This is a genomic window from Neisseria sp. P0014.S002, from assembly GCF_051958295.1.
GTDB lineage: Bacteria > Pseudomonadota > Gammaproteobacteria > Burkholderiales > Neisseriaceae > Neisseria > Neisseria flavescens_B.
This window is the reverse complement of the sequence record NZ_JBQCVO010000006.1, coordinates 1-56519: the sequence shown is the minus strand read 5'-3', so window position 1 is coordinate 56519 and position 56519 is coordinate 1. Positions and strand designations below refer to the sequence as shown.

Sequence of the window (56519 nt, the reverse complement as noted above, 5' to 3'; positions counted from 1 at the left end):
ATTGTCAGCGGTAGAGCTTGTTGTTGAACCACCGCTTTGTGTGCCGACGACTACAGGAGCTGGTTGTTGGCTGGCACAGGCTGCAAGTAATAAAACCAAAGCTGCCGATCCGGCATAAGATACACTTTTTTTCAACATGTTAATGACTTTCGTATTCGGGTAATTGTTCTCGTCGAGGCATATCATAATAAAAATATGCTTGTTTCTCAAGTGTTCGGCTGTTAGGGACTGTTAAGGCGCAGGGATTTCTGACCAAAAGGAAGCGGTTTGCTCCATTTGTCCGTAGGCAGTCAAATCGACTTGCAGGGGGGTAATCGTGATAAAGCCGGACGCGCATTCGCCAAAGTCGGTACCTTCTTCGCTGTCGGAAACATCGCCGACCGGCCCAATCCAATAAATTTGTTCGCCACGTGGATTATACATGGGAACAATGCTTTGTTCATGATGACGACGCCCGAGCCGTGTAATTTTTATGCCTTGGATATCTTCAGGTGCGACGGCCGGGATATTGATGTTCCATAAGATGGGTTCGGAAATAGGGCGTTTGAGAAAATAGGAAAGCAGTATCCAAGCGGCTTTTTCCGCGGTTTCCCAATAACGGCCGCTGGAGTCTGCAAGCGAGAAAGCAATGGCGGGAATGCCCATCAGGTAGGCTTCCGTCGCGACGGCAACCGTACCAGAATAAAGCGTATCGTCACCCATGTTTGCGCCGTTGTTAATGCCGGACAAGACTAAGTCGGGTTTGAAGTCGGCAAGGGCATGCTGGCCGACATGAATGCAGTCGGTCGGGGTACCGTTAACATAGTAAAACCCGTTTTCCGCCTGTTTCAGTTGTAAAGGACGGTCTAAAGTCAGGGAATTGCTGACGCCGCTGCGATCGCGTTCGGGCGCAACCACCCTGACATTGGCAAATTCTGCGCATACTCTTGCCAAAATTGCCAAACCGGGCGCAAGATAACCATCGTCGTTTGAGATTAATATGTTCATGTGACAATATTGTGTCCATCAGTAAGATGGGCGGTATTGTACTGGTTTGCTTGAGCGATTGTCCACGAATCGGCAACGTTTGGGCGGAAAGGATAATAATGAAACATTATGAGTTAGACCCCAAAGCTTTATTGGGCGGCGTGATTGCTTCAGACGGCAATCAGGAGATTGTTCAGCTTTCACTGCAGAAAAATAACGAAATTCCGGCCTATGAGGCGGATGCGATTATTTTGCTTTTGGTTTTAAACGGCAAAGCCGAAATCAAAACTGTGGACGAAGTTTTGCAAACCGAAGGCTTACAAGTTATCCGTCTTGAACCGATGGAAGCACACAGCATTCGCGCGTTGGCTGATAACACCAATATTTTGGTTATCAAACAATTAATTCACGAAACCGGTCTCAGCAAACGTTTGAGATTTGGAAGTTGCTGCCTGTAATGGCAAAAAAGGCCGTCTGAAAAGTTTCAGACGGCCTTTTTAAAATCAGCTAGATTTATTTCAAACCTTTTTTCACCAAGTCTTCATAACCGCCATGGTTGGTTACGTTGGTGTAGCCGGCTTTTTTCAGCTCAGTCAGCGCGGCTTCTGCACGGCGGCCGCTGCGGCAGTAGAGGTTTACCGGCGCATTTTTATCCGGGCTGACAGATTTGATGCGGTCAACGATTTGGTTATGCGGAATATTGAGCGCACCTTGTAAATGGCCTTCTTTAAATTCTTCGGCAGAGCGGACATCAATCCAAACGCCTTTTGCTTTTGCAGGCTGTGCCACGCTTTTTTCAACTTTAGGCAAAGAGGCTGCAGAAGCGGCCAAAGGAGTGGCAACAGCGGCGACAAAAAGTACGGCGGTCAGCAGTTTCTTCATGGTTCAATCTCCTATTAGACAGAAAATAATATGATAACTTTATCAGTTTAGCATTTCATCAGGCCGTCTGAAAGGGGAGTCGTCTTTCAGACGGCCTGATTTTACAAACCGATTAGCGTTGGGTTTCTACTGCTTCCAAAGCGCGCAAAGCGTATGTATAAGCGGCACCTGCATTCAGGGCGATAGCGGTGGCTAATGCGCCGGCGATTTCGCTTTCGGTTGCACCCGCTTTAGCTGCAGCGGCGGCATGCACGCTGATGCAGCTTTCGCAACGTGTGGTAATGGCAACGGCAATGGCGATTAGTTCGCGTGTTTTGGCATCCAGTGCTTCGGCAGCGGCTGCTTGATCCAGTGCGACGTAGGCTTGCAGCATTTTAGGATGGTTTTTACCCAGTTCACCGAATGATTTTTTTACCAAGGCGGTATGTTCAGGCCAGTCTTTAAACATGATATGTCCTTTCTTAATGTGAGTGGATAAGATAAAAAAACCTATCCGTTTGTGTTTGTTGTGTGTATTATTGCAATAATTTGAAGATTTAAATCGTCAAAACATCTCATTTATTGGTAAAAAACACTATGGATATTTTGGATAGGCTGGTCGAATTGGCGCAGGTAAAAGGCAGCGTGGATGTTCAATGTCTGTTTCAGGGGGAATGGTATGTGCGGCATGAACCAAAGCGTGCGCATGGTTTGGTGCATATCGTAACTGCCGGTTCGGGTTATATCCGAATTGATGGGGAGCAAGAGGCCAGGCTGCTGAGTGCAGGGGATGTCATTTTTTTCCCGCGTAGCGTAGGCCATACTTTGAGTAGCGACAGCAGTTGTGAAAATCTCGGCGTCAACGTGCTGACGAGTGAAAAAGGCGCATTTAAAGTCAAGCAGAGTCATGCAGGAGGCGATGCGGCTTTGCATCTTTTCTGCGCGCGGTTTGAATATGAAGCGCAGGCGGATATTATGGCAGGGCTGCCTGATACGGTTTTACTGAATATCAACCATCCTTCTTTGCAGTATTTGGTGGCATTGTTGCAGTATGAGAGCGGTCAGGCTTTGTCTGGCTCGGTAGCGGTTGTGAACGCATTGGCTTCGGTATTGTTGGTATTTCTACTTCGAGCCAGCCTGGAGAAAAATGGGGAAGCGCAATTAAGCGGTTTGTTGAATGGTTGGCAAGACAAACGCCTGCGGAATTTGCTTCAGGCAGTAGTGGATAAGCCGGAAGAGGAATGGAATATCGAGAAAATGACCGCGATTGCCAACTTATCTCGCGCCCAGTTGATGCGGGTATTTAAGCAGCAGACGGGAACAAGCCCGCACGCCTTTGTAAACAGTATCCGCTTGCAGCAGGGGGCATTATTGTTGAAACAGACGGCGGATTCGGTTTTATCGGTTGCGCTCTCGGTGGGTTTTCAATCGGAAACGCATTTTGGTAAGGCATTTAAAAAGCAATATGGGATATCGCCAGGGCAATATCGAAAAAATGATCGCGCTGATGAAGCGGCAGTACAAGCGGAAGAAATACCGATTTACTTTATTTGAACAGATAATAAAAGGCCGTCTGAAAGTGTGAAAATGAAATCTAGGATTTCTAAAACACTTTTCAGACGGCCTTAATTTTAAAACGTATCAATCAAAAACAGAATTAGTCCAGTTTTTTGAAATGACGGCGACGTTCCAATTCGCTCAGGTAGCGTTTACGCAGGCGGATGGATTGTGGCGTAATTTCAACCAGTTCGTCATCGTCGATGAACTCAACTGCACCTTCCAAAGTCAATTTGATCGGCGTAGTCAGGCGTACGGCTTCATCTGTACCGCTGGCACGGACGTTGGTCAGTTTTTTACCTTTCAGAGGGTTTACCACCAAGTCGTTGTCACGGCTGTGGATACCGATAATCATACCTTCGTAGACTTTGTCGTTTGGAGAAACGAACATACGGCCGCGGTCTTCCAAGTTCCACAGGGCGTAAGCAACGGCTTCACCTTGCTCTTGAGAAACCAGTACGCCGTTGTGACGGCCGGGCATATCAGGTTTAACCGGAGCATAGTCGTCAAAAACGTGGCTCATCAAGCCGGTGCCGCGGGTCAAAGTCAGGAATTCGCCTTGGAAACCGATCAGACCGCGTGCAGGAATGTGGTATTCCAGACGGGTACGGCCATTACCGTCGCTTTCCATATTGGTCAATTCGCCACGGCGACGGCCAAGCTCTTCCATAACGGCACCTTGGTTGTCATCAGGTACGTCCACGGTCAGGTTTTCGTAAGGCTCGCATTTTTGACCGTTGATTTCACGGAATACCACGCGCGGTTTACCGACTGCCAATTCAAAGCCTTCACGGCGCATGTTTTCCAACAAAATGGTCAGGTGCAATTCGCCACGGCCGGAAACGCGGAATACATCAGCGTCGGCAGTATCTTCAACACGCAGGGCAACGTTGGTCAGCAATTCTTTTTGCAGGCGGTCGCGGATTTGGCGAGAAGTTACGAATTTGCCTTCAGTACCGGCCAAAGGAGAAGTATTGACCATAAAGTCCATGGTCAGGGTAGGCTCGTCCACGCTCAACATAGGCAAGCCTTTAGGATTGTCTTTGTCGGTAATGGTTACGCCGATACCGATGTCTTCGATACCGGAAATAATCACGATGTCGCCGGCTTCAGCTTCTTCCAAAGGTACGCGTTCCAAGCCTTGGAAACCCAAAAGTTGGTTGATACGGCCTTGTGCAACTTGTTCTTCATGATTCATAACGGCAACGACTTGGCCGGGTTTGATGCGGCCGTTCAGGATGCGACCGATACCGAGGCGGCCGGTGTAGTTGTCGTAGTCCAGTTGGGAAATTTGAAGTTGCAGTGTTGCATCTGCGTTGCCGCTTGGAGGAGGCGTGTGTTTCAAAATGGTCTCGAACAGAGGGCGCATGTCGCTGCTCTCGTCGTTTTCATCCAATTTGGCAAAGCCGGACAGGCCGGAAGCATAGACGATAGGGAAGTCCAATTGTTCGTCGGTTGCTCCCAAGTTGTCGAACAATTCGAATGTTTGGTCGATAACCCAGCTTGGACGGGCAGACGGTTTGTCGATTTTGTTGATGACAACGATAGGTTTCAGACCCAAAGCCAAGGCTTTTTTGGTCACGAAACGGGTTTGCGGCATAGGGCCTTCTTGTGCGTCAACCAACAGTACGACGCAGTCAACCATGCCCAATACACGTTCCACTTCGCCACCAAAATCGGCGTGTCCCGGGGTATCTACGATGTTGATGTGGTAGCCTTCGTATTCAATGGCGGTATTTTTAGCGAGAATGGTAATGCCGCGCTCTTTTTCAAGATCGTTGCTGTCCATTACGCGCTCTTCTACTTGCTGGTTGGAACGGAATGTACCGGACTGACGCAGCAATTGGTCAACTAATGTGGTTTTGCCATGGTCGACGTGGGCGATGATGGCAATATTGCGGATTTGTTTCATGATGATTTATGTGTTTCAGCTAGGTGCTTAAAAAAGATAACTGGTAATTATAGCACGATTCTTAAGTGTTGACGGAGTAGAAGATTCAAAAAAAAATGAGGCAAAAGCAGTTGAGAATAATTCATAATTAAATTTGATTGATTTTGTTGGATTATTTGCTTTTATTTATGGTTAACGAATGTAAATGTTTTTGAATGATGCAATGGATTCTTAATACTAATGTCAAAAAAATGTTATTAAAAACAGTGGATTAATTTTTCAGACGGCCTTTTAGGCGGGTTAATTTTTTTGATAATTGTTTGTATTTTAAATAGAAAATTTGTCAAAAGTGCTGCTTGTGCATACAATTACATCATTCCACAACAACACACGAATCTTTATTTCGTGATCGTCAACTTTTAAAAGAAAGAGAAAGAATTATGCAAGGCAACCAAGCAGTTATTGATTACATGAACGAATTATTGTCTGGCGAGTTGGCTGCTCGCGACCAATATTTTATCCACTCTCGCCTGTACTCTGAATGGGGTTACACCAAACTGTTCGAACGTTTGAACCACGAGATGGAAGAAGAAACCACTCACGCCGAAGACTTCATCCGTCGTATCCTGATGTTGGGCGGTACTCCTAAAATGACCCGTGCCGAACTGAATATCGGTACCGACGTGGTTTCCTGCCTGAAAGCGGACTTGAACACCGAATACGAAGTACGCGATGCGTTGAAAAAAGGCATCAAACTGTGCGAAGAAGCACAAGACTACGTTACCCGTGATTTGATGATTGCTCAGTTGAAAGACACTGAAGAAGATCACGCTCACTGGTTGGAACAACAACTGCGTCTGATCGAATTGGTCGGCGAAGGCAACTACTACCAAAGCCAACTGTAATTTAGCGTATAACGTATAAGGAGCTGAATATGAAAGGCGATCGCTTAGTTATTCGCGAGCTGAACAAAAACTTAGGTTTGTTGCTGATTACCATTAACCAATACTTCCTGCATGCCCGTATTTTGAAAAACTGGGGCTTTGAAGAATTGGGCGAACATTTCTTCAAACAGTCCATCCGTGAAATGAAATCCGCAGACGATTTGATCGAGCGTATTTTGTTCTTGGAAGGCCTGCCTAATCTGCAAGAATTGGGTAAACTGTTGATCGGTGAATCAACCGAAGAAATCATTGCCTGCGATCTGAAAAAAGAGTATGAAAAACATGATGCTCTGGTTGCAGCAATCGCTCTTGCAGAAGAGCAACAAGACTACGTCAGCCGTGATTTGTTGGAAAAACAAAAAGACATCAACGAAGAACACATCGACTGGCTTGAAACTCAGCAGGAATTGATTGGCAAAGTTGGTTTGCCAAACTACCTGCAAACAGCGGCGCAAGAGGACTAAAACACAAACTACTGCCAAATATAGCAGTCCCTGCTCCCATCAACGGCATATCTTTACGGATATGCCGTTTTCTTTTATGGAAATGCTTAAAGGCCGTCTGAATGTTCAGACGGCCTTGATTTTATATCGCTTTCAAACGGTATAGATAAGTAGTTTCCTTGTTTCTGGCAAACGCCAAAGGATCGGATTCATCTATTGCTTTTTTGTGTTGCGGTTTGGTTTTCAAAATATCGACTGCATTGAGCGAGGCCGTCTGAAAGCATTGTTGTAAAAAGTCTTTATCGCGCAAATGCAAGTGTTCTGCTAGATCTGAAATAATCAACCAGGCTTCGCCGTTTGGATTTAAGTGCTTGCGTACGCCGTTGAGGAACGCAGTCAGCATGGCATGATTGGGGTCGTAAAGTGCGGTCTCAATAGCGGAGGTTGGTTTTGCCGGTAACCAAGGCGGATTGCAGACGATAAGATCGGCGCAACTTTCAGGAAATAAATCAATCGATTGGATGTTGACGGCTTTATTCAAGCCTAGACGTTCAAGGTTTGCTGTGGCGCAGGTAATTGCTTTGGGGTTGGTGTCTGTGGCAATGATGTCGGGTATGCCTCGTTTGGCCAAAATTGCGGCAATCACGCCTGAGCCGGTGCCGATGTCAAAGGCCGTCTGAATATTGGGAGTGAGTGGCGCTTGGGCGATTAAATCCAAATATTCGCCACGCAGTGGAGAGAATACGCCGAAAGGAACATGGATTTTTCCATCAAGCTGAGGAATGTCTATGCCTTTTTTGTGCCACTCGTGTGCACCGATAAAGCCCAGTAATTGATTCAGCGGTAAGAGAAATGGTTTGTCGTTTGGTGTGTCGTAAACATCGTACAGGGCGGCGTAGATGTCGGGTGCGCGTGCATTATCCAGTTGAAAATTCGGTTGAATTTCAACGGCAAGCATATTGAGCAAACGGCTTTGCTGAGCCTGTTTCATACGGTGGGTGTGAAAGGCCGTCTGAATATCGGCAGGCGCATCTTTCTTTTTTTCAGACGGCCTGCGGATACGTTTTTTCATTGCGGCCAAGACTTGTTTGGCATTGTGAAAATCGCCAGTCCAAACAGTTGCAGTTTGCGCGTGGGCATTTTTTAGAATTTCTGTTGCACCTGCTTCTTGGATGTAAACCGCTTGCTTGGGCGGCTTTTGTGTGCTTTCGTTGCGCCATTCGATGTCGGAGCGGTTGGTTGGGATGGTGTGGGGCATAATGTGATTCAAATCGGGGAAATAGGGGATTAGTTTACTATATTTAGGGTGTATTCGGTTTGAGAGGAGCTTTTAATAGCCTAAATTAGACAAAATGTATAAAAATTTCTCAAGTTTTAAAATTTATGCCAATATTTTGATAAAAATAGATTGTCGTTTTGTCTAAAATGAGTATAATGCAAAACTAGAACACAATAATCTTAATCAGATTTGGACAAGGAACATCATGCAATTAGACATTGACCGTTTGGTTGCCTATTTTGGCGGCGTAAACGCGCTGGCCGAAGCCCTGAAACAGCACGACCCGGAAAATGCTGCGACCACAGCGGCTATCTACAAATGGCGTACACGCGGTTCCCTGCCTTTGGCTCAGTTGCAAAAACTGACCGCTTTGGCGGAAGCGCAAGGCAGACCGCTTGATTTGAATGCTTTTTTACAAAAAAACGAATCTCTGGAGAGAACAGAAATGACACAGACCAATCGTGTAATTATTTTTGACACTACCATGCGCGATGGCGAGCAGTCGCCCGGTGCATCCATGACCAAAGAGGAGAAAATCCGTATTGCCCGCCAGTTGGAAAAGATGGGTGTCGATGTGATTGAGGCAGGTTTTGCAGCAGCCAGTCCGGGCGATTTTGAATCGGTTAATGCGATTGCCAAAATCATTACCAAATCTACAGTTTGCTCATTGGCGCGTGCCGTTGAAAACGATGTTCGCAAAGCAGGCGAAGCTGTTTCCCCCGCTCCGAATAAACGTATTCACACTTTTATCGCTACCAGCCCGATCCACATGGAGCACAAACTGAAAATGAAGCCGCAGCAGGTCATCGATGCGGCGGTCAAAGCGGTGAAAATTGCCAAAGAATATACCGATGATGTGGAATTTTCTGCCGAAGACGCAGTGCGTTCGGATTTGGACTTCCTTGCCAAAATCTTTACGGCGGTTATCGAAGCGGGGGCGACTACTATCAACATTCCCGATACTGTCGGCTACTCCATCCCTTCCGTATGGTACGAGCGTATCAGCAACATCATCAAAAGCGTTCCCAATGGCGACAAAGTAGTTTGGTCGACCCACTGCCATAATGACTTGGGTATGGCGGTTGCTAACTCATTGGCTGCTGTTCAGGCAGGTGTGCGTCAGGTGGAATGTACCATCAACGGTTTGGGAGAACGCGCAGGCAATGCCAGCCTTGAAGAAATCGTGATGGCGTTGAAAGTGCGTCATGATTTGTTTGGCTTGGAAACCGGCATCGATACCACGCAAATCGTGCCGGTATCCAAACTGGTATCTACTATCACTGGCTATCCGATTCAGCCAAACAAAGCAGTAGTCGGCGCAAACGCCTTTGCGCACGAATCAGGCATCCACCAAGACGGCGTGTTGAAACACCCTGAAACCTATGAAATCATGACTGCCGAATCAGTCGGCTGGTCAACCAACCGCCTGACTTTGGGTAAACTCTCCGGCCGTAATGCTTTCAAAACCAAGCTGGCAGATTTGGGTATCGAATTGGAAAGTGAAGAGGCGTTGAACGCGGCATTTGCACGCTTCAAAGAGCTGGCGGATAAGAAACGCGAAATCTTTGATGAAGACCTGCACGCTTTGGTGTCTGACGAAATGGGCAATATGAATACCGAAAGCTACAAATTCATTTCCCAAAAAATCAGCACTGAAACCGGCGAAGAACCGCGCGCCGATATTGTGTTCAGTATTCGCGGTGAAGAAAAACACGCTTCCGCTAGCGGCTCAGGCCCTGTTGATGCCATCTTCAAAGCCATTGAAAGCGTAGCACAAAGTGGCGCAACCTTGCAGATTTACTCTGTCAATGCGGTAACTCAAGGTACAGAAAGCCAAGGCGAAACTTCCGTCCGCCTGCAACGTGGCGACCGTGTGGTCAACGGCCAAGGTGCGGATACCGACGTATTGGTGGCAACTGCCAAAGCCTATTTGTCTGCGCTGAGTAAATTGGAATTCGGCCAAGCCAAGCCAAAAGCGCAAGGCAGAGGCATGATTTGATTTGCGGCATGATTTAATTTTTTGAACAAGTAAAGGCCGTCTGAAATCGTAGTGATATGTTTCAGACGGCCTTTTTTATTTGGTCAAAAAATAGTTTGTTTATTGAAGTTTAAGCAGTCGGTCTTGTTCGACAGACAATACGCCGTCTACTTTTTTGAAATAGGCAATGGCATCTTCAATATTGGTCTTGGAGGACGGACGAATAGCAATGCCGTTCAGGTTTTTGTATTCATAAATCAAACTTGCGCCGGAGGCTTTCACTGCTTTTAGCAATGGCGCAGAACCGGTTTGGGCATCATAGAAGATAATCAGGTTGCCGGTAGTATCTTGGGCTTGTTGCTGAGATGGAATAGCAGTTGATTGAGTAGGAATGCTTGGGCTTTGGCAGGCGCAAAGCAGGGTGGAGAGTAGGACGAAAGCAAAAGTTTTGTTCATTGCAGGGGTTAAGTGATTAAAAAAGTTGTCTGAAAATGAGTTAAACGAAATAATGGAAGATAAATTTAGAAAGATAGTTAAATCTTTAGGTTATAAAGGATAAAGGAAAAAAATGAATTTAAGTAGTATATATAATTTTTCGCTAAATCAATATAATTTCTTTTTTGAGATAAATTGGGAATTTAATTTTCTGTATTTAGAAAAATTTAACAAATATGGTCAAATCTATATTGATTCTTGTTTTTATATTAATTTAGGAAATAGTCTGTCTCTATATATTGCCGGTGAAGAAGATTATGGCAATTTATTGGATTTTATAGAGTTTATCTTAGATAACAATCAAGATGAATTAAGTTTTGAATCATTTACTACTAAGATACGTAAAAGAAATAATATATTAAATATAAAATTTAAGAAAAATAATATACTGAATATGGAGGTATTGGGTGGTAAAGAACGAAATATAAATATAGATTTCAGTAATGAGTTATATGCAGAATTAAATTCTTTAGTATCGAAAATTCAAGATGACTATAAAAAAATTTCTTCTAATTTGGATATAATTAAAAATATTTGGTTTGGGACTGATGCAGATTAGCAGTTATACCCAGCAATTGTCTCACACAATATAAAAAACGAAGCTGGTATGGTCGTCAGAATACAAAGATTTCTATTTGCTTTTCAGACGACCTTCCCGACGACATCGATGGTTATGCTTCAGGCAATTCCATGGCTAGAACGGTTTGCTCTTGTTTGGCACGGAAAGCGGCCAGTTTTTCAGCCAATTCAGGATTTTCGTTGGCTAAAAGTGAAATGGCAAACAGCGCTGCATTGGCCGCACCGGCTTCGCCAATAGCAAATGTGGCAACAGGAACGCCTTTGGGCATTTGCACAATCGAAAGCAGGGAGTCTTCGCCGCGCAGATATTTGCTGGGAACGGGAACGCCCAAGACGGGTACCGTGGTTTTGGCAGCTACCATGCCCGGCAAATGCGCTGCGCCGCCTGCTCCGGCAATGATGGCTTTGATGCCGCGTTCGCGTGCGGTTTCGGCGTATTCAAACATCAAATCAGGCGTACGGTGTGCAGAGACGACACGCGCTTCGTATTCAATGCCGAATTCTTTGAGAAATTGTGCTGCCTGCTGCATCACCGGCCAATCGCTGTTGCTGCCCATAATAATGCCGACTTGGATCATGAGGAGTTCCTTTTGCTTGAATGGATTAAGGGTAAAAAATATTTAGACGGCCTTGGGGATGACAAGGCCGTCTGAACGTTTATCTTTGTTTGAGACTGATAGAAGCGCGTTTTGCCGCTTCGCTGTTGGGGAAGCTTTGTATCAGTTTACGCCATGTGCTGCGGGCGATGTCTTTTTGTTGCAGTTTGTATTGGCACTGACCGATACTGTACATGGCATCGGGAGCTTGCGGGCTGTTGCGGAATCGGTTGGCGTAGCGGTTGCCGATTTCGATAACGGATTCGCAGTTCCCCAGACGTTGTTGGCTTTGCAGGAGGAGGTACATATTGCGGCGGGCAATTTCGCTGCCGTTGCCGCCGTCTGCCTCTTTCAAAATGGCTACTGCGGCAGAGAAGTTGTTGCGCTGGTAGTATTTTTGCGCCTGATTATAAAGGCGCAGTTCGTTTTGCGAATCTGAGTCTGTTTCAGACGGCACGCCGCCGCCATTGGCCAAATAATTCATTTTCAGCTTGCGGTCGTCCAATCGCTGGGCTTTGGGTTTGGAGGCCGAAGTAGTCGGACGTTTGCTGTTTCGTTGTTGTTCTAGTGTTTGCAAGCGTTGATTTAATTCTTCGACCGTACGTTCCAGTCGGGCGATTTGTATGCCCAAGTGGTCAATCTGGGTTTGTGCGTCCAAGCGTGGATAGGGGATACTTTTTTCATGCAAAGGCTCGCGTGGAATATCCGGCAGGACAAAGTTGGGATTGTCGGCAGGTTGATGGGGATGGGAAACGGCGCATGATGCGGCCAATAGAGTAAGCGGTAAAAGAAACAGGGAACGTGATAATGTTTTCATCGGATTGTGTTGTTTTATTTTTTTAGTAGCAGTGTCAAACCGTCGCCGATAGGCAGGGTAATGGGAATAATGCGTGTATCGTGCGGCAGATTTTGGTTGAAATGGCGCAGGATATCCAAGCTGGGCGGATCGTTTTCGGCAGCTTCATTCATGACGCGACGGCCCAATAAGATATTGTCGATGGCAATCACGCCGCCACTCCGTACCAGTTGCAAACAGCGTTCAAAATATTTCGGCGTAGGCGGTTTGTCGGCATCGATAAGCGCCAAGTCGTAGCTTTCCGATTCGCCTTGCACAATCAAATCATCCAAAGTCAGCAAAGCCGGCTGCAGATGAAGCGAGATTTTATGCGCTATGCCTGCTGCCTGCCATGTTTCGCGGGCAATATCGGTAAAGGTTACATTAATGTCGCAAGCCGTGATTTTGCCGTCTTCGGGGAGGGCGAGCGCCATGGCGGTGCTGCTGTAACCGGTAAAGACGCCAACTTCCAAATATTTTTTGGCATTCAATAATTTGGCCAACCACGCCAACATGGTTGCCTGCTCTTGTGCGATGGCCATCTTTCCCAGACGATGTGATTGGGTACGCTCGCGCAATGCGGTCAAAACGGGATGTTCGGATTGACCGATGCTGTTGAGGTACTGCTGTAACGCCGGATCGGTATTGTGGGTGTTGGTCGTCATACCGATACGGGTTAGTCTTGATAATAGGTGTAAGGTTTTTTGTTGACTTTGGCCGCTTCAAATTCAGCCTGTTCGGCCGGATTGAGGGTAACATCCCACAGCAAATGGCGGTTTTCGAGGCGTTGCGCTTCCATTTCGGGATTGTCTTCCATGAGTTTGTCGAGGAATTGGGTAGCTTCGGATTTGTAGTGGTACATGATGTTCTCTGCCTGAATCGTTGTCAGACCGTCATTATAGCCGATATTTTTTGCCAATACGCTAATTAATCAAACTTCCATAAGGTATAATGGCACGTCTTTTTTAGGCCGTCTGAAGCCTTTGCTCAATGTTTTGCCCCTTCTGCGGCAGAATATTGTGCAAAGGCTTAAGCCGGACAAGTTTCAGACGGCCTTTTTTATTGTGAAAAGAGCTGCTTATGTTAAAAAAATGGCTGCATAAAGTGTTGCCTAAAAAACACGTCAAATCGTTGCCCGAAAAGGAAATTATCCCGCTTGAGCAACACGGTATCCGCGGGGATATGTTGAGCTTTGCCGCGGAGAAAATTGCCAAACGCCTGCATGAGGCCGGTTTTCAGGCTTATGTTGTGGGCGGTGCTGTTCGGGATTTGTTGCTCGGGGTCGAGCCCAAAGATTTTGATATTGCAACCGATGCCACGCCGGAGCAAATCCGTAAAATATTCCGCCGCAGCCGCATTATCGGCCGCCGCTTCCAAATCGTTCATGTGATGATCGGCCCTGAAACCATTGAAGTGACAACGTTCCGCGGCGGCGATAAGGTTCAGCAAAATGCGCAAGGCCGCATTATGAAGGACAATACTTACGGCAGCATTGAAGAAGATGCCATGCGTCGCGACTTTACTTGCAATGCGCTGTATTACGACCCGATTAAAGAGGAGATTTGGGACTTCCATCAGGGCGTGGCTGATGTTGCTGATAAAAAATTGGTGATGATAGGCGATCCTGCCGAACGCTATCAGGAAGATCCTGTCCGTATTCTTCGCGCCGTCCGTTTGTCGGGTAAATTGGGCTTTGAAGTGGAAGAGCAAACGGCTTTGCCGATTGCAGAATATGCAGGCCGTCTGAAAAATGAGCCTGTTGCTCGTCTTTTTGACGAAATTCTGAAAATTCTGTTTTCCGGTTATTCTCGTGCCTGTTTGAAAAGGCTAAACGAGTTGGGTATTCCCGAAGGCATCCATCCGCTTTTAGATGCCTTGAAAACTGCTGAAGCGGCTGAAAACCGTATGATTATGTTGGCCTTGAAAAATACCGATGAGCGCCTTCGTGCGGATAAGTCTGTTTCCGTCGGTTTTGTATTGGCGGCGGTATTGTGGCCGACACTAAACGCCATTTGGCAACGCAATCAAAGCCATGGTCAAAAACCTGTCCCTGCGTTGATGGATGCGATGAACACCATGCGCGATACGGTGGAGAAAGGTTGGGGCATTCCGCAACGATTTTCTGCAACCATGCGTGAAATCTGGCAATTTCAGCCGCAATTTGACAATATGCGCGGCGCACGCCCATATCGTCTGCTATCACAAGCCCGTTTCCGAGCTGCTTATGATTTCCTGATTTTGCGTAGCGAGGTTGGCGAGGTTGATAAAGAGATGGCTTCTTGGTGGACAACTTTCCAACATGCCGATGAGGAAGCACGCCAGCAAATGACTGCGGCTAATGATCACAAACGTCAGAAACAAAGTGGATCAACTGATGGCAAACCCAAACGTCGCTGCCGTCGTCCGAAAAAGAAAACCACTGAGGCTGAATAAATTATCAAAATTAGTTTAAGGCCGTCTGAAACGATTAAATCTTTTGAGATTTGGTTTTCAGACGGCCTTCGTATTTCAAAAAAAAACCGCAGGTCTTTCAACCTGCGGTTTGCTTTTATGATTTGTTTTCTTCGCTATCGAGGAAGCTGCGGAGACGGTCACTGCGGGTCGGGTGGCGCAGCTTGCGCAGGGCCTTGGCTTCGATTTGACGGATACGTTCACGGGTTACGTCAAATTGTTTGCCGACTTCTTCCAAAGTGTGGTCGGTATTCATATCGATACCGAAACGCATACGTAAAACTTTGGCTTCACGCGGCGTCAGGCTTTCGAGGATTTCTTTGGTTACTTCGTGTAGGCTGGTGTACATCGCAGCTTCTGCCGGCGCAACGTTGTTGGCATCCTCGATGAAGTCGCCCAAGTGCGAATCGTCATCATCGCCAATCGGGGTTTCCATCGAAATCGGCTCTTTGGCGATTTTCATGATTTTGCGGATTTTGTCTTCCGGCATTTCCATCAGCTCGGCCAGTTTGGCGGAATCAGGCTCTTCACCGGTTTCTTGCAGGTATTGGCGCGAGATGCGGTTCATTTTGTTGATGGTTTCAATCATGTGAACCGGAATACGGATGGTACGCGCTTGGTCGGCGATGGAACGGGTAATCGCTTGACGGATCCACCATGTGGCGTAAGTTGAGAACTTGTAGCCGCGGCGGTATTCGAATTTATCTACCGCTTTCATCAGACCAATATTGCCTTCTTGAATCAAATCAAGGAACTGCAAGCCGCGGTTGGTGTATTTTTTAGCAATGGAAATAACCAAACGCAAGTTGGCCTGAATCATTTCCTGTTTGGCGGCTGAGGTTTCTTTCTCACTCAACACCATGTTTTTGTTGATTTCTTTCAACTCTTCGATGGAAATGCGGGTTTCGGCTTCCATATTTGCCAGCTCGGTTTGTTTTTCGAGGATGGCGTGGCGGAAACGATCCAATGCGTTTGCCCATACACGGCCTTTGGCTACTTCTTCTTCTACCCATTTCAAATCAGTAATGGCGGGCAGAAAGTTTTTGATGAAGTAGTCGCGTTCCATGCGGACGCGGTCGATACAGATGTCGCGGATTTCACGCTCAAGTTTGCGGATGTTTTCAACGCGGCTGCGCAGGCTGCTGCTCAGGTTTTCGATTTGACGTGTGGCGAAACGGACTTCCAACAGTTTGTTGGCAATGGCATCGCGGTGTTTCAGGTAGTTGGCGTGCTGACTGCCGTGTTTTTCCAACTGTTTGATCATTTTTCCGTATTCGCTCTCAATAAAGGCGAAGTGTTCTAAAACTTTTTGCTTCAGTTCGGCCAAATGGGCGGCAGATATGGCATCAGAGTCGCCGCCGGAGTCGTCTTCATCTTCCTCGTCGCCATCTTCATCATCACTAACAGTTTCGCCTTCTTCGTCATCAGGTTTGGCATTTTCCAAATGACCCAAGCCCAATTCGTTCAACAAGACTTCATTAGGGTCGATGATGGCTTCAACGACTTCATCCACACGGATTTCGTCGTTGCGGACTTGCTCGATCAACGCCAGAATTTCGGCAATCGAGCCTGGGCAGGCGGAGATTGCCTGCACCATGTTTTTCAGTGCATTTTCGATTTTTTTGGCGATGATGATTTCGTCTTCACGCGTCAACAGATCGACTTGCCCCATTTCACGCATATACATACGCACAGGGTCGGTTGTACGGCCGAATTCTGAATCTGCACTGGAGAGTGCTGCTTCGGCTTCTTCAACGGCATCGTCGTCGGTCATGGCGGCGGCGTTGTCGCTCAAGAGGATGTCTTCAGCATCGGGTGCTTGTTCGGTTACTTGGATACCCAAGCCAGAAATCATGCTGACGATGTTGTCGATTTGCTCAGCATCGGACATATCGTCGGGCAGGGCGTCGTTAATTTCGGAATAAGTGATGTAGCCGCGTTCTTTACCCATGATAATGAGTTGGCGCAGACGCGCGCGCTGCTCTTCGATACTCAATGGACGGTTGTCGTCTTGGTCTTGGTATTCTTCGTAGTTTTGATTTTTAGACATGGATTGCTCTCTAGGTTGATAGGATGCCGACGGTTTACGGTGATGTGGCCGTACCTGAAGGCGGAGCAGAGCTTTTTGTTGTGAAATCAGATTTCACTTTAATACTCTGAGGCCGTCTGAAAATATTACAGATGGGGTGTTCTGCGTGTCATGTTTCGCAGCGTGTGTTTAGATTGTTCAGACGGCCTGAGGGGTTAGTTTTGCTTTGCCGTCAAAAGTGACAGCAAGAGCCTTTTTTCATTTTCGGTCAAACCAGTTTGAATACTTTTTTGCTTTAAAGTTTCGATTTGACTGTATTTTAATTCATTTAACAACTTTTTCATGCCGATTTGGAAACTTTCGCAATCTTCTTCGTTATCCCCTTCCATTTCTTCAGAGTGAAGGGTCGATAAAAAGATTTGATTGACGGTTTCCTCATAGGGCGAACCGCGCATATATTCAAGCACTTGTGCAGTTGCAGGAGTCGTATCGTGATTCTTGATGGTTTCGGCTAAATTGGCAAGGCAGGCAAAGTCACCGCTTAAAGCCAGATAATCGGGTAGGTCTATATATGAAGCCCAAGCCGGATTTATCAAGAGGCTGCGTATCTGTCTTTGAACCAGTGTCAGCATAGTTGGCTGTTTGACAGAAATAGGTGGCAGTTTGTAACTTTTTTGTTTGACGTGTCGCTTTGGCGCTTCTTGTCCGAGTAACTGGGCGAGGTTGTCTGGGTCAATGCTTACGAGCTCGCTGAGTTTTTGTTTCAGAAGATAGCCCAATGCCGGCGCGGTAATCTGAGCCAAAAGCGGAGAACTGGTTTTGACCAATTCTGCTTTGCCTTCTTGCGTATTGAGGTTGAGGCCGTCTGAAAGATGTTCCCAAAAGTATTCCGATAGGGGCTTGCTTTGGTTTAACAAGGCATCTTCGAATTGGGTCTTGCCATAGGCGCGGATGTAGCTGTCTGGATCGTGTTCTTCAGGTAGGAATAGAAAATGCAGCGATTTATCGTCTTTTAATTGCGGCAACGCATTTCCCAGCGCGCGCCAAGCCGCTTTACGTCCCGCGCTGTCGCCATCAAAACAAAAATAAATACTGTCTGCCTGACGCATCAGGATTTTGACGTGTTCCGCCGTGGTTGCCGTACCTAAAGCAGCTACGCCGTAGCCGACACCGAACTGCGCCAATGCGACCACGTCCATGTAGCCTTCGACCACCAAAATCCGTCCGGCCTCTTTTACGGCGGCACGCCCTTCATATAGCCCGTAAAGGTTTTTCCCTTTGTCAAACAAAGGAGTATCGGGAGAGTTCAGGTATTTGGGTTTCGAGTCGTCCAACACGCGGCCGCCAAAGCCGATGACCTGACCGCGAGGATTACGGATAGGGAACATAATCCGATGACGGAAGCGGTCGTAATGTTTGCCTTCGTTATCAATGACCATGCCCGTATCCACCAACGCAGTATTAGGATAGGGTTGGAACACTTGTGCCAAAGGCTGCCAACCGTCAGGCGCATAGCCTAAGCCATAATGCGCGATGACTTCCGCACTCAAGCCGCGCTTGTCTAAATAAGCCTTCGCCGCTGGATTGAATTTCAACTGTTGCGCATAAAAATCCGCTGCCGCCGCTGTTGTTTCTTCCAAAGTTTGTTGCTTTTTTTTACGTTCGGCACGGATTTCGGGATTGTCTTCCTGCCCGCGAACTTTAGGCACCGTCATACCGACGCGATCAGCCAAAAACTGTACCGCCTCCGGAAACGACAGCCCCTGATGTTCCATCACAAAACCAATCGCCGAACCATGAGCACCGCAACTGAAGCAATGGTAAAACTGCTTGGTCGGGCTGACCGAAAACGACGGCGTTTTTTCCTTGTGAAATGGACAGCAGGCCATATAGTTCGCTCCGCCTTTCTTCAGCGGAACCTGCTCGTCGATAATATCGACAATATCGACTTTGGACAAAAGCTCGTCAATGAAATCAGATGGAATCATGGCTCGGCAGAAGAGGATGGACGGAAAACATTTCAGACGGCCTTATAAACAGACAAAGGCCGTCTGAAAATGGAATTTTGGATGAGGGTTGAAATGAATTTCGTATTATAGCAAATTGTTGTAATACATGTGTCTTATCCTTTTGAGGTAGAGTATTAATAATCGTATTTCATTCGTTATTAAGATAGATATGATTTAGCTAAAGCAAAGACCGTCTGTAAGATATTCAGACGGCCTTTGCTGTTGTCTTATTTTGCGATTCAGTTGCGCTTTCATGGTATGAATATGATAATGAACGTATATCCTCGGTTTTAGAAAGGTCGTTTCTCATGAAAGATTTTGCCCGTTTGCTCAATCATCCCGATATTTCCTTTTCTCCGATTCCAGATGCCATTAGAGTTGATAACCCTGCAACAGGTGAGGCTTTGGCATTTGTTCGTAAAACTGATTCAGACGGCCTGAAGCTTTTGATTCAAAAGGCAGAGGCGGCACAAAAATTATGGGCGGCAAAAACTGCGTTGGAGCGGGCCGATGTGTTGTGGCGTTGGTATTTTTTGATTAAAGAAAACAAAGAAGAACTGGCGCGTATCATGACGATGGAGCAGGGTAAAAGTCTGACTGAGGCGCGTGGCGAGATTGATTATGCGGCTTCGTTTGTGCGCTGGTTTGCGGAAGAGGCGCGGCGGATTGACGGCGATGTCCTGACAAGTGTGAAGGCATCGCAAAAACTGGTTGTGTTGAAACAGCCTGTCGGTGTTACTGCTGCGATTACGCCGTGGAACTTCCCATCTGCGATGATTGCGCGCAAGGCTGCGCCTGCTTTGGCGGTGGGCTGTGCGATGATAGTCAAACCTGCATCGCTTACGCCTTTGAGTGCGTATGCATTGGCCGTGCTGGCTTATGAAGCGGGTGTGCCGCAGGATTTGTTGCCTGTTGTCAGTGGTCGCGCTTCGAAAATCAGCCATGAATTTGCCACGAATCCGACCGTGCGCAAAATCAGCTTTACCGGCTCAACCGAAGTCGGTGCGAAAATTTTTGCCGACAGCGCGGCGGACATTAAAAAACTCAGCTTGGAACTGGGCGGCAATGCGCCGTTTATCGTGTTTGACGATGCCGATTTGGACAAAGCTGTCGAAGGCGCGCTTGCCAGCAAGTTCCGTAACAGCGGCCAGACCTGCGTCTGCACCAACCGCGTTTACGCTCAATCCGGCATTTACGACGAATTTTGCCGCAAATTAAGTGAAAAAGTGGCGGCGCTCAAATTGGGTAACGGCTTGGAAGATGGCGTCAACCAAGGGCCGCTGATTGAGGAAAAAGCGGTGGAGAAAGTTGAGCAGCACATCGCCGACGCATTGGCTAAAGGCGCAAGTTGTCTGACCGGCGGCAAACGCAGTGCGTTGGGCGGAACGTTTTTTGAGCCGACTGTTTTAAGCGGCGTTACGGCGCAAATGGCTGTGGCGCGCGAGGAAACCTTCGGGCCTTTGTGTCCAGTGTTCCGTTTTGAAACCGAAGCCGAAGTCATTGAGGCTGCAAACAATACGGAATACGGTTTGGCTGCTTACCTTTATACGGCTGATACCGCCCGTCAGTGGCGCGTCGGCGAAGCCTTGGAATACGGCATGGTCGGCATCAATACGGGCTTAATCAGTAATGAAGTGGCACCGTTTGGCGGCGTGAAACGCAGCGGTTTGGGACGTGAAGGCAGCAAATATGGTGCGGATGAGTATTTGGAACTGAAATATTTGTGCATTGATGTAGCGGGATAAGGCTGCACGGTAAAGGTTGTCTGAAATTTGATTTCAGACGGCCTTTTTCAAACGCAGAAAACTTACTAATCAATCTTATATCATTATTAATTATTTGCATAAAAAACAAAAATTAAAGAACTATATTAAAAAACAAAAGTCATAGTTCTATGATTGGTATTACTTTCACAAAAAAGTGGTAATGTAAATGTTTAAGAAAATTTTAGTTCTGTTTTGTGTAGCTTTTATCGGCGCATGCAGTTCCTTTGATGGGAACGGTTTGACAAATGGCTCATATTCTCAAGGGAAACGGCTTGATCCGAATTGTGATCATTATGCTGTCGGCGGTAGTGGCGGCGGTTATACACCGTCAGGTCAATGGCATCTTAAAGATAAACAAGGACAAAGAGTGCCATTCTAGTTTTTAAAAATGATTGTAGAACGGGCATTTAATTATTTAGGCCGTCTGAAATTTGGTTTTCAGACGGCCTTTATTTTAGAGTAGATCCTGGATGGCTGAACGTTCTTCTTCTAATTCGGCCAGCGTGGCGGCAATACGTTTTTGGCTGAATTCGTCCGACAAATCCAAGCCTTGGACGATGCGGTAGCTGCCTTCATCACAAATGACGGGGAAGCCGAAAATCAAACCTTCAGGAATGCCGTAAGAGCCATCGGATGGAACGCCCATGGTTATCCATTTACCGCTGCTGCCGAGCAACCAGTCACGCAGGTGGTAGATGGCGGCATTGGCGGCGGAGGCTGCGGATGATGAACCGCGTGCGGCAATAATGGCGGCACCACGTCCAGCGATTTTCGGCATGAAGACTTCGGTGTTCCAGTCGGGTTCGGTAATCATCTCTTGGACGGACTCGCCGTTGCTGGTGGCGTAGCGGTAGTCGGCGTACATGGTCGGGCTGTGGTTGCCCCAAACGCACATTTGCTCGATGGAAGTAATCGGGCGGTTGATCTTTTCGGCAATTTGACTGACGGCGCGGTGGTGGTCGAGACGCATCAGGGCGGTGAAATTTTCCGGCGGGATATCGGGTGCGGATTTCATGGCGATGTAGGCGTTGGTATTGGCCGGGTTGCCGACGACGAGGACTTTAACGTTGCGATTGGCAACTTTGTTCAACGCAGCACCTTGTACTTTGAAAATTTCGCCATTGGCGTGCAGCAAATCGGCGCGTTCCATGCCTTGCGTGCGCGGACGTGCACCAATCAAGAGGGCGATGTCGGCATCTTTGAAGGCGACTTCGGGGTCGTCTGTGGCGAAGATGTCGGCAAGGAGCGGGAAGGCGCAATCTTGCATTTCCATGATCACGCCGCGCAATGCCTGTTGTGCCTGCGGCAGGTCGAGCAGCTGCAGGATAACGGGTTGTTCGCGTCCGAGCATGATGCCGCCGGCGATACGGAAGAGGGTGGCGTAGGCGATTTGGCCTGCCGCGCCGGTAACGGCGATTCGGACGGGTGGCTTGAGGGTCATATTTTTCCTTTTGAAGTCGTTGTTTTACTTGATTTTCGGATTATAGCAGTATTATGGGGAGAATGATGTAGTAAGGCCGTCTGAAATTTGATTTTCAGACGGCCTGAAGTGTTTGAAAAGATTATTCGCCGCTTTTCTTTTCAGCTTGTTCTTCTGCCGCTTCATAGGCTTCGACGATTTTCTGCACCAAAGGATGGCGGACGACGTCTTCGCTGGTGAAGGTGTGGAAATACAGGCCTTCTACATCGCGCAGTTTTTCGCGTGCATCTTTTAAGCCGGATTTGATGTTGCGCGGCAGGTCGATTTGGCTGATGTCGCCGGTAATGACTGCTTTGGCACCAAAGCCGATACGGGTCAGGAACATTTTCATTTGTTCGGGCGTGGTGTTTTGCGCTTCGTCCAAAATGACATACGCACCATTTAAGGTGCGGCCGCGCATATAGGCCAGCGGCGCAATTTCAATCAAACCTTTTTCCATTAATTTGGTCACGCGGTCGAAGCCCATCAAATCATAAAGCGCATCGTAAAGCGGTCGCAGGTAGGGATCGACTTTTTGTGCCAAATCGCCCGGCAGGAAGCCTAATTTTTCGCCTGCTTCGACTGCGGGGCGCACCAAAACGATGCGTTCGATTTGGTGTTTCTCCATGGCATCGACTGCGGCGGCAACGGCAAGATAGGTTTTGCCTGTACCGGCAGGGCCTAAGCCGAACACGACATCGTGGTTGAGCAAGGCGCGGATATAGCCGTTTTGGCGCGGGGTGCGGCCGCCGATGCTGCCGCGTTTGGTGCGGAAATAGTATTGTTGGTCGTGGTGTTTTTCTTCGTGTTTTTCATCTGCGGTTTTTGCTTCAACGGCCGCGAGGCTGATGGCATTGTTGTCCAAGTCGCCTTTTTCTGCGGCTTCGGCAAGCGACAGCAAGGCACGGCGGCCGGCGTGTGCCAGTTCGCCCATGAAGGTGAAATGTTCGAAGCGGCGGCTGATTTGGATATCAAGGGCTTTGCCTAAGGCTTCGAGATTGCTGTCGAGCGCGCCGCACAGGCGTTGCAACACGGTATTGTCAATTTCTTCAAACTGCAGATGGACGGTGTGGGTCATATCGGTTTCCGTAAATAAATCTAATTTTTCCGTATTATACCCTTGTTCAGATTGCCTGCTTTATAATACGTCGCTTCTTTTTAATAAACCGTTTCAATCAAAATGAATCACACTGCTTCTCCTCGCTCGGAATTTCTGCGCGGTATCAAAGAATGCTCCCCCATGCTGATCGGCTTGTTGCCGTGGGCGCTGATTTTGGGCATGCAGGGTGGGCAGAAAGGAATGAGCTGGCTGGAAATGCTGCTGATGACGGGCATGAACTTTGCCGGAGGTTCGGAATTTGCCGCAGTTAATTTGTGGGCAAATCCCTTGCCGATACTGCTGATTGCAACGGTTACATTTATGATTAATTCGCGCCATATCCTGATGGGTGCGGCAATTGCGCCGTATATGAGGGATATGCCGCTGAAAAAGGCGATGCCCGCACTGTTTTTTATGTGCGATGAAAGCTGGGCAATGGCGTTTGCTGAAATTCAAAAGCGCAAGGCGCTTGGTTTGCCTGCATTCAATATGCCGTTTTATGCCGGCGTGTGTTTTATTTTGTATGTAACGTGGATTGGTTTTGCGGCATTTGGCGCGGCAGTCGGCCCGATGTTCGGCGATGTGGCGGCTTGGGGCTTCGGCATGGCGTTTCCTGCGGTGTTTTTGGTGCTGCTGCGCGGGATGTGGAAGAGCTTTGCGGCTTCACGCCCTTGGTTTGTCAGCCTGATTGTGGCGTGCGTAACCTATTTGACCGTGGATGGCGCATGGTATGTTCCGGCCGGAACGTTGTCGGGATTGTTGGCGGCGTATTTGTGGGGAGAGCAAAAATGAAGGATTTGTTGTCGCTGCAATCGTTTCTGCTGTTTTTAAGTATGTTGGCCGTTACTTATTCAACCCGATTAATCGGCTTTTTTGCATTGCGCAACCGTACATTGAGCCGTCGCGCGCAAGTGGTTATGGAGGCCGCGCCGGGCTGTGTGTTGATTTCTGTGATTGCGCCTTATTTTGTATCGGACAAACCGCATGAGCTGATCGCCATTGCTTTGACAGTATTGGCCGCCAGCCGGTTTTCGATGTTGGTAACGGTATTAATCGGCGTTGGCACTTCGGGCATACTCGGTTATTTGATGAAATAAAAAATTTTCAGACGGCCTTACTTGTTATAATGGCCGTCTGAATTTTTTGATAAAGCAAAAACATGGCAAACCAACGACTCATCTATGGCTTTCACGCTGTCAATGCCCGTTTGTGGCAAAACCCGAAATCGATTACCGAACTCTATATCCAAGAGGGCAAATCCGATGCGCGCACCCGCGATGTATTGGATAAAGCGGCCTCTGAAAACGTACGCGTGCATTTTGCCAATGCCGACCGCCTGAATGCCATCAGCAAAGGGGCGCGCCATCAGGGCGTAGTAGGGTTTATCGATGCTTCCAAAAACCATGTTCACTTGGAAGATGTGTTGGAAAACCTGAGCGAACCTCCGTTTTTGCTGGTATTGGACGGCATTACCGATCCGCACAACCTCGGCGCGTGCCTGCGTACTGCCGATGCGATGGGGGTGCATGCCGTGATTGCGCCCAAAGACAAAAGCGCTGGCCTGAATGCGACTGTCAGCAAAGTTGCCTGTGGCGCAGCGGAAACTGTGCCGTATATTACCGTAACCAATCTTGCCCGTACTTTGCGTGAGCTGAAAGAATACGGCATTTGGATTGTCGGCACGGACATGGGCGGCGACTCCGACCTTTACCACAGCGACTTGCCCGATAGCGTGGCTTGGGTAATGGGCAATGAAGGCGAAGGCATGCGCCGCCTGACGCGCGAACATTGCGATATGTTGGTATCGATTCCGATGTTTGGCACAGTCGAAAGCATGAACGTATCCGTCAGCGCAGGCATGGTATTGAGCGAAACACGCCGTCAGCGGGTGTTGAAGGCAGAGAAATAACGCTTAAGTTTGCGCACAAAAAACGTCGTCTGAAAATCAGACGGACATATTGAGATTATTTGAAAGCAGCCTGCATTTCGGCAAACGAAACTCAGGCTGCTTTTGCATTTTCAGACGACCTCCACCCGCAGCGCATCCACAATCAACTTAAACACATTCGAATGCCCGCGGCGGCTGGGGTAATAGAGGTAAAGCGGTTCGTAAGTCATAGCATACTCAGGCAACAGCTCTACCAGGTGTCCCGAATTGAGTGCATCCGCTACGCTCATATGTGCTATCCACGCAATGCCAAGGCCGTCTGAAACGGCTTGCAGACGCAGATGATTGTTGATGGAAAAGTGCGATTTTGGTGTGAACGTAATCAGTTCTTTTTTGTATTTGAATTCCCACTGTATCTCCGTGCCGTGTTCAGCGGAGAGTTTTATGCCGATAAGGCGGTGTTGTTGCAGATCATCAATATTTTTCGGTGAACCATGTTGCGCCAAATAATCGGGCGAGGCAACCAATACCATTTTGAGCGGTGCGGAAATCGGTACGGCAATCATCTCTTCGGGTATTGGTTCAAAATCGGCTTTAATTTCGGGTACAACGCGGCTTCTACCGCTATCACAGGGGCATTGATACGAAATTTATTCTATTGAGAAAATTATTTTTGTAGTAACTATTGAATTATCATTATATTCCCAAATATTTGAATAAATAAAAAATTAAAGGTAAAAAAATGCATAAGCAACAATGGAAATTATCAGACGATACGGATAAATTGCATTTAACTCTTGATAGGATTATTGGGTTTATTTCAAATTGTGATACCAAAGTATCATTTTGGTTCTCATTTTTTGGCGCTATTTTAACCATTTTATCTACTTTAAAAACACCCACAACAGAATTTATAAAAAGTGTTTTTTGTGCAAATCCTAGAAATAGAACAGATGAAGTTGTTTTATTTATTTTTATGCTTATATTTTTGGTATCAGCTATATGTTTCATAATTGGACTTTACTTTCTAAGCAAGGCCTTGATGGCAAAAATAACCAATAACGAGGATAGAAAATCTAATATTTTCTTCGGGCATATTGCATCAAACAGGAACCAACGAGCCTATTTGAAGTGTCTTAAAGCGACTAATTTGAATAAATACATTGAAGATTTGGTTTCACAAATATATATCAATTCCAAAATTTGTGAACAAAAATTCAAAAACTATAATAAGGGAGTAAAAATGAGTGGGATAAGCATTATTTTTTTATTGGTTTCGTGGCTTTACATTTTTCAGAAATAGGAGATAATAATGTCAGAGTATGACTATATACAAGGAAAAAACCGAGTAGAAAGTATTCTAGATAATCATATGATTATAGAAGAAAAGAAGAAATTACCAGCAGATGGTAATTTTACTTTTGAAAATGGATACAGGACATGGTTAACCAGTATTTTTATAGATATTCGGGATTCAAGTAGATTATTTACAAGCGAGAATCAGGAGAGAATCGCAAAAGTAATCAGAGCATTTATTTCTGAACTGATTGAAATACTAAGAGGTGATGATGGATTCATGCTTGAGATCGGTATTCGTGGGGATTGCGTTTATGCAATTTATAATACACCTTCAAAAGAAGATATTTTAAATTGCGCAAATAAAACCTTCTATGCAAACACATTTATCAATATGTTTAATAAGATGTTAGAGCAAAGAGGGATTGCTCCTATTCGAGCAGGAATAGGGATGTCGTCAGGAAATGATTTAGTCATTAAAACAGGGAGGAAAGGTGTCGGAATTAATGAAAAAGTATGGATTGGTACAGCTGTCACTAAAGCATCTAATCTTTCATCATTAGGAGATAAAGATGGTTATGGTAGATTAATGTATTCATCGCTATCATATATTAATTTTATTGATGGATTAAAAGCTAGAAACAGTAATCAAAATGTTGAGAATTGGTTTTCATCTATAAACAACCCTATACCTAATATAGGTAGGGTATATAATGCAGATATTATACAATCTGCCTTTAATGAGTGGATTAGTTCTAACGTATAAGGATATTGGTCGAAAGTAAATTATAGTTCCATTACCGATAGTGTAAACGTCCATGCTTTTATTGTTAAAAGATCGTCTGAAAACGGATTTAGTTTTTCAGACGACCTTTTCCTTATCTATACGCAAAAGTGCGGTCAAGTTCCCAAGCGTTTTTCAAACTTTAAAAACTTAAAAATTTTCGCCCGTACGCGCGGTGGATTTGGGGCTGTTCAATAAAATGATGCCACAAGCCAATCAGATTGAAATCAATCCGTTTCAACAAAAAACCGAAGCCGTTGCCGCTTTGCAGGCTGAAGGCATCTCCGTGGAAGCGTGGGCGCCGTTTGCCGAAGGTAAAAACGATATTTTCCACAATCCTGTGTTAAGCAAAATCGGTGCAAAATACGGCAAATCCGTGGCGCAGGTGATTACCCGCTGGCTGGTGGAACGCGATATTGTGGTATTGGCAAAATCCACCAAACCCGAACGCATGGCGGAAAACTTGAACGTGTTTGACTTTGTCCTCAGTGATGAAGACAAAGCAGAAATTGCCAAACTGGATGGCACGTTCGCCGCCATCATGCATCACGACACGGTGGATAATTTGAAACGCATCTTCGCGTGGAAAACGGGGCAGTAACCGTTAAACATGGTGTGCTCCGGCACACCTTACTTTTTCTCTAAACATTTCAGACGACCTATTTTTAACTTTGCAGCAAAGCCAAAGAATATTTCATCATTTCCTACTGGGAAAATATGTTGTTCATAAATTGAGATTTATTGCTTAATCATTTATCCGTACAATCCGCCTCATCAGATATTAAGGAGGCAACGATGAAAAAATGCCTGTATTATTTGTCGGACATGGCAGTCCGATGAATGTGTTGGATAAGGAAAATCCTTTCAATACCCACTATTTTTATGACTTAGGCAAGATTTTGTCGGGCTGAGACGATTTTGTAAAGGCCTCAGCACCGATTTATCTTACATTAACTTTTCTTTCGGCGACGTTCCCCCGGAAGCAGCATATCCGCCCATTTGATGATGTTGGCGACTTCTGCCGGATTGAGTTCGTAGAACTGGCCGCGTTTGAGGCGGTTTGGCAGGCCGATGGGGCCGAAGCCTACGCGGACGAGACGGCTGACGGTCAGGCCTTGGCTTTCAAAAATACGGCGTACTTCGCGGTTGCGGCCTTCTTTGATGACGACGTTGTACCATTTGTTTGCGCCTTCGCCGCCTTGTTCGTAGATACGTTCTACTTTAGCCAAACCGTCTTCGAGCATGACGCCTTCTTCGGTCAGGACGCGCATTTGTTCGGTGGTCAACTCGCCCAATACGCGCACGGCGTATTCGCGTTCGACTTCAAAGCTGGGGTGGGCAAAGCGTTGAACCAGTTCGCCTGAAGTGGTCAGAATCAAGAGGCCGCTGGTATTGATGTCCAAACGGCCGATGGCCACCCAGCGGCTGCTGGCTGCTTGCGGCAGGCGGTCGAAAATGCTGACGCGGCCTTGGGGGTCGTCGCGGGAAACGATTTCGCCTTCTTGTTTGTAGTAGAGGATGATACGCGGCAGGCGGTCTGCCCATTTGAGTTTGATGATGCTGCCTTTGACGGTAACGTGGTCGTCGGGCGTAACTTTTTCGCCCAGTTGGGCTACGCGGCCGTTGACCGTTACCCAGCCGTTGCTGATCCATTCTTCCATTTCGCGACGTGAGCCGACGCCGGAAGCGGCCAGGACTTTTTGCAGGCGCTCGGGTTCGAAGCGTGAAAGGTCGCTGCGGCGCTCTTTCAAATCGCGGGCATGCTCCATGATTTTTTGATTTGGATTGCGGACGACCAGTTTTTTGGCTTTGGCGGCTCGTTGTTTTGGGGCGGTATTTTGAGCTTTGGGGCCGTCTGAAACTTTTTGGCCGTAAGTTTTGCCTGATGTTTTTCGTTCGTTGTCTGGACGTTTTTTATTGGCAAAGGATTTGGCCGGTTTGGAAGGTTTCTTGACTGTAGACGATACGCCGTCGCGCCATTGACGTTTGCTGGAAGGCTGTTTGGACATGATTTTTCCTAACTCGCTTGAAAAAGCGGTTCTTCTGCGGCAGTTGCGGCAGGGGTTGGATTGGGGGAAAAGGCCGTCTGAAAATCAGATTCAGACGGCCTGCCGATGAAAGACTGTATTGTAACTCAACCAGTAATTTTTTGTTTGAAAATCCGAAAATTATGGCGAAAGGCGTTCGCGTATCCAGTTGCTGTCAACCAGGCGGTATTGGATGCGGTCATGCAGGCGGCTGGGGCGGCCTTGCCAGAATTCGATGCGGTCGGGAATAACGAGGTATCCGCCCCAATGCGGCGGGCGGGGAACATGCAGGGGATGTTTGACGCCGACGGCTGCGGCTTTGGCCACCAAAACGGCTTTGCTGGAAATCACTTCGCTTTGATCGCTTGCCCATGCGCCGATACGGCTGGTGTAGGGGCGGCTTTCAAAATATTCGTCCGAAGCGGCGGCATCGAGTTTTTCAATGCGCCCTTCAACGCGCACTTGGCGTTCGAGTTCCGGCCAGAAAAAAGTCATGGCGGCAAAGGGGTGTGCCGTATAGGAGCGGCCTTTGCGGCTGTGGTAATTGGTAAAGAAAACAAAGCCTTTGGGGTTGACTTCTTTCAGCAGCACCATGCGGCTGTTTGGCCTGCCGTCTTCGCCCACGGCGGCAACGTTGACCGCAGTCGGTTCGTTGACTTCGGCGTGAATGGCTTCGTTCAGCCATTGCTCGAATTGGACAATCGGGTCGGCGTGGCATTCGGCTTCCGACAGCTCGCGTTTGCTGTAATCTTCGCGGATATTGTGCAGATCCATGATTTTTCTCCTTAGGTCTGACTGAATCATACTCTGTTTTTTCAGACGGCCTCAAGGGCATTTGTGTATAATCGTAGCCCTTTCCAATATAGAACAATACGGAGTCCTGTCATGCAAACCGAAGTCGAACTGAAAATCTTAAATCCGAAAATGGCCGATTCCCTGCCTGCTTATGCAACGCCCGGTTCTGCCGGTTTGGACTTGCGTGCCTGCCTGGATGAAGCCATTGTATTGCAGCCGGGCGATGTATATCTCGTTCCTACCGGTTTGGCGGTGCATTTGGCCAACCCTGCGTATGCAGCCGTTTTGTTGCCGCGTTCCGGCTTGGGTCATAAGCACGGTATTGTTTTGGGCAATTTGGTCGGTTTGATTGACTCGGATTATCAAGGCGAATTGAAGGTTTCTTTGTGGAACCGTGGTAAAGAAACGTTTACCATCGAGCCGATGGAACGAATCGCGCAAATGGTGATTGTGCCGGTTGTCCAAGCTGCGTTTAAGGTTGTGGACGAGTTTGCCGCCAGCGAGCGCGGTGAAGGCGGATTCGGCAGCACCGGCAAAGCCTGATTCTTTAAAAGGCCGTCTGTAACAGGAAAAATTGAAATATTCGATTTCGGTTTGCCGCTGTTCAGACGGCCTTTTTGTTGAGACAACCTTTGCATAATTACACACAAGATTGCATTTTTATATCTTGCCTGCATGGCCGGCGCACCCAATAATACAGGCCGTCTGAAACCTTTACGGAGCGTTGTTATGTCCCGTCCCTCACTTTTTCTGCCTTTGTTTTTGATTATCTTTGGTGCGATTTGGTTTTTACGTGCTACGGATATTTTGCCTGCGACATCGACCATGATTGCCGGTGCATTAATTATTTTGGGCTTTGCCGTGTTGATTATGGACGGCATCAACAAACAGTCCATCGTTTCCGGCCCGATGCTGGTTTATATCGGTACAGCCATTTATCTGCACATGAGTTACTGGATTTACCTCTCGCCGTTGCTGGCCATCGGTATGGTCGTGTTGGGTTGCCTGCTGTTGCTCTCGCGCAGCGATATGATTCCTGAGAAACACACAAAATAGAAAGATGAGAGATTTGGGTTTTGCCCTATAAAGGCCGTTTGAACAATGGTATAATCCGCCGTTTCAGACGGCCTTTTTTATTGTGGTTTAAATTTGAAATTTGCCCTCCCGGTCGCACCGTTTTCTTACATTTTGCAAAGTTTCCGCCATGACCCAAGACAAAATCCTTATTCTCGACTTCGGCTCGCAAGTTACCCAGCTGATCGCCCGCCGCGTGCGCGAAGCCCACGTTTACTGCGAACTGCATTCTTTCGACATGCCTTTGGAAGAAATCAAAGCCTTTAATCCGAAAGGCATCATCCTCTCCGGCGGTCCTAATTCCGTTTACGAATCCGATTATCAAGCCGATACCGGTATTTTTGATTTGGGCATTCCTGTTTTGGGCATCTGCTACGGCATGCAATTTATGGCGCACCACTTGGGCGGCGAAGTTAGCCCGGGCAACCAACGCGAATTCGGTTATGCGCAAGTTAAAACCATCGACAGCGAGCTGACACGCGGCATTCAAGACGATGCGCCTAATACGCTCGACGTATGGATGAGCCATGGCGATAAAGTTTCCAAACTGCCTACCGGCTTCTCTGTCATCGGCGACACCCCGTCTTGCCCGATTGCCATGATGGAAAACGCTGAGAAACAATTCTACGGTATCCAATTCCACCCTGAAGTGACCCACACCAAACAAGGCCGCGCGCTGTTGAACCGCTTTGTCTTAGATATTTGCGGCGCACAACCCAGCTGGACCATGCCGAACTACATCGAAGAAGCCGTTGCCAAAATCCGCGAACAAGTCGGCAACGACGAAGTGATTTTGGGTTTGTCCGGCGGCGTGGACTCTTCCGTAGCGGCGGCGCTGATTCACCGTGCCATCGGCGACCAACTGACCTGCGTGTTTGTTGACCACGGCCTGTTGCGTCTGAACGAAGGCAAAATGGTGATGGATATGTTTGCCCGCAACTTGGGCGTACGCGTGATTCACGTTGATGCCGAAGAGCAGTTTTTGGCGAAACTTGCCGGCGTGACCGATCCAGAGAAAAAACGCAAAATTATCGGTGCAGAATTTATCGAAGTATTTGACGCTGAAGAGAAAAAACTCACCAACGCCAAATGGTTGGCGCAAGGTACGATTTACCCTGACGTAATCGAATCCGCAGGCGCGAAAACCAAAAAAGCCCACGCCATCAAATCCCACCACAATGTCGGCGGTCTGCCTGAAAACATGAAGCTCAAGCTGCTTGAGCCTTTGCGCGACTTGTTCAAAGACGAAGTACGCGAACTGGGCGTCGCTTTGGGTCTGCCGCGCGAAATGGTGTACCGTCATCCATTCCCGGGCCCGGGTTTGGGTGTGCGTATTTTGGGAGAAGTGAAAAAAGAATACGCCGACTTGCTCCGTCAAGCAGACGATATTTTCATTCAAGAATTGCGCAATACTACCGATGAAAACGGCACATCTTGGTACGACCTGACCAGCCAAGCCTTTGCCGTATTCCTGCCTGTGAAATCCGTCGGCGTGATGGGCGATGGCCGTACTTACGATTACGTCGTTGCCTTGCGTGCCGTGATCACCAGCGACTTTATGACTGCGCACTGGGCTGAGCTGCCATACTCGCTGCTCGGCCGCGTGTCCAACCGCATCATCAACGAAGTCAAAGGCATCAACCGCGTGGTTTATGATGTCAGCGGCAAACCGCCTGCTACGATTGAATGGGAATAATCCCTGAATAATAAAAGGCCGTCTGAACAGATATTGTTCAGACGGCCTTATTCTTTAAGGACCAAGCCCAATTAAAATTGATTTTTTAATTCACGCAAAGCGGCGAAGACTTCGAGTTCGCTGTTTAATTTCCGTCCGCTCAATTCTTCGGCGCGTGCCTGAACTTGGGGCAGGTGAATGCGGAGAAACGGATTGACTTTGCGTTCGTGGGCCAGGCTGACAGGCAGTGTCGGTGTGTGTTCGGCTGCGTCCAAGGCCGTCTGAATGTCGGCATTGTCCGGCTCGATATGCAGGGCAAAGCGCAGATTGGAGGCTGTATATTCGTGCGCCGGATAAAACAGCGTTTTTTCGGGCAATTGGTTGAATCGGTGGAAACTGTCGTAAAGCTGCTCGATTGTGCCGGTAAATACGCGGCCGCAACCTGCTGAGAACAAGGTATCGCCGCAGAAAACGTGCAGGCCGTCTGAATTTTCCAGTAGATAGCTGATGTGGCGGTCGGTATGGCCGGGGGTTGCCCAAACGGTAACCAAGCCTTCGCCAAACGGGAACTGCGTACCTGCGGTGACGGTATGCGTCGCTACGTCGATGTCGCTTTCGCCATAGATTGGGGATTCTAAAAAGCCGTGGAACAGGCTTTTTGCGCCGCCGGTATGGTCGGGGTGCGGATGGGTAATCCATGTTTGCGCCAGCATCAGGCGGTTGTGGACGAGGAATTTCAAAACGGGCGTGGCATCGGACGGATCGACGCAGGCGGCATGGTTGCCTTCTTGAATCATCCAGATGTAGTTGTCGTTTAGGGCTTGGATTGGCGTGATTTTCATATGCTTTCTTCTGGTTAGGGGTTTCAGACGGCCTCTAAATAATCTTTGATATTCGGGCTTTGGCCGAATACGGCTTCATGGGCTTGATGGATGCACAGTCGGTTGAACAGCAATCTTTGGGTTTGGTCGCCGTCGATAATCCGCACTTGGCCTTGCAGTTTGGGCGCGTCGTGATGAAAGGTGTTTTTAAACGCGTGCCAACGGTCGGTTTGCAGATGGACGATGGCAAACATATCGTGCGAGATATTAACGCCGATGCTGAATAGTTTGGCCGAGGCTTGCAGGCAGAAACTGCTGTCGCCAAACAGACACAGCCCCGTGTTTTCCGGATAGCGGAACAATTCGATTTTCACTGCTTCGGGTTCGGCAAAGATATTGCAAAACAGCCGTTCAAACAACGACGGTTGCGCCACGCCTTCGCTCAACATACCGTAAAGCCCACCCAGCCAATCGACATAGCCGAGAAAAGTGAAACGGTAATTCTGCATAATGGCTTCGATGCGTTTGGGGTCGCGTTTGCTGATTAAGCGGACAAATTCAAAACCGACTTCCGGTAGCCGCGCCCGAAGTGTTTGATGCAGGCGATGGGCAAACAGGTTTTTATGGTTGTGCGGATTGCGCAGGATACCGAGGAATTTCAGCCGCAATATCCGCCACAAGGCATCCGGTACTTTGACGGTGTCGGCATTTGCCGTAGTTGTTTTCAGACGGCCTGCAGGTAAGGTACGCAGATGATTGCAGGCCTCTTCGTAGCCGCTTTCATGACGGTTGAACCAGCTTTCTAGATTGTATTGGTTGGCGGAGTCTTCGACAAAGGTCAGCGTATAGAGGTTTTTCGCCGCCAAGTTGCCGATGATGTTGACGCTTATCGCTTCGCTGCGGTTTTGTTCTTTGCCACGGGCTTTTTCGCCAGTATGGAACATTGACAGAGGCAGGCGGTAAACGTTTTGGTTTTGCGGGCTGACCTGCGGATTATGCGCATGCTGCCGCTGCTCGGTTTGGGCGACGAAGTGGTGCTCCTTAGTCGGATTCGCGGTCAACAGGGCATAAGGCTTTTCTCCGCATTCGGAAAATTCGCAATCGCTGAGGATAAAGGCTTGTCGAGTCATAATGTCGGGAAAGGCCGTCTGAATATGTCGATTATAGTTTAAAAGTGGGAATTATACAGAAGGACGGCGACGGGTTTGGTCTTTATACGCAAAAGGACGCAAAAGGTCGTCTGAAAACAGATAGAGCGGGGTTCGCTAAATCGTTTTCAGACGACCTTAAGTCAACGGACTGTTCAACACTATTTATTCTTCTTTTTGGAAAACATGGTTGCGGTGATACTCGAAATATTTTTTGCTTTCAGGTTCGATTTTTAATTTCATATCGGGAGAAATTCCAAGCCGCTTTTGATTTTCCAGATCGATTGTCGGGTGGATTTTTATCATCCCGTCGGTATCAAACGTAATCAGTCCTTTATCAAATAATGCGTCGACATTGGGTGCGAGCATCAGACCATTGAAGGGGTCTAAACGCTCTTCATTGTTGCATTTGCTCCAAGGTTTAATATGGCTGGCAATAAGTAAAGACTGAATATCTAGACCTGTTAGCGGGCAGTTCGGATGTAGTTTGAGTAGGTCTTGTCGGAATTGATCTTGCCCTCTGCGGACTTTTATTAAGATTTCTAGTTCGGTTTGCTTTTCTGGGCTAGTTTCGGAGGCTAAACGGTTTTCGAGTTCAGCTATATTTTTTCCTAAGTGTGGGATAGAATTCGTGTAAAAATTTTGCTCTTCAGTCAGCCAAGCTGTCTTTTCTTCGTCTAATTCCTTTTTAAAACAAGTTTTACATCTGTTTTCTCTATCGTATTCACTCCAACTCCACTCACTGAGTTTCTCACGGGAGTTAGAACAAACTTTAAAATAATCTGAATCGGTTGTCGTCCAATTTTTGTCTTTTCGTTCAGTAGGAAAGCTGTTACAGCCACCACTAACTTTGTGTAACATAGGGTATATGGATTGGGTTCCACCTTTGTCTATGTTTAGTACAAAACCATTTTTATTGTTCTTAAGCCAGTCAATATAAGCTCCATCATCTGGCATATCTTTAAAAATTTTTCTATCAGACATAAGTTTCTCCAAATTGTTTTCCATAATTTCTATGAAGTTGTTTATTTTCAAAAAGGTCGTCTGAAAACCTTAGTTTGAGGTTTTCAGACGACCTTTTCTTGCCAATCAGTCAATCAGGGCACGATTTAGCCCAAAGCCTTCCTTGCTCCAGCAAACAAACGGTACCAGCCGGACAGTTCCGTCCAGTCTTCCGGTTTCCAGCTCATTTGTGCGGCGCGGTATACGCGTTCGGGGTGGGGCATCATGATGGTAACGCGGCCGTCGGCGTTGGTAACGCCGGCGATGCCTTGCGGCGAGCCGTTCGGGTTGAGCGGGTAGGTTTGGGTAACTTGGTTTTGTCCGTCGACGTATTGCAGCGCGATGCCGAGGCCGTCTGAAATTTTGCCGCCGTGAAGCGCAAAGTCGGCGCGGCCTTCGCCGTGGCTGACGACGACGGGCAGGCTGGAGCCTTGCATTTCGTTCAGGATCAGGGAAGCTGATTTGGGGACATGAACCATGCTCAGGCGCGCTTCGAACTGTTCGCTCAGGTTGCGCTTGAACTTCGGCCAGCCTGCCGTGCCGGGGATGATTTCGGCGAGGTTGCTGACCATTTGGCAGCCGTTGCACACGCCCAGTGTCAGTGTGTCCGGGTCGGCGAAGAAGGCGGCGAACTGGTCGCGCAGGGCGGGGTGGAACAGGATGGATTTCGCCCAGCCTTCGCCCGCGCCGAGTACGTCGCCGTAGCTGAAGCCGCCGCACGCCGCCAGCATTTTGAAGTCGGCAAGGTGGACGCGGCCTGCCATCAGGTCGGACATATGCACGTCGTAGGCATCGAAGCCGGCGCGGGTGAAGGCGGCGGCCATTTCGATGTGCCCGTTTACGCCCTGTTCGCGCAGGATGGCGATTTTGGGTTTCGCGCCGCTGTTGACGAAAGGCGCGGCGATGTCTTCATTCACGTCGAATTTCACGTCGGCAAACAATGCGCTGCGTTCATTGTCGCCAATCAGGGCGAACTCGCTGTCGGCGCAGGCGGGGTTGTCGCGCAGGCGTTGGATTTGATGGCTGGTTTCTTGCCAGGTTTGTTGCAGTTTGATTAGGTTGTCAGAAATAAGGTGCGTTTGCCCGTCGCGGATGATTAACGTGTTCTCATCAGTTACCGTACCGATTTCAAAGACATTATGATGCAGCTGTTGTTGATAGAATAAATTGATAATATCGGCAACATCTTGTTTTCTAACTTGGATAACAGCACCCAACTCTTCATTAAATAATGTGCGGGCAATGGTTTCTTGCCATTCAGCCAACGCTTTTACCTCTTCAGTCCGCAATGATTGAGACAGAGCGGTATGGTTGGTAATAAATGTTTGTGCAAGCAATAAATTTAAATCTATATCCAAGCCGCACCGCCCCGCAAACGCCATTTCTGCCAGCGTCGCAAACAAGCCGCCGTCGCTGCGGTCGTGATACGCCAAAAGTTTGTCTTCGGCGACAAGCTGCTGAATCACACCGTAAAAGTCTTTCAGACGACCTGTATCGTCCAAATCGGGCGCATCGCCGCTCATATTGTTGTATACCTGACCGAATGCAGAGCCGCCCATGCGCGCTTTGCCGAAGCCTAAATCGACAAACAGCAATACGCTGTCTTCAACGTTTTTCAATTCGGGCGTAACAGTCTTGCGCACGTCTTTGACAGGTGCGAACGCGGAGATAATCAGGCTCAACGGCGAGACGACGGATTTTTTCTCTTCGCCGTCCTGCCATACGGTTTTCATCGACAGGCTGTCTTTGCCCACGGGAATGCTCAAGTCCAATGCCTGACAGGCTTTAGAAACAGCTTCGACGGTGCGGTAGAGTTTTTCGTCTTCGCCTTCGTTGCCGCACGCCGCCATCCAGTTGGCGGAGAGCTTGATGTTGCCGATGTCGCCGATGTTGACCGCCGCGATGTTGGTGATGGCTTCGCCGATGCACATTCTGCCCGAGGCAGGCGCGTCAAACAGGGCGACGGTCGGTTTTTCGCCCATAGACATCGCTTCGCCGCGATAGGTGTTGAAGCCCATCATGGTAACGGCGCAGTCGGCTACGGGGGTTTGGTATTTGCCGACCATTTGGTCACGGTGGGTCATGCCGCCGACGCTGCGGTCGCCGATGGTAATCAGGAAGTTTTTGGCGGCTACGGTGGGCAGGCGCAAAACGCGGTAGGCGGCTTCAGTGATGTCGATATCGCCGGCGTTAAACGGTTTTTCAGACGACCTCACGGTTTTGTCGGTGCGCGTGGTTTTGGGCGGTTTGCCGAGCAAAACGTTCAGCGGCAAATCGACGGGGTTGTTGGAGAACAAATCGTCGCGCACTTTCAAATAGCCGTCGTCAGTCGCCGTGCCGACTACGGCAAACGGGCAGCGTTCGCGTTCGCAGATGGCGCGGAAGGTGTCCAAATCTTTTTCCAAAATGGACAAGACATAACGCTCTTGCGATTCGTTGCACCAAATTTGCAACGGGTTAAGGCCGTGTTCTTCCAGCGGCACTTCGCGCAGCTTGAATACCGCGCCGCGGCCGGCATCGTTGACGAGTTCAGGGAAGGCGTTGGACAGGCCGCCTGCGCCAACGTCGTGGATGGAGATAATCGGGTTTTTGTCGCCGAGCTGCCAGCAGCGGTCGATGACTTCCTGCGCGCGGCGTTCGATTTCGGGGTTGCCGCGTTGTACGGAGTTGAAGTCCAAAGACGCGTCGTTTGTACCGGTGTTCATCGAAGAAGCCGCGCCGCCGCCCAAGCCGATAAGCATGCCAGGACCGCCCAGTTGGATCAGTAATGCGCCTTCGGGGATTTCGTCTTTATGCGTCTGCTGCGCCTGAATGCTGCCCAAGCCGCCCGCAATCATAATCGGTTTGTGGTAGCCGCGAACCTGACCGTCGAATTTTTCTTCAAAAGTGCGGAAGTAGCCCAAGAGGTTCGGGCGACCGAATTCGTTGTTGAACGCCGCGCCGCCGATGGGACCTTCAATCATGATGTCTAAAGGAGAAGCAATATGGCCGGGTTTGCCGTAGGCTTGTTCCCAAGGCTGCTCCAAGCCAGGGATATTCAGGTTGGACACGGTAAAGCCGGTCAAACCTGCTTTCGGACGTGAGCCTTTACCTGTTGCGCCTTCGTCACGGATTTCACCGCCCGCACCCGTTGCCGCACCGGCAAATGGCGCAATGGCGGTTGGGTGGTTGTGTGTTTCCACTTTCATGATGATATGGGTGTCTTCTTCGTGGAAACGGTAGCCTTGGTTTTCTGCCGCATTTGGATAGAGGCGCTCGATTTTCGCGCCTTCAATTACGGACGAATTGTCTTTATAGGCGACGACCGTGCCTTCAGGATGCGCATTGTGCGTATCGCGAATCATGCCAAAGAGGGATTTCGGCTGTTTTTCGCCGTTGAGGATGAAATCGGCGTTGAAGATTTTGTGGCGGCAGTGTTCGCTGTTTGCCTGCGCGAACATCATCAGCTCGACATCAGACGGATTACGCTGCAAAACCTGATAGTTTTCAACCAGATAATCGATTTCATCGGCGGAAAGTGCCAAGCCCATTTCGGTATTGGCTTTGACCAAAGCCTCTTTACCGCCGCCCAAAACATCAACGGTAGAGAAGGTTTCGGATTCGAGATGGTGGAACAATTTGGAGGCCGTCTGAAAATCGGGCAATACGGATTCGGTCATGCGGTCGTGCAACAAAGCCGCCCATTGCTGTTTCTCATCGTCGTTCAGACGACCTTCCAGCCACACCGCCATGCCGCGTTCGATGCGCTCTATGCCTTCCAAACCGCAGTTTTCCGCGATATTGGTCGCCTTGGAAGCCCAAGGGGAAATCGTGCCCAAACGGGGCGTTACCAAAAATAAATGCAAGCCCTCGCGCGCTTTGGGCGCTTGTTCAACGCTTTGCGCTGCCAGTAAGGCTTGCAGTTTTTCGACTGTCGCGGCATCAAGTGCTTTTTCGCTACCGACAAAATACCAAAATTCGCTGCTTAATTTGACTTCGGGCAGGCCGAGGGCGGCTGCTTTTTGGAAGAGTTTTTCAACACGGAAATCGGAAAGGGCGGTTACACCGCGCAAGGGCAGAACAACAGACATGGATTCAGCTCACAAAATGCAGTTGGGGAATCCATTATTATACCTGAAAAATGCAATTTTGCTTGTGAATTTATACTTCAAGTGTTGACAATTTTTGCTTGTAAACTGAAGGGGAATAAGGCAATCGTGCCGCCTAGTTTTTTATTTTGTACCTGATTAATCGATTATTTTTGTTTATTTTTGAAGAATCGGGAGGAATGGGAGTAGATGAGCATAAAGGTATAAAGTAAAAATTATTTGATTGTTGACTTTGACATTTTGCTGACAATAAGGCCGTCTGAAACATTGCTTTCAGACGGCCTTGCTTTATCCTTTTCTTTTGTTTCCCAACATATCCAGCAATCCTGCTAAATTACTTTTTCCTTCTTCCTTGCTCACAATCGGCTCGCCGCCTTTGCGGCCTAGGATTTTGATGTCTTCCTGCGGCATTTCATCTATGAAGCGGCTGGGTTCGGGGAACTGCCATGTGCCTTGTTTTTTGCGTTTGACGCAGTGGGTCAGCGTAAGCTGGCGTTTGGCGCGGGTGATGCCGACGTACATCAGGCGGCGTTCTTCTTCGACGTTGTCTTCTTCGATGCTGTCGTTGTGCGGCAGGATGCCTTCTTCGCAACCGACAAGGAAAACATAGGGGTATTCCAAACCTTTGGAAGCGTGCAGGGTGGAGAGTTTGACGGCATCGACTTCTTCTTTACTTTTGCCTTCCAAAAGCGTCATCAGGGCGACGGTTTGGGCAAGTTCGATGATGTTTTTGCCGTCTTGTTCGCCTTTGCGCTCTAGCCAGCCGGTCAGGTCGCTGACGTTGCGCCATTTGATTTCGCCGGCTTTGCCTTCTTCACTGGCAAGCAGGTGGTTTTCGTAGTCGATTTCTTTGAGCAGGCTGTTGATGAGTTCGCCCGCTTCGCTGGTTTCGGCTTTGGCGCGGTAGCTGCCGAACATATCCATAAAGGCTTGCAGGTGTTGGCGGTTGGTATTGTTCAACAGGGCAAGGGCTTCTTCGGTTTGCGCGGCTTCATACAGACTGCATTCGTGTTCGTGTGCGTAGGTGTTGAGCTTGCCCAGTGTAACGTCGCCGATGCCGCGTTTGGGCGTGGTTACGGTGCGCAGGAAGGCGGGATCGTCGTTGGGGTTGGCAAGCAGGCGCAAATAGGACAAGACGTCTTTAATTTCGGCTTTGTCGAAAAAACTCTGCCCGCCGGAGAGTTGGTAGGGAACGCGCGCACTGCGCAAGGCTTCTTCAAAAATCCGCGCCTGATGGTTGCCGCGGTATAACACGGCGAAATCGGCGTATTGGGTTTTGTCGCCGCCGACCAGCTTCTGCTTGACGATTTGGCTGACGACCCAGTCGGCTTCGTGTTGTTCGTTTTGGCAGGCAACGACTTTGACGATTTCGCCTTCGCCGAACTGCGACCAAAGTTTTTTGGTGAACAGCTTGGGATTGTTTTCAATCACTTTGTTGGCGATTTTGAGAATCCGCGCGGTGGAGCGGTAGTTTTGCTCCAGCTTGATGACTTTCATCTGCGGATAGTCTTCCTGCATTTTGCGCAGGTTTTCCATATTCGCACCGCGCCATGCGTAGATGGATTGGTCGTCGTCGCCGACGGCGGTAAACATGCCTTCCGCGCCGGTCAAGAGTTTCATCAGCGTAAATTGGCAGGTATTCGTATCTTGGCATTCGTCAACCAACAGATAACGTAGCCGCCGCTGCCATTTGTTGCGCACTTCGCTGTTTTGCTGCAACAGCACGGCAGGCAGGCGGATTAAGTCGTCGAAGTCCACCGCCTGATAGCTTTGCAGGGTTTCCTGATAACTCGCATAGACGCGTGCTGTTTGTTGTTCCCACACGTTAGCGGCCGTCTGAACGACATCTTCAGGCGTTTTTAGATCGTTTTTCCAAAGGGAAATTTGGTGTTGCGCTTTGAATATGGCTTCTTTGCCCGTACCACCCAAGAGCTCGCCGATGATTTTGGCACTGTCGGTAGAGTCGAGGATGGAAAAGTTTTTTTTGTAACCGATTTGATTGGCCTCTTCGCGCAAAATCTTCATGCCCAAAGAGTGGAACGTGCAAATCGTCAGCCCGCGCGTTTGCGACTTGGGCAGCATTTTAGAGACGCGCTCCTGCATTTCCGTGGCGGCTTTATTGGTAAAGGTAATCGCGGCGACGGTATGCGGCAAATAGCCGACATTGACAATCAAATGTTTGATTTTTTGCGTAATTACGCCGGTTTTGCCGCTGCCTGCGCCGGCAAGGACGAGCAGGGGGCCGCCTAGATATTTGACCGCGGCTTGCTGTTGGGGGTTGAGTTTCATTGAAGGGGAAGACAGGTAATGTGGGGAGTAATTATACAACAAGGCCGTCTGAATTTTCAGACGGCCTTGGGCGTTTTTTTAGAGTAAACCTTATGCAAGATATTTCAATTTGCCTTTGAAGTCTTCCAGCTTCTCATAGCCTTTTTGCGCCATGATGGCTTTTAATTCAAGGGAAACCCGTTCAAAAATGTCTACGCCTTGCTGGTGTAGCGCCGTGCCGATCTGCACCATACTTGCGCCGCACAAGATGTGTTCAAACGCATCGCGGCCGCTGTAAACGCCTCCCGTTCCAATGATTTGGATAGACGGATCTAATCTTTGATAGAACGCGTGGACATTGGCGAGCGCAGTCGGTTTGATGTATTGGCCTCCAATGCCGCCGAAGCCGTTTTTCGGGCGGATCACGACGGATTCGTCTTCGATATACATACCATTGCCGATGGAGTTGACGCAGTTGACGAATTTTAAGGGATAGCGGTTGAACACTTTCGCCGCTTGATCGAAATGGGCAATGTCGAAATACGGCGGCAATTTGATGCCCAAGGGCTTGTCGAAGTAGGTAAAGGCATTATCCAAAATCATCTCGGTGGTTTCAAAGTCGTAGGCGATTTGCGGTTTGCCGGGGACATTTGGGCAGGATAGGTTGAGTTCGGTAATGCCGTTAAACCCGCTGTTTTGCACTTTTTTTAACAACATGTGCGTTTCATCGGGCGACAAGCCGACCAGTGATAGGAAAAATGTCCGTTCCGGCTGAGACTCTTGAAGGGTAAGCAGGTAATCTAGATAGTAATCAATGCCTTGATTCGGCAAACCCATTGAATTGATGCTGCCGAGAGGTACGTCCCGATAACGCGGTTCGGGATTGCCTTGACGAGGGGTAAGCGTTGCGGTCTTGGTAATGAAAGTGCCTGCCGAAGACTGTCTGACCGCTTCCAATTCCTCAACAGTCATGCATGATACACCCGCTGCATTCATCAGGCAGTTGTTAAAGGAAAAACCGGCGATTTGTGTTTTCAACGATACCATCTCCTGCTCCTTTTCTTCGCAAAATCAAATTGTTTGCCAAGCGTAACACGAAGAGGAGGTACAATTTTTAACAAACATCAAATGACAAAGCATGTAGGCGGATGTTGTTTTCAATATTGAAAAAAGGCCGTCTGAAAAACTCAAAACGGTCTTTCAGACGGCCTTCACTATATGGTATCAATTAAGAACAAAAGCTGTCGGCTAATTTGGATATTGGGTTTTAAAAATCAGGCCAACCATTCGTCCAAAGCCGCTTCAAAACGTTTCAAGCCTTCGGCCATGTCTTCATTGTTCAGCAGCAGGCTGGGGGCAAAGCGCACCACATTGGCGCCGGCAACCAGTACCATCAGGCCGTGTTTCAAAGCGGCGGCGGTAATTTCCGATGCCTTGCCTGCGTATTTGTCTGCCAACACGCAGCCGAGCAGCAAGCCCATGCCGCGGACTTCTTTAAATACGCCGGTTTTTTTGCCCAATTCACGCAAGGCCGTCTGAAGTTTTTGGCCTTGTTGTTTAACGTGTGCCAATGTTTCAGGCGCATTGATGATGTCGAATGCGCGACTGCCGACAGCACACGCCATCGGATTGCCGCCAAAGGTCGAGCCATGTGTTCCGGGGCCGAAGGTTGGGGCGATTTTATCGGTGGTCAGAATTGCGCCAATCGGGAAGCCGCCGCCCAAGGCTTTGGCGGAGCTGAGGATATCGGGTGTTACGCCGTAATGCTCGTAGGCAAACAGTTTGCCCGTATGACCCATGCCGGTTTGCACTTCGTCCAAAATCAGCAAAGCGCCGTGTTTGTCGCACAAACGGCGTGCGGCTTGCAGATATTCTTGGGTGGCAGGCAGGATGCCGCTTTCGCCTTGAATCGGCTCGATAATCACGGCGCAGGTTTTGTCGCTGATGGTTGCTTCTAATGCGGCAACATCATTGAAGGGAACGTGGGTAATGTCGGCCGGCAGCGGTGCGTAGTCTTTGCTATATTTGGGCTGGCCACCGACGGATACGGTGAACAGGGTGCGGCCGTGGAAGCTGTTGAGACAGGAGATGATTTCGGTTTTATGCTCGCCAAAATGATCGCGGCCATATTTGCGCGCCAGTTTCAGAGCGGCTTCATTGGCCTCTGCGCCGGAATTGCAGAAAAACACTTTGTCGGCAAAGGTGTTTTCGACCAATTTTTTGGCCAATTCTTGCGCTGGTTGGGTGGTATAGATATTAGAAATGTGCCAGAGTTTTTGCGACTGCTCGGCCAAGGCAGCGACCAAATCGGGATGACAATGGCCTAGCGCGTTCACAGCAATACCGCCTGACAGGTCAATGTATTCTCGTCCTTCGGTATCCCAAACCCGGCTGCCGAGCGCGCGTTCCGGAATCATGGGGGCGAATGAGAAATTGGGCGTCAGGTAGTTTTGCATGTTCTTTTCCTTTTGATATTGTCAACAATTTCTTGAATTATGCACCTATTGATTGAGAGATTCAATATGGTAATCAGGCCGTCTGAAAACTGGCTTTCAGACGGCCTGATGCTTATTTATACTTGATTTCCCAGCATTGATGGATTTTCTTGTTGCGGAAATCGTCGGGAACGGATTGTTTGGAAATGTCTTTGACGGCGTATTGTTCCGATACCGAATCATCCAACACAAAGCTGCGCAAGTTGTTGGAGAAGTACAAAATGCCGTCTGAAGCGAGCAGGTTCATCGCGCCGGCTATGAGTTTTTGGTGGTCGCGCTGGATGTCGAGGATGTCGAGCATCTTTTTGCTGTTGGAGAAGCTGGGCGGATCCATGACGATAAGGTCGAACTGTTTGCCTTCGTCTGCGGCATTTTGCAGGTATTGGAACACATCGGCGCGGACGATTTTATGTTGTTCGGGGTTGATGCCGTTGAGTTCGAAATTGTGTTTTGCCCACTCGAGATAAGTGTTGGATAAATCGACGGTTTCGCTGGATACCGCGCCGCCGGTGGCTGCATAGACGGTGAAGCTGCCGGTGTAGGAAAACAGGTTGAGGAAGCGTTTGCCCGCTGCGGTTTCGCCGACTTTTTTACGCGTGTTGCGGTGGTCGAGAAAGAGGCCGGTGTCGAGGTATTTGTCGAGGTTGACCCAAAACTTGCGGCCGTTTTCAGTAATGACGAAATCGTCGCCGGTTTTGCCGGTTTTCTCGTATTGCTGCAAGCCTTTTTGGCGTTCGCGGCGTTTGAGGTGGATTTGTTCGGGCGCAAAGCCTGTCACAAAACTAATGGCTTCCAATATATCCAAAAGCCATGCTTCGTATTCTTCGGGCTGCATCAGCCAGCCGGTATCGTATTCCTGAAGATGGATTTGATCGCCGTAAACATCGACGGCAAAGGGAAATTGGGGAATATCGCGGTCGTAAATGCGCCAGGCTTCGATATTATTGCGTTTGGCCCATTTCATAAGATGTTTGATGTTTTTGCCCAAGCGGTTGGCAAAGGGGGTAATGTCGGTCATGGTTTCAGACGGCCTGAATAAGTATTAGGAAGGGGTTGGATTTTAACGCACTTGATGCCTTTTTGCTTGACTGTTATCCATAAAATCTATATTATCCGCCGTTCGCCTTTTGATACGAAGCCATCGTCATCCAACCTAAACCGCCGTTTCGGGCGCGTTTCTTTTATTGCTTGCATATTTGCAAAGCCTTTTCTGTGCAGGTTGTCGTCGATGTTAACCACAAGCAAGATGCTTGCGACAACCCTGTAACTTCACATTTCCCGTATCGTTACTTTCCTTTGCTTCAGGTCGTCTGAAATTGTTCAGGCGTGCGCGTTGTTGTCTCTTAGGATAGATATGTCTATTAAATTTGCCGATTTGAACCTTGATAAAAACATTTTGTCTGCCGTAAGCAGCGAGGGTTATGAAAGCCCAACCCCGATTCAGGCGCAAGCGATTCCGTTTGCTTTGGATGGCCGCGACATTATGGCTTCGGCACAAACCGGTTCAGGCAAAACCGCAGCTTTCCTGCTGCCGACTTTGCAAAAACTGACCAAGCGCAGCGAAAAACCGGGCAAAGGCCCGCGCGCCTTGGTGTTGACCCCAACCCGCGAACTGGCGGCTCAGGTGGAAAAAAACGCGCTGGCGTATGCTAAAAATATGCGTTGGTTCCGTACTGTCAGCATTGTCGGCGGTGCATCTTTCGGCTACCAAACCCGTGCTTTGAGCAAACCGGTTGACCTGATTGTCGCAACTCCGGGCCGTCTGATGGACTTGATGCAGAGCGGTAAAGTTGATTTTGAACGTTTGGAAGTGCTGATTCTGGACGAAGCCGACCGTATGTTGGACATGGGCTTTATCGACGACATCGAAACCATCGTGGAAGCGACACCGAGCGACCGTCAGACTTTGTTGTTCTCTGCCACTTGGGACGGCGCGGTAGGCAAACTGGCGCGCAAATTGACCAAAGACCCTGAAACCATCGAAGTTGAGCGTGTGGACGATCAAGGCAAAATCGAAGAGCAGCTGTTGTACTGCGACGATATGCGCCATAAAAACCGCCTGCTCGACCATATCTTGCGCGATGCCAATATCGACCAATGCGTGATCTTTACATCAACCAAGGCCATGACCGAAGTCATCGCGGATGAATTGTACGAAAAAGGTTTTGCTGCCAACTGCCTACACGGCGATATGCCGCAAGGCTGGCGTAACCGCACGCTGATGGACTTGCGTAAAGGCCGCTGCAAAATTTTGGTTGCTACCGATGTTGCCGCACGCGGTATCGACGTGCCTACTATTACCCACGTTATTAACTACGACTTGCCAAAACAGGCTGAAGATTACGTTCACCGCATCGGCCGTACCGGCCGCGCAGGCCGTACCGGTATTGCGATTACTTTTGCCGAAGTGAACGAATACGTCAAAGTACACAAAATCGAAAAATACATCGGCCGTAAATTGCCTGAGCTGACCATCGAAGGCATGGAACCGACACGCAAACGCAAATCAGCCGGCGGTAAACCGAAAGGCAAAGGCGGCTGGAGCGATCGTAAATCCGGCGGTTGGCGCGGTGATAAGAAACCGGCTAAAGAAGGTTTCGGCGGTAAAGCTCGCGGCGAAGGCCATAAAAAAGATGGTTTCAAAAAAGATGGCTTTAAGAAAGACGGTTTCAAGAAGTCTGACGGTTTCAAAAAAGGCGGCGAAGGCTTTAAAGGCAAGCGCAAGTCTAACGACAGCTTTGGCGGCAAACATAAAAAAGGTTGATTGCTTCAATCTTAAGGCCGTCTGAAAAAGATATAAGGGCGTGTGAAGACACGCCCTTTTTTATGGTTAAAAGTTTTTGTATAGAAAAAAGCGTGGGATTGGTCCCACGCTTTTTTCAGACGGCCTCTTACAAAGCAGCCAATACGGCATCGCCCATTTCGGAGCAGGAAACCAGTTTGGTGCCTTCTTCGTAAATGTCGCCGGTACGCAAGCCTTGTTGCAGTACTTTTTGTACGGCGTTTTCAACTTGTTGCGCGCGTGCTTCGTCATTTAGGCTGTAACGCAGCAGCATGGCAAGAGACAATACGGTCGCCAGCGGATTGGCTTTGTTTTGACCGGCAATGTCAGGAGCAGAGCCGTGAGACGGTTCGTACAGGCCTTTGCCGTTTTCGTCTAAAGAAGCGGAAGGCAGCATACCAATGGAGCCGGTCAGCATGGACGCTTCGTCAGACAGAATGTCGCCGAAGATGTTGCCGGTGGCAATCACGTCAAACTGTTTCGGCGCGCGTACCAATTGCATGGCTGCGTTATCAACGTACATATGGGAAAGCTCGACATCAGGGTATTCTTTGCCGATTTCCTCAAAGATTTCGCGCCACAGTTCGGTGGTTTCCAAAACGTTGGCTTTGCCTACGGAGCAGACTTTTTTGCTGCGTTTTTGGGCGGATTGGAAGGCAACGTGAGCAATACGGCGGATTTCGCTTTCGCTGTATTTCATGGTGTTGTAGCCTTCGCGTTCGCCGTTTTCCAAAACACGGATGCCGCGCGGTTCGCCAAAGTAAATATCGCCGGTGAGTTCGCGTACGATAAGGATGTCGAGGCCGGCTACGATTTCCGGTTTCAAAGTAGAAGCATTGGCCAGCTCTTTATACAAAATGGCAGGGCGCAAATTGGCAAACAGATTTAAGTCTTTACGGATGGCTAACAAGCCACGTTCAGGGCGCAGTGGACGGTTGAGATTGTCGTATTGAGGAGAACCGACTGCACCAAGCAGGACCGCATCGGCTTTACGGCAAAGGTTTTGCGTGAATTCTGGATAAGGATGGCCGTATTCGTCATAGGCTTCGCCGCCCAAAGGCGCGTATTCGTAGCTGACATCCAAACCTTGTTCGATAAGTTTGTCGAGTACGCGGACGGTTTCTGCAACGATTTCAGGGCCGATGCCGTCGCCGCGCAAGATAGCGATATGTTTGGTCATTTCGGGTTTCCTTATGGGAAGGTTTTAGGTAAATGGCAGGCCGTCAGTTTTTCAGACGGCCTTAAATCAATTTGCTCTGAAAACGCTGATTGTACCATTATGATACTGGTAAAGCTGGGTAGAAATCGCGTAGGCAGAGTCTTCAAATGCCTGCAGGGCGATATTCGCCATCGCCTGCAAAGCCTCTTCATCGGACGGGCTGCAAACGAGCAGGGCATTGCGTGCCGGGATTGCAAAAACAGGGTTGGCCGGCAGCATAGGATCGTCTTTAAGTACTTCGTCCAAAAGCAAAATCAGGGAAGCATCATAGTCGTTGTCCAAATGGATTTGAGTCAATGACCAACCTTCGGCATGATGGATTTGAATACGTCCATTCATCCGTTGGCGCAAATTATTCATAGCGGTACGATACAAGGCGTCTTCATCTTCAATACCGGCCTCTTTCATATGCTCACGATTGAGCGTATGCATGGATTCGTCCGTATCCACCATATAAAGCAACATGATATCGCCCGCAATCGGTTTGTATACCAGATAATCGGCAGGTTCGGCTTCGTCCGTATTTGTAATCAGTCTGGCGTTTTCCAGATAAATCGTATTTTTAATTGTTGGAAGAATTTGTTGTGCTGAAACACTGGCATCAGTGTCTTGAATCTTATAGATAACCGCTAAATTGGCAGCAACAATAGCCTCCAAGGCCTCGGGATTTTGCAGATAACTTGTGTAATGGTTGCTCAAATATGTGCTGAATGACGCTTCATCGTCTTCGGAAAAATGGACGATGATAGGCGAGGAAGCAATAGTTTCGCCCCAATCGATTTTTGCCTCAAGATGCAATTCTTCTTGGATGCGACGGGCAAAGTATTCGACAAATTCCTGCCAAGTCATTAATTTGGGTTTGGAGCGGAACAACCTGCTGAAAAAAGACATATTGTGTCCTGAATAAGGGAATAAGGCCGTCTGAAATATTTATAGACGTTCAGTTTCAACACGAATTTTAAAAACAACTTTGCGTATGTTCGCCCTGTCGCCGACCAATGGGGCATGCGCATCATTCGGGAAAAATAGCGCAAATTCGCCGGGCTCCAAGGTCAGCCAAGTTTCCGGCTCGCAATCGAAAAATTCGATATCGCGCTTTTCGTTGTAGCCTAAACCGTTTTTCAGACGGCCTCTGTCTATCCAGCCATATGTTTCGCTGCCATCAATCGGTGTTTGAATATCAATGTGTTTTAAGTGCGCTTCAGGTTGGACTTCTCCTTGCGTCCTCATCGGCTCGCTGCCGATAAAAATACGGATATTGGGATTCTCGCATGGCACTTGGCCGTCCGGCAGCTTGGCAAAATCCAGGGTCTGCAACAGATGGAAGGCTTCGGCAAAGTCGGGATGCAAGGCAGCGTAGCGGGTGGCATTGCTTATGGTGTCGGTAATCATGGTATATTTGTGTAGATTAAAGGCCGTCTGAAACACTTAAATTTTTCAGACGGCCTTTTGTATATCAACCGTTAAACAGCCAAGGCTGGCTTTGGCGGCGTTTTTCTTCAAAGGCATGAATTTCGTCAGCGTGTTGCAGGGTCAGGCCGATTTCGTCCAAGCCGTTTAAGAGGCAGTGTTTGCGGTGTTCGGTAATGTCGAATGTGAATGTTTCGCCGCTAGGGGTAGTCAGGGTTTGTTCGGCAAGGTCGATGGAGAGCTGATAGCCTTCGTTGGCTTCAACTTCTTTGAAAAGCTGGTCCACCTGTTCTTCTGTCAAAACGATAGGCAAAAGGCCGTTTTTGTAGCAGTTGTTGAAGAAGATGTCGGCAAAGCTGGGGGCGATGACGGCGCGGAAGCCGTAGTCGTCCAATGCCCAAGGGGCATGTTCGCGTGAAGAGCCGCAACCGAAGTTTTTGCGCGTCAACAGGATTTGTGCGCCTTGATAGCGTGGCTGGTTCAGGGAGAAATCCGGATTCAACGGCCGTTTGCTGTTGTCCATGCCAGGTTCGCCGTGGTCGAGGTAACGCCATTCATCAAAGGCATTGGGGCCGAAGCCGCTGCGTTTGATGGATTTCAGAAATTGTTTGGGGATGATGGCGTCGGTATCGACGTTGCTGCGGTCGAGCGGGGCAACGATGGCGGTAATTTTGGTAAAGGCTTTCATGTCAGATTCTTATAGTAATAATGGGAAATTTTATGGCTATTCGGGTTAGAGTGTGCTGTGCAAACCGATTCGGTTGCCTTCTGTATCTTCGATAAATGCTGCAAAGCCGTTGGCAATGCGGAATTTCTCTTGTAACAGTTTGCCGCCTGCTGCAACGGCTTTTTCTGCTGTTTCGGCACAATCCGGGCAATTGAAGAAAATGGTTGTACCGCCGTGGCCGGGCTGGGCGTTGCTGTCGTGCCAAATCATGCCGGCTGTACCGTGTTGGGTGTAATCGGCTGGGAAAATAATGAAACGGAATCCGTTGCCACCAACGTCTTGCAGGGGCTTGTCGAATACGGATTCGTAAAAGGCTTTGGCGCGATCCAAATCATGAGCGTGAATACCAAACCAGCTTGACGGATTGCTCATGGTTTCTTCCTTTTTATGAGATGCTGAATATTTCTGGATGCCTTAATTGATGTAGGGTAAGAGGTCGTCTGAAAAAAGGTTTGGATTTTTCAGACGACCTTGGTTGCCGGTTTATTCGGTAGCGGCTTCAAGTTTTTCGCCGACATGAGTCATGCCCCGACCTACGGCATTGCCGCCTTTTTTAACGGCTTCCTCAGTCTTGTCGGCAACATGTTCAGCGGTTTCTTTGGTTTTATCGGCTACGCGCTCGGCAGTCTCTTTGGTTTTGTCCCAATTGCGGTTGGCATCGTTTTTTGCGCCGGACCAAGTGCTGGAACAAGCTGACAGGATGAGGGCTGCGGCAGCCAATGCAAACAGTTTTTTCATATTAGATTCCTTTCAAGTTATCAATGATTGAGAAGGTTTTCGGACGTTTTGCGCAATAGGAAAACTTACTTGAGCAAGATGTTGTTTCAGACGGCCTGATGAATAAAGGCCGTCTGAAAATATTTTAAGCCATAGTGCGGATGTCGGTAAAGTGGCCGGTAACTGCGGCCGCGGCAGCCATGGCAGGGCTGACGAGGTGGGTGCGTCCGCCGTTGCCTTGACGGCCTTCAAAGTTACGGTTGGAAGTGGAGGCGCAACGTTGTCCCGGGGTCAGGCGGTCGGCATTCATGGCCAGGCACATAGAGCAACCCGGCTCGCGCCATTCAAAACCGGCTTCGATAAATACTTCGTGCAAGCCTTCTTTTTCGGCCTGTTCTTTAACCAAACCTGAGCCGGGAACAATCAATACGCGTTGTACATTGTCCGCTTTTTTGCGGCCTTTGGCGATGGCGGCGGCTTCGCGCAAATCTTCGATGCGGCTGTTGGTACAAGAACCGATAAAGACGATATCGACAGGGATTTCGTTTAATGGCGTACCGGCTTCCAAGCCCATATATTCAAGGGCGCGTTCCATGCCGCTGCGTTTGACCGGATCGGTTTCTTCGGCAGGATTAGGCACTTTGCCGTTGATGTCCAAAACCATTTCAGGCGAGGTACCCCAAGTTACTTGAGGCTCGATGTCTTCGGCTTTGAAGTGGTATTCTTTATCGAATACGGCGCCTTCGTCAGACACCAGCGTGCGCCAGTATTCGACGGCTTTGTCCCACGCTTCGCCTTTAGGTGCGAAAGGTTTGCCTTTTACATAGTCGATAGTGGTTTGGTCAACGGCAACCATGCCTGAGCGCGCACCGGCTTCGATCGCCATATTGCACAAGGTCATGCGGCCTTCCATAGAAAGGCTGCGGATGGCTTCGCCGCCAAACTCGATGGCGTAGCCTGTACCGCCTGCCGTACCGATTTGGCCGATGATATAAAGTGCTACGTCTTTGGCGGTAACACCGGGTTTCAGACGGCCTTCAACGGCAATCAGCATGGATTTGGATTTTTTAGCGGTAATACATTGGGTTGCCATGGTGTGTTCGACTTCGGAAGTGCCGATACCGTGCGCCAATGCGCCGAATGCGCCGTGGGTGGAAGTGTGCGAGTCACCGCAGACAACAGTCATGCCGGGCAGGGTTGCACCTTGTTCCGGACCCATAACGTGCACAATGCCTTGGCCTTTATCCATAAACGGGAAGTAGGCGAGTGCGCCAAACTCTTTAATATTTTTGTCCAAAGTATCGACTTGCAGTTTGGAAATCGGATCTTGGATACCTTTGTCCCAGTCGCCGGTCGGGGTGTTGTGGTCGGCTGTGGAGACCACGCTGTCGATACGCCAGAGTTTGCGGCCGGCCATTTTCAAGCCTTCAAATGCTTGCGGACTGGTTACTTCGTGAACCAGGTGGCGGTCGATGTAAAGCAGGACAGTGCCGTCTTCTTCTTCACGGACGACGTGGCTGTTCCAAAGTTTATCGTAAAGGGTTTGTGCGCTCATGATGAGTATTCTTTGCTATTGTTAGGTATGAATGATGGTTTGCGTTTATGGGCGGATTTTAGGCTTTTTATAGGGGCTGTGCAATAGAAATTTGTCCAATTTTTAAAATTTGTTGCAAAGTTTCAAAAATCCTTATTAAAAATTAGACAAATTGTAGAATTGTTGACAAAAAGATGCATCTTATCTGAAAGAATACTTGTCGAAATGCACTAAAAAGTTCTATCATTCTCACTCAATATCCACACTTAACAAAGAGGTATAGAGAATGAAATTACCGGTTATGGCTGCCGAACATCTGTCGCAACTTCAGGCGTTTGAAGCGAAAATCTTATGCAACCACGCCAAAATCGAAGCATGGTTCCGTTCGCAATGGAACGAACACCGTCCGCCGTTTTATGGTTCGGTTGACATCCGTAATGCCGGTTACAAAATTTCATCTATCGATATGAACCTGTTTCCGGGCGGCTTCAATAATTTGAATCCCAACTTTATCCCGCTGGCGGCGGTTGCCGCACAAGATGCGGTACAGCGTGCCTGTGAAACGGCCAAATCCGTATTGATTATTCCTGAAAACCACACACGCAACACATTCTATCTGCAAAACGTTTACGCCCTCAGCGAGATTTTGCGTTCGGCAGGATATGAAGTGCGCTTGGGTAGCTTGAATCCTGAAGTGACTGAGCCAACTGAGTTTGAAACCGCGTTGGGCGACAAAATTTTGCTTGAGCCTTTATTGCGTACCCGCGAGCGCGTCCATCTTGCAGACGGCTTCTCGCCTTGCGTCGTCCTGTTAAACAACGACTTGTCTGCGGGTATCCCTGAAATCCTTAAAGACATCAGCCAAACCGTTTTGCCTCCATTGCACGGCGGCTGGACGACTCGCCGTAAAACCGAACATTTCGGCGCGTACAACCAAGTTGCTGCCGACTTTGCCAAGTTGATTGACATTGACGAATGGCAAATCAATCCTTATTTTGAAAAAATCAGTGGTTTGGATTTCCAAGAGCGTGAAGGCGAGGATGCGTTGGCAGGCGCAGTAGAGCGCGTATTGGCGAAAACTCAAGCCAAATACGACGAATTGGGTATTACCGACCAGCCTTTCGTTATTGTGAAAGCCGATGCAGGCACTTACGGTATGGGCGTGATGAGTGTTAAATCTGCGGATGAAGTACGCGGCTTGAACCGTAAAAACCGCAACAAAATGGCGAAAGTCAAAGAAGGTTTGGAAGTTAGCGAAGTCATTGTTCAAGAAGGTATTTATACCTACGAAACCATGAACGGCGCCGTGTGCGAACCCGTCGTGTATATGATGGACCGTTTCGTAATCGGCGGCTTCTTCCGTGTACACGAAGGCCGTGGTGCAGACGAAAACCTCAACGCCGGCGGTATGGTGTTTGTTCCGCTGTCCAACAGCATCCCCACCGGCAGCGGCGACAATTCTCAAGAAGCCCCCGAAGCCTGCAAACGAGTATTTGAACAATGGGACTCGCTCGGTATGCCGCGCTCTGAAAAAGACTGCGACGTGGACAACGAACACAACCGCCTCTATGTTTACGGCGTAATGGCGCGCCTGTCCTTGCTTGCTGCCGCATTGGAGTTGGAGAGAACCGCGCCTCAAGCCTAATAAAGTATTGATCGATATTGTCAGGCCGTCTGAAAATCAGTTTTCAGACGGCCTTTTCTGTCTGTACAATTCATTCTAACTAAAAAAACATGATTTATTTTTATGAGCAAACCAGCCAATCCAGTTGAGACGACCGACACTCTGCAAGACCAAGCCATGCAGCGCAGCAATACCGACAATGCGCCGCGCTCTGCCATCCATCAAACCTTGTATTCCGCCGATACCTTTGTTCAGCATGATTATCTTGCCGGAAAAAACTTGCCTGATATTACCCGTCCGCAAGAAGGTCAAATTAATTGGCTGCATTTTGTCGGCATCAATGATGTCACCTTGCTTAAACACGCGCTTGAGCCATACGGCATCCATGAGCTGGTTATTGAGGATATTCTCAGCCGCAAGCAGCGTCCGAAAATCGAAGACTACGGCAGCTATGTTTTTACTGCCGCACAGGTTTACCACTATACCTCCACAGGCAAGCTCCATTCCGACCAGGTATATGTGATTATCGGCAAAGATTTTGTGTTGTCTTTCCAACAAAAACCGTTGGGCTTGTTCAGCCATCTCCGTCGGCAGATGCACGAAAATCCGCACAATATTTTGAACAAAAATACAGCGTTTCTTGCTTATTGCCTGCTTGACCGCATTGTGGATGACTATTTCATCGTTTTGGAGTCGTACAACAACCGTGTCGAAGTAATAGACAAGTCCCTGTTTAAAAATGAAAACAGCGATATTCTCAGTAAGATTCACCGCCTCAAGCGCGATGCCGTCCGTCTGCGGCGCACGCTTTTGCCATTGCGCGATGTGTTCTACCAACTGGCCGTGCGCGGCGATTTTGCCATTTTCAAAGGCGAATCGACCGTCTATCTGCGCGACGTGTACGACCACAATATGCAGCTTATCGAATCGCTTGACGCCTCGCGTGATATGGTGTTGAGCATGATGGACATTTATCTTTCCTTCCAATCCAACCGCATGAACCAGCAAATGCGCGTGTTGACGGTTATTACCATCATCTTTATGCCGCTGACCGTCATCACCGGCATTTACGGCATGAACTTCGACAATATGCCCGAGCTACATTGGCATTACGGCTATTTCATGGTTTTGGGTGTGATGCTGTGCATCATCATCGGACTGCTGATTTTCTTTTCGCGTAGAAAATGGCTGTAAACGGGTAGGCAAGGGGTTGAAATTCAACGTTTAAAAACGGTAGAATGATTTGGCACACGTGCAGTCTGAAGTTTTCAGACAATTAAAAAATAAATATCAAAAGGAGAAGAAACTATGAAACCGGAACGCCAACTACCTTCCCATGAACTGATCATGTCCGAGCTGATGATGCCTTATACGGCAAACTTCAGCGGCAATGTTCACGGTGGCGATCTTTTGCGCCTGCTTGACCAAGTAGCATATTCCTGTGCTTGCCGTTACAGCGGTACCTATTGCGTAACTCTGTCTGTTGATAAAGTATTGTTTAAAGAACCTATTCATGTCGGCGAACTGGTAACCTTTTACGCCAGCATCAACTACACCGGCCGTACTTCTATGGAAGTCGGCATCCGTGTAGAGGCGCAAAACATCCACACCGGCGAAGTGCGTCATACCAACAGCTGCTACTTCACCATGGTTGCTGTTGAAGACGGTAAGCCGGTTCCTGTACCGCCTTTGGAAATCAATACACCGCGCCAACGCTGCCGTTATGAAAGGGCTAAAAAACGCAAAGAATTGAGTTTGCAGGCTGCGGACAAAGATTCTGGCTGCAACTAAATTGAATTTATTAAATAATGAAGGCCGTCTGAAACCCTGTTTCAGACGGCCTGAGACCTTTGCAAAATTCCCCAAAATCCCCTAAATTCCCACCAAGACATTTAGGGGATTTCTCAT

At 48.5% G+C, this 56519-nt stretch carries 54 protein-coding genes and 1 pseudogene (1 of these 55 running past the window's edge); 22 read left to right on the top strand and 33 right to left on the bottom strand.

Annotated features, from left to right (window positions below; all coding sequences use genetic code 11):
- Nucleotides 1–138 carry the start of a peptidoglycan DD-metalloendopeptidase family protein gene (locus ACTHSX_RS07275; protein WP_070590917.1) on the bottom strand. 774 nt of this gene lie to the left of the window's left edge, so only the first 138 of its 912 coding nucleotides appear in the window; its start codon is at nt 136–138; the stop codon falls past the left edge of the window.
- A 93-nt stretch (nt 139–231) separates the two neighbouring features.
- Nucleotides 232–987: a 5'/3'-nucleotidase SurE gene (gene surE / locus ACTHSX_RS07270; RefSeq protein ID WP_440377245.1), complete on the bottom strand. Its 756-nt coding sequence runs from the start codon at nt 985–987 to the stop codon at nt 232–234.
- A gap of 98 nt (nt 988–1085) precedes the next feature.
- Between surE and ACTHSX_RS07265 the strand changes: the two genes are divergently transcribed.
- Nucleotides 1086–1424: a hypothetical protein gene (locus ACTHSX_RS07265; protein WP_004520298.1), complete on the top strand. Its 339-nt coding sequence runs from the start codon at nt 1086–1088 to the stop codon at nt 1422–1424.
- A gap of 55 nt (nt 1425–1479) precedes the next feature.
- Here ACTHSX_RS07265 and ACTHSX_RS07260 read toward each other — a convergent pair whose 3' ends face one another.
- A complete protein-coding gene (locus ACTHSX_RS07260) occupies nt 1480–1848 on the bottom strand; it encodes a rhodanese-like domain-containing protein (protein ID WP_440377244.1) in 369 nt (122 codons plus the stop codon).
- Nucleotides 1849–1960: 112 nt separating this feature from the next.
- Complete coding sequence (locus ACTHSX_RS07255) at nt 1961–2296, bottom strand: carboxymuconolactone decarboxylase family protein (protein WP_440377243.1); 336 nt, start codon at nt 2294–2296, stop codon at nt 1961–1963.
- Between the two features lie 128 nt (nt 2297–2424).
- Here ACTHSX_RS07255 and ACTHSX_RS07250 point away from each other — a divergent pair, with 128 nt between their 5' ends.
- Nucleotides 2425–3381: a cupin domain-containing protein gene (locus ACTHSX_RS07250; RefSeq protein ID WP_440377242.1), complete on the top strand. Its 957-nt coding sequence runs from the start codon at nt 2425–2427 to the stop codon at nt 3379–3381.
- A 103-nt stretch (nt 3382–3484) separates the two neighbouring features.
- Here ACTHSX_RS07250 and typA read toward each other — a convergent pair whose 3' ends face one another.
- A complete protein-coding gene (gene typA / locus ACTHSX_RS07245) occupies nt 3485–5296 on the bottom strand; it encodes a translational GTPase TypA (protein ID WP_070608909.1) in 1812 nt (603 codons plus the stop codon).
- Between the two features lie 419 nt (nt 5297–5715).
- On the opposite strand from typA, the gene bfr (ACTHSX_RS07240) reads away from it, so the two are divergent.
- Both bfr (ACTHSX_RS07240) and bfr (ACTHSX_RS07235) read left to right on the top strand, forming a co-directional pair.
- On the top strand, nt 5716–6180 hold the full coding sequence (gene bfr / locus ACTHSX_RS07240; protein ID WP_019271294.1) for a bacterioferritin: 465 nt from the start codon (nt 5716–5718) through the stop codon (nt 6178–6180).
- A gap of 29 nt (nt 6181–6209) precedes the next feature.
- Nucleotides 6210–6683 carry a bacterioferritin gene (gene bfr, locus ACTHSX_RS07235; protein WP_003680736.1) on the top strand — a complete coding sequence of 158 codons (474 nt, stop codon included), beginning with the start codon at nt 6210–6212 and terminating at the stop codon, nt 6681–6683.
- Nucleotides 6684–6804: 121 nt separating this feature from the next.
- Here the strand turns inward: bfr (ACTHSX_RS07235) and ACTHSX_RS07230 are convergent, their stop codons facing one another.
- Nucleotides 6805–7920: a methyltransferase gene (locus ACTHSX_RS07230; protein WP_440377241.1), complete on the bottom strand. Its 1116-nt coding sequence runs from the start codon at nt 7918–7920 to the stop codon at nt 6805–6807.
- Between the two features lie 226 nt (nt 7921–8146).
- On the opposite strand from ACTHSX_RS07230, the gene ACTHSX_RS07225 reads away from it, so the two are divergent.
- On the top strand, nt 8147–9940 hold the full coding sequence (locus ACTHSX_RS07225) for a 2-isopropylmalate synthase (RefSeq protein ID WP_101755233.1): 1794 nt from the start codon (nt 8147–8149) through the stop codon (nt 9938–9940).
- 99 nt (nt 9941–10039) lie between these two features.
- On the opposite strand, the gene ACTHSX_RS07220 is transcribed toward ACTHSX_RS07225, so the two are convergent.
- Nucleotides 10040–10375 carry a hypothetical protein gene (locus tag ACTHSX_RS07220; RefSeq protein ID WP_101755234.1) on the bottom strand — a complete coding sequence of 112 codons (336 nt, stop codon included), beginning with the start codon at nt 10373–10375 and terminating at the stop codon, nt 10040–10042.
- A gap of 112 nt (nt 10376–10487) precedes the next feature.
- Between ACTHSX_RS07220 and ACTHSX_RS07215 the strand changes: the two genes are divergently transcribed.
- On the top strand, nt 10488–10973 hold the full coding sequence (locus ACTHSX_RS07215; RefSeq protein ID WP_101755235.1) for a hypothetical protein: 486 nt from the start codon (nt 10488–10490) through the stop codon (nt 10971–10973).
- 112 nt (nt 10974–11085) lie between these two features.
- Here the strand turns inward: ACTHSX_RS07215 and purE are convergent, their stop codons facing one another.
- The 4 genes from purE to ACTHSX_RS07195 form a co-directional block, all read right to left on the bottom strand.
- Nucleotides 11086–11571 (bottom strand): 5-(carboxyamino)imidazole ribonucleotide mutase, encoded by a 486-nt coding sequence (gene purE / locus ACTHSX_RS07210; protein ID WP_107696845.1) that lies wholly within the window; start codon nt 11569–11571, stop codon nt 11086–11088.
- A gap of 79 nt (nt 11572–11650) precedes the next feature.
- Nucleotides 11651–12406, bottom strand: a complete 756-nt coding sequence (locus tag ACTHSX_RS07205) for a tetratricopeptide repeat protein (protein WP_101755237.1) — start codon at nt 12404–12406, stop codon at nt 11651–11653.
- Between the two features lie 14 nt (nt 12407–12420).
- Nucleotides 12421–13089, bottom strand: a complete 669-nt coding sequence (locus ACTHSX_RS07200) for a class I SAM-dependent methyltransferase (RefSeq protein ID WP_101755238.1) — start codon at nt 13087–13089, stop codon at nt 12421–12423.
- Between the two features lie 11 nt (nt 13090–13100).
- Complete coding sequence (locus ACTHSX_RS07195) at nt 13101–13286, bottom strand: DUF3460 family protein (RefSeq protein ID WP_070461836.1); 186 nt, start codon at nt 13284–13286, stop codon at nt 13101–13103.
- Between the two features lie 218 nt (nt 13287–13504).
- On the opposite strand from ACTHSX_RS07195, the gene ACTHSX_RS07190 reads away from it, so the two are divergent.
- Nucleotides 13505–14857 (top strand): polynucleotide adenylyltransferase PcnB, encoded by a 1353-nt coding sequence (locus ACTHSX_RS07190; RefSeq protein WP_101755239.1) that lies wholly within the window; start codon nt 13505–13507, stop codon nt 14855–14857.
- A gap of 115 nt (nt 14858–14972) precedes the next feature.
- On the opposite strand, the gene rpoD is transcribed toward ACTHSX_RS07190, so the two are convergent.
- Nucleotides 14973–16925 carry an RNA polymerase sigma factor RpoD gene (rpoD, locus tag ACTHSX_RS07185; RefSeq protein ID WP_440377240.1) on the bottom strand — a complete coding sequence of 651 codons (1953 nt, stop codon included), beginning with the start codon at nt 16923–16925 and terminating at the stop codon, nt 14973–14975.
- 194 nt (nt 16926–17119) lie between these two features.
- Nucleotides 17120–18892, bottom strand: a complete 1773-nt coding sequence (dnaG, locus tag ACTHSX_RS07180; protein WP_440377239.1) for a DNA primase — start codon at nt 18890–18892, stop codon at nt 17120–17122.
- Between the two features lie 329 nt (nt 18893–19221).
- Here dnaG and ACTHSX_RS07175 point away from each other — a divergent pair, with 329 nt between their 5' ends.
- On the top strand, nt 19222–20658 hold the full coding sequence (locus tag ACTHSX_RS07175) for an NAD-dependent succinate-semialdehyde dehydrogenase (protein WP_440377238.1): 1437 nt from the start codon (nt 19222–19224) through the stop codon (nt 20656–20658).
- A 475-nt stretch (nt 20659–21133) separates the two neighbouring features.
- On the opposite strand, the gene ACTHSX_RS07170 is transcribed toward ACTHSX_RS07175, so the two are convergent.
- Together ACTHSX_RS07170 and ACTHSX_RS07165 are read right to left on the bottom strand one after the other, a co-directional pair.
- Nucleotides 21134–22120 (bottom strand): malate dehydrogenase, encoded by a 987-nt coding sequence (locus ACTHSX_RS07170; RefSeq protein ID WP_188208750.1) that lies wholly within the window; start codon nt 22118–22120, stop codon nt 21134–21136.
- A 121-nt stretch (nt 22121–22241) separates the two neighbouring features.
- Entirely contained in the window at nt 22242–23216 is a 975-nt protein-coding gene (locus ACTHSX_RS07165) for a PhoH family protein (protein ID WP_440377237.1), read from the bottom strand.
- A gap of 102 nt (nt 23217–23318) precedes the next feature.
- On the opposite strand from ACTHSX_RS07165, the gene ACTHSX_RS07160 reads away from it, so the two are divergent.
- From ACTHSX_RS07160 to rlmB, 3 genes are all read left to right on the top strand, one after another.
- On the top strand, nt 23319–24029 hold the full coding sequence (locus ACTHSX_RS07160) for an AzlC family ABC transporter permease (protein ID WP_440377236.1): 711 nt from the start codon (nt 23319–23321) through the stop codon (nt 24027–24029).
- Nucleotides 24026–24334: an AzlD family protein gene (locus ACTHSX_RS07155; protein WP_003680717.1), complete on the top strand. Its 309-nt coding sequence runs from the start codon at nt 24026–24028 to the stop codon at nt 24332–24334. The genes ACTHSX_RS07160 and ACTHSX_RS07155 overlap by 4 nt, the downstream gene beginning before the upstream one ends.
- Before the next feature lie 62 nt (nt 24335–24396).
- Nucleotides 24397–25146: a 23S rRNA (guanosine(2251)-2'-O)-methyltransferase RlmB gene (gene rlmB, locus ACTHSX_RS07150; protein ID WP_440377235.1), complete on the top strand. Its 750-nt coding sequence runs from the start codon at nt 24397–24399 to the stop codon at nt 25144–25146.
- A 110-nt stretch (nt 25147–25256) separates the two neighbouring features.
- On the opposite strand, the gene ACTHSX_RS07145 is transcribed toward rlmB, so the two are convergent.
- Entirely contained in the window at nt 25257–25691 is a 435-nt protein-coding gene (locus ACTHSX_RS07145; RefSeq protein ID WP_223168709.1) for a LysR substrate-binding domain-containing protein, read from the bottom strand.
- Nucleotides 25692–25867: 176 nt separating this feature from the next.
- On the opposite strand from ACTHSX_RS07145, the gene ACTHSX_RS07140 reads away from it, so the two are divergent.
- From ACTHSX_RS07140 to ACTHSX_RS07125, 4 genes and pseudogenes are all read left to right on the top strand, one after another.
- Nucleotides 25868–26428 (top strand): Pycsar system effector family protein, encoded by a 561-nt coding sequence (locus ACTHSX_RS07140; RefSeq protein ID WP_049328509.1) that lies wholly within the window; start codon nt 25868–25870, stop codon nt 26426–26428.
- A 9-nt stretch (nt 26429–26437) separates the two neighbouring features.
- The gene (locus tag ACTHSX_RS07135; RefSeq protein ID WP_440377234.1) at nt 26438–27187 is read left to right on the top strand and encodes an adenylate/guanylate cyclase domain-containing protein; all 750 of its coding nucleotides are present in this window, start codon (nt 26438–26440) and stop codon (nt 27185–27187) included.
- A gap of 217 nt (nt 27188–27404) precedes the next feature.
- Nucleotides 27405–27806, top strand: coding sequence for an aldo/keto reductase (locus ACTHSX_RS07130; protein ID WP_241479490.1), 402 nt, complete (start codon nt 27405–27407; stop codon nt 27804–27806).
- Between the two features lie 202 nt (nt 27807–28008).
- Nucleotides 28009–28074, top strand: a pseudogene (locus tag ACTHSX_RS07125) (dioxygenase); the annotation flags it as partial.
- Between the two features lie 81 nt (nt 28075–28155).
- Here ACTHSX_RS07125 and ACTHSX_RS07120 read toward each other — a convergent pair.
- Together ACTHSX_RS07120 and pdxH are read right to left on the bottom strand one after the other, a co-directional pair.
- Complete coding sequence (locus ACTHSX_RS07120) at nt 28156–29214, bottom strand: pseudouridine synthase (protein WP_440377233.1); 1059 nt, start codon at nt 29212–29214, stop codon at nt 28156–28158.
- A 159-nt stretch (nt 29215–29373) separates the two neighbouring features.
- Complete coding sequence (pdxH, locus tag ACTHSX_RS07115; protein WP_440377232.1) at nt 29374–30006, bottom strand: pyridoxamine 5'-phosphate oxidase; 633 nt, start codon at nt 30004–30006, stop codon at nt 29374–29376.
- A gap of 111 nt (nt 30007–30117) precedes the next feature.
- On the opposite strand from pdxH, the gene dut reads away from it, so the two are divergent.
- From dut to guaA, 3 genes are all read left to right on the top strand, one after another.
- Entirely contained in the window at nt 30118–30570 is a 453-nt protein-coding gene (dut, locus tag ACTHSX_RS07110; RefSeq protein ID WP_440377231.1) for a dUTP diphosphatase, read from the top strand.
- A gap of 186 nt (nt 30571–30756) precedes the next feature.
- Entirely contained in the window at nt 30757–31083 is a 327-nt protein-coding gene (locus tag ACTHSX_RS07105) for a hypothetical protein (protein ID WP_039862324.1), read from the top strand.
- A 148-nt stretch (nt 31084–31231) separates the two neighbouring features.
- On the top strand, nt 31232–32797 hold the full coding sequence (gene guaA, locus ACTHSX_RS07100) for a glutamine-hydrolyzing GMP synthase (protein ID WP_003746573.1): 1566 nt from the start codon (nt 31232–31234) through the stop codon (nt 32795–32797).
- 71 nt (nt 32798–32868) lie between these two features.
- On the opposite strand, the gene gloB is transcribed toward guaA, so the two are convergent.
- From gloB to ACTHSX_RS07060, 8 genes are all read right to left on the bottom strand, one after another.
- A complete protein-coding gene (gloB, locus tag ACTHSX_RS07095; protein ID WP_440377230.1) occupies nt 32869–33618 on the bottom strand; it encodes a hydroxyacylglutathione hydrolase in 750 nt (249 codons plus the stop codon).
- Between the two features lie 23 nt (nt 33619–33641).
- Nucleotides 33642–34727: a hypothetical protein gene (locus ACTHSX_RS07090; RefSeq protein WP_440377229.1), complete on the bottom strand. Its 1086-nt coding sequence runs from the start codon at nt 34725–34727 to the stop codon at nt 33642–33644.
- Between the two features lie 183 nt (nt 34728–34910).
- Nucleotides 34911–35729: an HNH endonuclease gene (locus ACTHSX_RS07085; protein WP_440377228.1), complete on the bottom strand. Its 819-nt coding sequence runs from the start codon at nt 35727–35729 to the stop codon at nt 34911–34913.
- A gap of 125 nt (nt 35730–35854) precedes the next feature.
- Complete coding sequence (gene purL, locus ACTHSX_RS07080; protein WP_440377227.1) at nt 35855–39817, bottom strand: phosphoribosylformylglycinamidine synthase; 3963 nt, start codon at nt 39815–39817, stop codon at nt 35855–35857.
- Between the two features lie 306 nt (nt 39818–40123).
- Nucleotides 40124–42124 carry a DNA helicase Rep gene (gene rep / locus ACTHSX_RS07075; protein WP_440377226.1) on the bottom strand — a complete coding sequence of 667 codons (2001 nt, stop codon included), beginning with the start codon at nt 42122–42124 and terminating at the stop codon, nt 40124–40126.
- Between the two features lie 90 nt (nt 42125–42214).
- A complete protein-coding gene (locus ACTHSX_RS07070; protein ID WP_440377225.1) occupies nt 42215–43150 on the bottom strand; it encodes a dihydroorotate oxidase in 936 nt (311 codons plus the stop codon).
- 227 nt (nt 43151–43377) lie between these two features.
- The gene (locus ACTHSX_RS07065) at nt 43378–44559 is read right to left on the bottom strand and encodes an aspartate aminotransferase family protein (protein ID WP_440377224.1); all 1182 of its coding nucleotides are present in this window, start codon (nt 44557–44559) and stop codon (nt 43378–43380) included.
- A 112-nt stretch (nt 44560–44671) separates the two neighbouring features.
- A complete protein-coding gene (locus ACTHSX_RS07060) occupies nt 44672–45616 on the bottom strand; it encodes a class I SAM-dependent methyltransferase (RefSeq protein WP_440377223.1) in 945 nt (314 codons plus the stop codon).
- Nucleotides 45617–45952: 336 nt separating this feature from the next.
- On the opposite strand from ACTHSX_RS07060, the gene ACTHSX_RS07055 reads away from it, so the two are divergent.
- The gene (locus tag ACTHSX_RS07055) at nt 45953–47362 is read left to right on the top strand and encodes a DEAD/DEAH box helicase (protein ID WP_440377222.1); all 1410 of its coding nucleotides are present in this window, start codon (nt 45953–45955) and stop codon (nt 47360–47362) included.
- 127 nt (nt 47363–47489) lie between these two features.
- Here ACTHSX_RS07055 and leuB read toward each other — a convergent pair whose 3' ends face one another.
- The 7 genes from leuB to leuC form a co-directional block, all read right to left on the bottom strand.
- Entirely contained in the window at nt 47490–48560 is a 1071-nt protein-coding gene (leuB, locus tag ACTHSX_RS07050; protein WP_440377221.1) for a 3-isopropylmalate dehydrogenase, read from the bottom strand.
- 66 nt (nt 48561–48626) lie between these two features.
- Nucleotides 48627–49490 carry a DUF1444 family protein gene (locus tag ACTHSX_RS07045; RefSeq protein WP_440377220.1) on the bottom strand — a complete coding sequence of 288 codons (864 nt, stop codon included), beginning with the start codon at nt 49488–49490 and terminating at the stop codon, nt 48627–48629.
- A gap of 39 nt (nt 49491–49529) precedes the next feature.
- Complete coding sequence (locus ACTHSX_RS07040; protein ID WP_440377219.1) at nt 49530–49991, bottom strand: YhcH/YjgK/YiaL family protein; 462 nt, start codon at nt 49989–49991, stop codon at nt 49530–49532.
- A gap of 64 nt (nt 49992–50055) precedes the next feature.
- Nucleotides 50056–50697: a 3-isopropylmalate dehydratase small subunit gene (gene leuD, locus ACTHSX_RS07035; protein WP_003677355.1), complete on the bottom strand. Its 642-nt coding sequence runs from the start codon at nt 50695–50697 to the stop codon at nt 50056–50058.
- A gap of 45 nt (nt 50698–50742) precedes the next feature.
- Nucleotides 50743–51108 carry a VOC family protein gene (locus ACTHSX_RS07030; RefSeq protein ID WP_440377218.1) on the bottom strand — a complete coding sequence of 122 codons (366 nt, stop codon included), beginning with the start codon at nt 51106–51108 and terminating at the stop codon, nt 50743–50745.
- A gap of 111 nt (nt 51109–51219) precedes the next feature.
- Nucleotides 51220–51474 carry a hypothetical protein gene (locus ACTHSX_RS07025; protein WP_254342292.1) on the bottom strand — a complete coding sequence of 85 codons (255 nt, stop codon included), beginning with the start codon at nt 51472–51474 and terminating at the stop codon, nt 51220–51222.
- Between the two features lie 124 nt (nt 51475–51598).
- Nucleotides 51599–53008, bottom strand: coding sequence for a 3-isopropylmalate dehydratase large subunit (gene leuC, locus ACTHSX_RS07020; RefSeq protein WP_440377217.1), 1410 nt, complete (start codon nt 53006–53008; stop codon nt 51599–51601).
- A gap of 265 nt (nt 53009–53273) precedes the next feature.
- Here leuC and gshA point away from each other — a divergent pair, with 265 nt between their 5' ends.
- The 3 genes from gshA to ACTHSX_RS07005 all read left to right on the top strand — a co-directional run bounded on the left by gshA (nt 53274) and on the right by ACTHSX_RS07005 (nt 56402).
- The gene (gene gshA, locus ACTHSX_RS07015) at nt 53274–54632 is read left to right on the top strand and encodes a glutamate--cysteine ligase (protein WP_440377216.1); all 1359 of its coding nucleotides are present in this window, start codon (nt 53274–53276) and stop codon (nt 54630–54632) included.
- Nucleotides 54633–54734: 102 nt separating this feature from the next.
- Complete coding sequence (corA, locus tag ACTHSX_RS07010) at nt 54735–55805, top strand: magnesium/cobalt transporter CorA (RefSeq protein ID WP_342685729.1); 1071 nt, start codon at nt 54735–54737, stop codon at nt 55803–55805.
- Nucleotides 55806–55919: 114 nt separating this feature from the next.
- Nucleotides 55920–56402: an acyl-CoA thioesterase gene (locus tag ACTHSX_RS07005; RefSeq protein ID WP_049351048.1), complete on the top strand. Its 483-nt coding sequence runs from the start codon at nt 55920–55922 to the stop codon at nt 56400–56402.
- Nucleotides 56403–56519 lie beyond the last annotated feature (117 nt).

Coding starts and splice junctions, on each gene's coding strand:
- surE (WP_440377245.1), bottom strand. CDS start 987: ATGAACATATTAATCTCAAACGACGATGGTTATCTTGCGCCCGGTTTG.
- ACTHSX_RS07005 (WP_049351048.1), top strand. CDS start 55,920: ATGAAACCGGAACGCCAACTACCTTCCCATGAACTGATCATGTCCGAG.
- ACTHSX_RS07055 (WP_440377222.1), top strand. CDS start 45,953: ATGTCTATTAAATTTGCCGATTTGAACCTTGATAAAAACATTTTGTCT.
- ACTHSX_RS07085 (WP_440377228.1), bottom strand. CDS start 35,729: ATGTCTGATAGAAAAATTTTTAAAGATATGCCAGATGATGGAGCTTAT.
- ACTHSX_RS07190 (WP_101755239.1), top strand. CDS start 13,505: ATGTTAAAAAAATGGCTGCATAAAGTGTTGCCTAAAAAACACGTCAAA.
- ACTHSX_RS07220 (WP_101755234.1), bottom strand. CDS start 10,375: ATGAACAAAACTTTTGCTTTCGTCCTACTCTCCACCCTGCTTTGCGCC.
- ACTHSX_RS07165 (WP_440377237.1), bottom strand. CDS start 23,216: ATGACCCACACCGTCCATCTGCAGTTTGAAGAAATTGACAATACCGTG.
- typA (WP_070608909.1), bottom strand. CDS start 5,296: ATGAAACAAATCCGCAATATTGCCATCATCGCCCACGTCGACCATGGC.
- guaA (WP_003746573.1), top strand. CDS start 31,232: ATGACCCAAGACAAAATCCTTATTCTCGACTTCGGCTCGCAAGTTACC.
- ACTHSX_RS07105 (WP_039862324.1), top strand. CDS start 30,757: ATGTCCCGTCCCTCACTTTTTCTGCCTTTGTTTTTGATTATCTTTGGT.
- leuC (WP_440377217.1), bottom strand. CDS start 53,008: ATGAGCGCACAAACCCTTTACGATAAACTTTGGAACAGCCACGTCGTC.
- ACTHSX_RS07195 (WP_070461836.1), bottom strand. CDS start 13,286: ATGTACCACTACAAATCCGAAGCTACCCAATTCCTCGACAAACTCATG.
- ACTHSX_RS07040 (WP_440377219.1), bottom strand. CDS start 49,991: ATGATTACCGACACCATAAGCAATGCCACCCGCTACGCTGCCTTGCAT.
- bfr (WP_019271294.1), top strand. CDS start 5,716: ATGCAAGGCAACCAAGCAGTTATTGATTACATGAACGAATTATTGTCT.
- ACTHSX_RS07170 (WP_188208750.1), bottom strand. CDS start 22,120: ATGACCCTCAAGCCACCCGTCCGAATCGCCGTTACCGGCGCGGCAGGC.
- dut (WP_440377231.1), top strand. CDS start 30,118: ATGCAAACCGAAGTCGAACTGAAAATCTTAAATCCGAAAATGGCCGAT.
- ACTHSX_RS07155 (WP_003680717.1), top strand. CDS start 24,026: ATGAAGGATTTGTTGTCGCTGCAATCGTTTCTGCTGTTTTTAAGTATG.
- ACTHSX_RS07160 (WP_440377236.1), top strand. CDS start 23,319: ATGAATCACACTGCTTCTCCTCGCTCGGAATTTCTGCGCGGTATCAAA.
- leuB (WP_440377221.1), bottom strand. CDS start 48,560: ATGACCAAACATATCGCTATCTTGCGCGGCGACGGCATCGGCCCTGAA.
- ACTHSX_RS07250 (WP_440377242.1), top strand. CDS start 2,425: ATGGATATTTTGGATAGGCTGGTCGAATTGGCGCAGGTAAAAGGCAGC.
- purE (WP_107696845.1), bottom strand. CDS start 11,571: ATGATCCAAGTCGGCATTATTATGGGCAGCAACAGCGATTGGCCGGTG.
- ACTHSX_RS07025 (WP_254342292.1), bottom strand. CDS start 51,474: ATGAAAAAACTGTTTGCATTGGCTGCCGCAGCCCTCATCCTGTCAGCT.
- ACTHSX_RS07130 (WP_241479490.1), top strand. CDS start 27,405: ATGATGCCACAAGCCAATCAGATTGAAATCAATCCGTTTCAACAAAAA.
- ACTHSX_RS07175 (WP_440377238.1), top strand. CDS start 19,222: ATGAAAGATTTTGCCCGTTTGCTCAATCATCCCGATATTTCCTTTTCT.
- rlmB (WP_440377235.1), top strand. CDS start 24,397: ATGGCAAACCAACGACTCATCTATGGCTTTCACGCTGTCAATGCCCGT.
- rep (WP_440377226.1), bottom strand. CDS start 42,124: ATGAAACTCAACCCCCAACAGCAAGCCGCGGTCAAATATCTAGGCGGC.
- ACTHSX_RS07265 (WP_004520298.1), top strand. CDS start 1,086: ATGAAACATTATGAGTTAGACCCCAAAGCTTTATTGGGCGGCGTGATT.
- ACTHSX_RS07225 (WP_101755233.1), top strand. CDS start 8,147: ATGCAATTAGACATTGACCGTTTGGTTGCCTATTTTGGCGGCGTAAAC.
- ACTHSX_RS07065 (WP_440377224.1), bottom strand. CDS start 44,559: ATGCAAAACTACCTGACGCCCAATTTCTCATTCGCCCCCATGATTCCG.
- ACTHSX_RS07205 (WP_101755237.1), bottom strand. CDS start 12,406: ATGAAAACATTATCACGTTCCCTGTTTCTTTTACCGCTTACTCTATTG.
- gshA (WP_440377216.1), top strand. CDS start 53,274: ATGAAATTACCGGTTATGGCTGCCGAACATCTGTCGCAACTTCAGGCG.
- ACTHSX_RS07135 (WP_440377234.1), top strand. CDS start 26,438: ATGTCAGAGTATGACTATATACAAGGAAAAAACCGAGTAGAAAGTATT.
- ACTHSX_RS07070 (WP_440377225.1), bottom strand. CDS start 43,150: ATGGTATCGTTGAAAACACAAATCGCCGGTTTTTCCTTTAACAACTGC.
- ACTHSX_RS07145 (WP_223168709.1), bottom strand. CDS start 25,691: ATGATTGCCGTACCGATTTCCGCACCGCTCAAAATGGTATTGGTTGCC.
- pdxH (WP_440377232.1), bottom strand. CDS start 30,006: ATGGATCTGCACAATATCCGCGAAGATTACAGCAAACGCGAGCTGTCG.
- corA (WP_342685729.1), top strand. CDS start 54,735: ATGAGCAAACCAGCCAATCCAGTTGAGACGACCGACACTCTGCAAGAC.
- ACTHSX_RS07120 (WP_440377233.1), bottom strand. CDS start 29,214: ATGTCCAAACAGCCTTCCAGCAAACGTCAATGGCGCGACGGCGTATCG.
- ACTHSX_RS07200 (WP_101755238.1), bottom strand. CDS start 13,089: ATGACGACCAACACCCACAATACCGATCCGGCGTTACAGCAGTACCTC.
- ACTHSX_RS07230 (WP_440377241.1), bottom strand. CDS start 7,920: ATGCCCCACACCATCCCAACCAACCGCTCCGACATCGAATGGCGCAAC.
- dnaG (WP_440377239.1), bottom strand. CDS start 18,892: ATGATTCCATCTGATTTCATTGACGAGCTTTTGTCCAAAGTCGATATT.
- ACTHSX_RS07060 (WP_440377223.1), bottom strand. CDS start 45,616: ATGACCGACATTACCCCCTTTGCCAACCGCTTGGGCAAAAACATCAAA.
- ACTHSX_RS07090 (WP_440377229.1), bottom strand. CDS start 34,727: ATGACTCGACAAGCCTTTATCCTCAGCGATTGCGAATTTTCCGAATGC.
- ACTHSX_RS07255 (WP_440377243.1), bottom strand. CDS start 2,296: ATGTTTAAAGACTGGCCTGAACATACCGCCTTGGTAAAAAAATCATTC.
- ACTHSX_RS07140 (WP_049328509.1), top strand. CDS start 25,868: ATGCATAAGCAACAATGGAAATTATCAGACGATACGGATAAATTGCAT.
- ACTHSX_RS07045 (WP_440377220.1), bottom strand. CDS start 49,490: ATGTCTTTTTTCAGCAGGTTGTTCCGCTCCAAACCCAAATTAATGACT.
- ACTHSX_RS07215 (WP_101755235.1), top strand. CDS start 10,488: ATGAATTTAAGTAGTATATATAATTTTTCGCTAAATCAATATAATTTC.
- gloB (WP_440377230.1), bottom strand. CDS start 33,618: ATGAAAATCACGCCAATCCAAGCCCTAAACGACAACTACATCTGGATG.
- purL (WP_440377227.1), bottom strand. CDS start 39,817: ATGTCTGTTGTTCTGCCCTTGCGCGGTGTAACCGCCCTTTCCGATTTC.
- rpoD (WP_440377240.1), bottom strand. CDS start 16,925: ATGTCTAAAAATCAAAACTACGAAGAATACCAAGACCAAGACGACAAC.
- ACTHSX_RS07260 (WP_440377244.1), bottom strand. CDS start 1,848: ATGAAGAAACTGCTGACCGCCGTACTTTTTGTCGCCGCTGTTGCCACT.
- ACTHSX_RS07030 (WP_440377218.1), bottom strand. CDS start 51,108: ATGAGCAATCCGTCAAGCTGGTTTGGTATTCACGCTCATGATTTGGAT.
- bfr (WP_003680736.1), top strand. CDS start 6,210: ATGAAAGGCGATCGCTTAGTTATTCGCGAGCTGAACAAAAACTTAGGT.
- leuD (WP_003677355.1), bottom strand. CDS start 50,697: ATGAAAGCCTTTACCAAAATTACCGCCATCGTTGCCCCGCTCGACCGC.